A 57671-nucleotide genomic window follows, 5' to 3' on the forward strand; every position below is an offset into this window, starting at 1 on the left:
GTTATCAGGTTTCACTTGTGTACGGGCAGCTTGCAACTCTTTACTGTCTAAGCTCATTGTATCCGTTACATGCGTAGTGTCTATTTGAGCAATCGTATCATCTGTTAGTACACTTTTATTTAGGACGTTATCAGCAGGCACAATTTCACCGCTGTCATCATAGCGGACGACATCAGACGAAATTAGCTCGCTAGGGTTATAAGTCTGCGTGATCGCCTCGGGCGCTGCTATTAAGTCATCCAATAATTTTTGTGCTTGCTCTACGTATTCATTAGCCTGCTGCAATAAAGATCGATCAAATACTTGCTGCGCTAAGTAATCTAACAACAGCTCGATAGCCGTCACACTCTCTGCTAAGGCTTGAGTGAGATTCCAGCTGATACTTTTTATTTTATGAGTTTCTAACTTAGCGAATAGCTCGCCAAGTTTGTCACTAACTTCGCGCATTGAAGAAAGACCCATTTCTTCAAAAGCACTGCCGATCTCAGCAAAAGCGGCTGATGTTGGTAACAGGTAAGTTTGCTGCTGATGCACATAGTCATTGAAATTGTACTTTACGTCTTCGACTGCAATACGCAGCTGGCGCAAATTATCATCAGTAAAGGTGACAGAATGCATAGCATCTGCGCCCATAACCGTACTATCAGAAGAAGTGGTTATCGTTATGAAAGAAGCTGCATCGCCAATTTTAGTATGGATAGACTGTTCAGTATTATAGATAGCACTATATAACTCTTGAAGTTGACGTTCAATCTGCGACTGTATCTCTGCAAATACTGACGCTGACATCATATTATCTTTGATATCACTCAAAACTTGATTCACTTGTGACTCGTATCGAGACCAGCCTCGGCACTCAAGTTGTCTTTGGAGTTGCTGTAATGGAATAATAACTGTCTGTGCATTATCAAGCCTAGAAATTATGGACTCAAGCTCAGCCAATATGCGCGGTAAAAAACGTAATGTAGACTCAGTAGATTGTGATAAATGACTTAAGGTGCTATGTGTTTGCTTATCAATATGTTCAAGGCCACTGATTTGTATATAAATATCAGCTATTAAGCCTTCGATAACATCATTACTGGTATCTTTATTAGCATTTATATTAGCTGTCATCAGGATAGCTTCCTGATAACGTCCATCCAATACCTCATCTAACTGTGATAACAGCTGTGCATAAGTTGCAGGTAGTGGTAATGAGTTATCCGCAAGGTTGCTTAACCAAAGCTCAGCCAAAAACCACAAACGCTGCTGAGCCTCGGCATTGTTTGTATGCTTTAGGCTGGCAGCTTGCCACAAGTAATGACTGACTTTTTTCAAACTTAGTAGGATAGCTGAATCATTGTTATTGAAAGTTAATAATTGTTGAACTTGCTGACGCCATGCCAATAACAATTGCTTGTATTGCTCAGGTAACAAAGGAGATAAGAAAGAAGCACTTGATGTTGAAACCTTAGGAATAGCCACGTTGATGGTTTGAGGATGAGCGCTGTGTTTATTAGTAGCCGATGTGCTTTTCAAGGTCACGCTATCTTCTGCTGGCACATGTGTTTGCGGCAACATCTGAGTAAGTTTATCAATAGTTCTATCAATAAGAGCGCTTCTATAGCTACCTGTCTGAACGTATTGAGCCAGCTCATATCGCAATAGCTGGTGAGCAAACTGCCCTATTCGATGCTGTTGAACATTTAATAGCGTGCCACTACTTATACTAGATACGAATAGGTTAAGTCTTGCCGATAAAGTAGCCAGCCGAGGAAGATTAGCCATCGTCAATGCGCCGCTAAGCTCGTGATAATGCTGTCCTATACGTTCAAAGTCAGGATAAGTATCTAACTGCCAGTCCTCAGACACTTCTGATAACTGCTGATCAAAAAGTGGGAGAAGCCATTCTAGCGTCACCATTTCATTTGGCTGGTTTTTCATAGGATTATCCTAACTCGTTTATGCACTGATTTTTTGCCACGCATTAACCTGTGAATGGGCAATGCGGCGCATATTTGAAGGTCGCCAAAACAGCGCCTCTCCTGGAGCCAATACAATATGGCCACCTAGCGCACACTGTGCAGACAATCGCGTCAAAATATCACGCTGATCAAACTGTCGAAAATATATCAACACGTTTTGACACAAAATGACTTGCTGCAGATGTGAGGTTGCTAGGCTTGGGGTAAAAATATTGTGCCAGACAAAGCTGACTTGTTCATGCAATTCTGGCATCACTCGCCAATATGCTGAGGTTTTGCTAGGTAGCAATCTATCAAGGATTAATTTAGGCGATACAGGTAATGCTTGGTCTGTTAGGGACGCTTGGCTTTGGCGTATAGCCTGCGTACCATCTTGGGCAGTTATTGCTAGCGGTTGCATAAAATGCTGATACGCTGACGGAATGAGCTGCTGTTGCCGCTGGTCATATTGACCTTTACGTGCTTTGTTTAATGCTTTCTGACTGACATCTGATCCTAATATCTTATGGTTTGATATGTTTTTAGCAGCTAAGCTCATAGCTAACGACCATACTTCTTGTCCTGTAGCACAGCCGACACTCCATATACGAAATGGCTCAGCACTACTACTATCGACACTATTGTTAGAATGACCTTGAATAGTGCTCTGTAGTGGCTGAATACAGTACTGATGTGCCAACGCTGTCACAAACGCTATTGAAGGTTCATGACGAAAAAATCGACTTTCAGGAATAAGTACCGTATCAATCAACTGCTGTTTTAATCTTTTGTCTATCTGTACAGCATCCCAAAGCTGTGCTAATGACAACATATTCTCTGCTGCCGTATGCTCAACTGCATTCAGCAACCATTGAGACTGCTCTTTCGGTAATACAAAACCAATCGCTTGTTCGATATAGCGCTGCCATTGACGTACTGCAACTGGCTTATCTTTTAAGCGAAAAACAGTCGGCTCTCTATCCTTTGAATCGCTGCTTTGAAAATTATTGAGCTCTAAACTGTTAACTTTACGTTTTATGAATATATTTTTCATCATGGTTGGCACAGTCTTTTGCTTGATGTTTTACAGATCAGCATAGTTTATTAAGCCATCAATATAATACAGTGCTAAAGAGCAGTGCCAGCGTTAGATGAGTTAAGCGCTATTTGGCTTTATCTACGCCATTGCAGAAGTGTGATCTTGAAAATCTTCTTCGTAATCATGCACTTGTTTGTCATCATTCGATATCTTAAAGCCCGTTACTGACTCTTGTAGAGCAGCGGCCATTTCACTCAACTCACCAACTGAACGTGCAGTTGCCATCGTTCCTGACGAGGTTTGCGAGGTAATATCTTGAATAATATTCATTGCATTAGAAATATGACCAGCAGATTCTGCCTGTTGCTGCGCTGCGTTTGAGATGTTTTGGATTAGATCAGCCAAAGTATTAGAGACGCTTTGCACTTCTTCTAGTGCTTCGCCAGCATCTTTTGCTAGGCGTGCTCCGCGCACAACTTCCGAAGTTGTCGTTTCCATCGACATGACTGCTTCACTAGTATCCGCCTGAATGGTCTTAACTAGAGTTTCAATCTGCTTGGTTGCATTAGCTGAACGCTCAGCTAGACGCTGAACTTCATCAGCAACAACCGCAAAACCACGACCAGCATCACCAGCCATTGAAGCCTGGATAGCCGCGTTCAATGCCAAGACGTTGGTCTGGTCAGCAATATCGTTAATTAGACTTACAATATCGCCAATCTCTTGCGAAGATTCACCCAGACGTTTGATACGTTTTGAGGTTTCTTGAATCTGATCACGAATAACGTTCATACCTTCGATTGAACGCTGTACTACGTCTGCGCCGTTATAGGCAATAGCAACTGAGCGCTGGGCAACTGATGCAGACTCCGTCGCATTCGTCGATACTTGATCAATTGATATTGCCATCTCATTAATCGCAGCAGATACACTAGCAATCTCTTGTGCTTGATGCTCAGAAGCTTCAGCAAGTTCAACCGCATTCATCTGAGTCTGTCCAGAAGACTGAGAAACTCGTTCAGCTGTACTGTTAATCACTAATACCAACTGGCGCAATTGGTCAATTGCGAAGTTTACTGAATCCGCGATAGCACCAGTGAAATCTTCAGATACTGTGGCATTAACAGTTAGATCACCTTCAGCTAAGTCACCTAGCTCATCAAGTAGGCGTAGAATAGCCATCTGGTTACGTTCGTTTTCTTCTTGGATCTGACGCGCACGCTCAGATTCAGTTTCTGCTTCTTGACGACGGCGAAGCGTTTCTTTTTCGATTAATATTCGCTCTGTACCACCATGCTGTTTTAACAGTTGCGATAGTGTGTATATTACGCCAAGCAGACCTAACAGAAATATAATAGCAGGCCACATTACACCGGTACGTGTCAAAATATCACGATCGATACCTGCCAATCGTGCCTGAGTATTGGTCGCAAGCTCTCCTAATGCACGGGCATTTTCACGCGACTCAATAGCTGGGCTATTCAACGCTGCAAGCTCTGCTGCCACAGGAGCAACTGCACTATTGAAAGTATCAGATATGTTTTGCAATGCTGGCAATAAACCACCATAGCTTTGCTGTTGCGCATTTAATGTTTGGGCAAATACCTCTGCTTGCTCCGAAAATTCCGCTGGCGTACCGTCAATACTACGAGTCAGTTTATCCATCTCAGTATACAAACGCTCAGCACGTAAGGTTTGAGTCTGCATATCACTGATGGCAGCAACAGGTATATTGGCTGCGACTGCTTGCTCTATAACTTGGCTATAGTCATCTTGCATCTGCTTGGTAGCTGTAGCGACGTTGTCTTTTAAGTCTTGTAGTGCATTTACATCATTACGGTGACTTAGTACATAGTCGACCTTTTCTTTATTAGCTCGCCATTCGGTTTCAAGGTCACCAAAGACAGACTTGTTATCAGTGGCATTTTGTTGTGCTGAGGTCAATGCCGCTTGATAACGTTGAACGTCGTTTTGTAAAGAATCATAAGCACTAGCGCTCACATCAGAGTCGCGCGAAAAAGTTGCATCATTGACGTTTTGCACAATATTAGCTGCACTGACTTCTAATTGGTTGATGTCACTTAAGTAGTTACTTACTGTTGATAGCGTATTGATTAGCAAAACCAAGCAGGCCACACTCACTAAGGTAAAACCCCCTAATAAAACCTTCCATATGCTATTAGAATTTTTGATAGCTGGTACTTTTTGATTGGCACCAGTTGCAGGGCTTTTTGTAACATCACTCATTGTGCTCATTCCTTTCAAACAGTCGTCTAAGTCGTATCATGTCTGACGTTGTTAATGATCATCAGCTAATGACAGCTCTCTATTAGTCATTGGCAAAACTTTTATTAATAAGGTTTCTATTAATAAAATCCTTCTCAATGCTGACATATCATCTTGGTATGTCAGTCGTTATTACCTTATTTGGCTCTTGTTAAGCTCTATAAATTTAGTAGCAAATATCAAGTGATTATTGCTATCTACAATATTTATTTATATTGCAGCATCAATATAGTCTAGGTCTCGTGCCAGCATGCTTGGCATAAAAACATACCAATCTTGACTGTCTTTAAAAAATTTACCATGGTTGTAAGGAGCAAACGGTGAGCTACTATCGATAGCCTCAGCACGATACTGGCTACGAGTAAACTGTTCGATACCAATGACTCTATCGACTAATAAACCCGAAAATACTGAGCTGTGATCTATAACTATCACTTTACGTTGACTCTTTTGCTGCTGACTAGGGATTTGCAAGAATTGCGCCAAGTCCGTTATTGGCAGTAGACGTCCTCGGACGTTAGCAATGCCTAGCATCCAAGGTTGTACCAATGGCATACTGGTATATTCTGGCATGGCCAGCACTTCAGATACTTCACCCATTGGAGCGACCAAACGCTGTCCACCAATCTCAAAAACTATGCCACGCCAGTCATATACTTGACCACCTTGACGACCACTGCTGCGTGCACGGGCCAGATCAGCTAAGCGTAAAAGCTCGATAAATCCTTTAGAAGCCACAATTTACTCCGTTACTGTACGGATAACGCGTACAAGTTCAGCTTCATCGACCGGCTTGGTTAAATATTCTTTAGCACCTTGACGCTTACCCCAAACTCGATCAGTTTCTTGATTCTTAGTACTTATAATTACGACAGGAATATGAGCAGTTGTCTTACCGCGTGTGATTTTACGAGTCGCTTGAAAACCATTCATTTCAGGCATAACTACATCCATCAACACCACATCTGGCAAGTGTTCAGCAGCCATTAAACAGCCTTTTTCGCCATTAGTCGCTTCTAATATTTGAAAGTTATTTTTCGTCAGTATGTCGCGAAACTTTGCCATTTCAGATGGCGAATCATCTATGACCAACACAGTTGTCATGGTTATTCCTTTTATTGTCAAGGTCATCCGTCAGGACAAGTTGGAACCAACTAAATAATGTAGCAAGTGATATATTTCGCTTTTTCAAAAACCATCTAATCAAGCTGTCACTATCTACTAGCCATTGTTGGTTCTTATGTATTTAATATCGATAGTTTTTTATACTAGTTCAGAGTCGTTAATTACGAGCGATATTGATTAATCGTCTCAAATAGCTCATCTTTACTAAAAGGCTTAGTAAGATACTCATCAGAACCAACAATACGGCCTCGTGCTTTATCAAACAGTCCATCTTTTGAGGACAACATGATCACCGGTGTACTTGCATAATCAGGGTTATTTTTGATCAATGCGCAGGTCTGATAACCATCAAGGCGTGGCATCATAATATCGACAAAAATTATGTCAGGATTATTATCCACAATCTTTGCGAGTGCATCAAAGCCATCAATTGCAGTAACGACTTCACAGCCAGCTTTTTGCAATAAAGTCTCAGCGGTACGACGAATGGTTTTTGAGTCATCAATAACCATGACCTTTAACCCTTCAAAATTATTTTCCATTATTACTTTCCTATGAATAAATATTTATTCTTGACATGGTTGTTACTTACTATTCGATAAACACTTACTTTAACGGTAGCTGCGGTAAGTACTTCTCTTATCTAATGAAGCCAACTTCTAATCTTACTTTTATAATTAATATCCATCATTTGTCGGATAAATATTTCAATCTAATTTGTAACTACAATGTATCAATTAAGTATCTGATGCTCGTTTTAACATAGTCTACCTAGGTTTTCCAGTTATTCAGACCACGTATATAATAATTCGGACGGTTGACATAACCGCCTTTTTTTATCTTTTGTGGTAAGAACAATTTTCGTGTATCTACTCTAGCTATATCATTGATAGCTGTAGTCCAGCTAAGCAGTATAGATATCGCACCTTCTATGATTTATCTATATAATAAAATGACGTTTACCATAGCGATTGATGACAATGCATATAAGACTTATTAAGTATTGCAAGAACTGTGCCTTATTATTAAGCACTTTACTTATAGTTGCTTGCCAACCTCCAGCACCTGTGGACAATCAACAACCTAATAAGGATAGTGAGCAGGCAGACTCGCCTATTATCTACGGTGTTGATAGTGTCACTATGGCATCCGATTATATTTTGAACATCAAACCCTCACGCTATCAGCCAAGCCTTGGTTTACAAGGTGTTATCAACCCTATTAAACAGTCACGTTTTGTCGCAGCACAAGACGTAATCGTGCAAAAAACATTAGTATCAGAGGGTCAGTGGGTAGAAAAAGGCATGCCTTTATTAATTTTAAAGCGTCAATCATCTACTGATGAGACAGTCAATACTGCTACGAGCAATGAGCAACAAGAGGCTGAAACTACTGCTGGCACTGCAAAACAACCAGCTAATATACAGCAGGGTGATAAGACCAATAGTGACAATGAGGGAAAAGCATCCAAAAATCTGTCTAAAGTGGCTGAACAGTTAACCACGAACAACAATAAACCAGCTGATAACGTAGCTTTAGCAGATGATGACCCAGCAGGTAGCGTAGCTACTAACAAGAATATAGTTACTGACAAGAATTTAACAATTAGCAAAAATATAGATAACAGCGTAAATAGTGAAAAGATTGATACTAGTCAAGACATAGCTCTTACAGAGCAATCCGCACAATTAAAGCTGTCAGCACAGTCAGTCGTTGTACGGGCTAGCTTTTCAGGCCGCGTCAATAAATTATATGTAAAAACCGCCCAACAGGTTGGTGCTCGCACACCCCTATTGCGTTTAGGTGATGACAAAGATTTGCATTTTATAGCTACGCTTCCTCTCAAGACTAAGTCTCAACTCTCAGTTGGACAAACTGTGAACTTTACAGCTAAGGATTTGCCAGAGCAGTTTGTGGGTCAAGTCAGCAAGCTAGTCGCTAGTAACCAACCTGATAAACTGCGGGTTTATGTTAATGTAGTCAAAAATGAAGCAAGTCGCGATAAACTCAAACCTGATATGGTCGTTTCTGGGCGAGTCAATTATGGACAGATAGAAGTCGGTACTATTGTGCCTGAACATGGTATCCACGATGTAGATCTATCAGTACTAAAAAAATCGCCTTATCAATCGCTTATGCCCCTCACTGCGAATGTTTGGATCATTAAACAAGATCAGCGTTTGACTCGCCTACCAGTAGAGGTGATTAAGTACGATCCTAGCACTGATCAATATTTAGTCGCTGGAATCAGTAATGACAGTTTAATTTGTCTAGCAGACTTACCTATAGAGTCAGTTGGTAAAAAAGTAATCGTTTCATAAATACGCTATTTGCAAATACCTTGCTCATCGTAGAAAGAGTAATAATGAAGGTTATATCCAACGGATAGTTCGATCTCAACATATAAATATTAGAATAAATCGTCAATCACGCTATATGATTCTTTGTATTGCCACTTCTTTAATATGGCTGGTAGCAGTTGGCTTATAAGCAGCAGTAATTACATAATGAGTTACATTGTGTAGAAACATTAACAAAGCGTGTCTTGTGTGGTAAGGCCTAAGTTAGGCAAAATAGACACAGTAACATTTGTAATGCGCATTTTTTTGATGACTTTTATAAAATATATTGGTTTATATCTTGGAAAAATTAAAAAGATAACAATTACCATTAAAACAACTATTACTAAATAATTATTAAATAACGACCACTACTAAAGGACAGCTCATGAGTAAACAGATTCTGTTAATTGAAGACGATCCGGATTTGGCTGAATTGATTAGCGATTACCTGACAATGAACTATTATGACGTTCATCATGCAGGGCTCGGTCAAGAAGGCCTTGATATCCTAGACACTAAAGAACGTGATATAGATTTGGTAGTGCTAGATTTGATGTTACCCGATATGGATGGCATGCAAGTTTGCCAAAAGATACGCGGCAACAAAAACAACATGACCAATAAAGTTCCTATTATCATGCTTACCGCAAAAGGTGACACGACAGATCGCGTATTGGGTCTAGAGATGGGCGCTGACGATTACATTGCTAAGCCTTTTGAGCCTCGTGAACTGCTAGCTCGTATTCGCGCTGTTATTCGTCGCCATGAGCAACCAAATCAAGCTGACAGCCAGTCTGATAGCTTAACCTTTGGACGTTTGAGCGTATTCCCTGATAGCCATGAAGTGACGATTGATGAGCAGCCAGTACGTCTAACGACTCATCAGTTTCAGCTATTACATTACTTTGCCACTCATTCTGGTAAAGTACTCAATCGTGAGCAGTTATGGCAAGCTATGCCAAATGATGACAGCTCTGATAACATCGATCGTGCGATCGACGTGCACATCTCACGTCTGCGTGCACTTATTGAAGACAATCCACGCCAGCCAAAACGCATTATTACCGTACGCGGCGTTGGTTATCAATTTGCCACCGATCAGGTCTAATCCAGCATAAAGTCTGTCAGTTCGTTTTAAATAAACTCTGAAAGTAATGAGCAGACGAAAAATAGCCATCACGCCTACCGTGGTGGCTATTGCTAATCATCGATATGAGTGTTTGATAATAGAGAGCATTTAATGCAGCAGTTGGGTTTTCGCTCCGTATTTGCAAAACTATTTGCCAGTGTCATGCTGGCACTTATTTTGTTTGCAGTAGCTATGGTGCTATTGACGCAGCTTGTCCATGACAAGAACGCAGGTATCCGCTCAGAAGTTGTGGCAACACAAATACTTGGACAGATTGACCCCTTTTTGCATGAATTAAATACGGCTATTAGCAAAAACAATCGACTGCAAGCACGCTTTATGTTAGCTGTGGTCAAAAAAAGTTTTGATATTTTTGATGAATCATTGCAAGCCAAAATGGGCCTATACGACAGTCAAGGTCGCCTGCTTATGCAGACGGACAATAGTGATCTGCCGTTAGAGCTACCTGCAACGCCTTCTCTATTAACTCTAATATTCCCATCTTTTTCAGACACACCTCCTACTCAGCAAGCCCAAGTCTATAGCAGCACTGGTTACACACTGCTATATGAGTCACGTTTGGTGCCGAAAAAGCCTGCGTTATCTGCTGCCTTAAACTTATTCACTGGTACGCTGCTATTGCTTATGATTATGGCAGGCGCGCTATGGTGGATTGCACGTTCAATGACATGGCGTATTAACCATATGAGCCAGCAGATGAGTCAGCTTGGTGATGGTGACTTTACTGTACGTGTCAATAGTCGCGGTAATGATGAGATTGCTTTGCTCGCGCGTGGGTTTAACCAAGCCGCTCAAAAAATAGAGCATCTTATTGATGCCAATAATTTATTACTAGCACATGCCTCACACGAGCTACGTACACCTATTACTCGCATTCGCCTACAAATTGAAATGATGGATATGCTTGCAGGCTCGATGCCAAAGGATACGAAAGCGAAGTTTGATAAACGGGCGCAAGCGATCAATCGCGACTTATCAGGGCTTAACGATTTAGTTGAAAGTATACTTTTAGTCAGTCGTCTCGATGCTGGCCATGCGATGCAGCAAGTTGAGCGCGTAGATTTTTATGATTTAGTTAACCAAGAGCGTCAACATTATCCAGAAGCAACCTTAATTGGTGAGCACATTGTGATTGATGGTCAACCGCCGATGTTGACTCATCTCATTCGTAACCTATTGAATAACGCCATGCTACATGGTGTTCCGCCAGTCACTATTTTGCTTTATGGCGTGCAAACTCTTGAAGAGGCAGATACCCTACCTGAATATCTATTACATTCGTTAGTATGCAGTAGCTTTGCTGACTATAGTCGCTCAAATTATGACAAGCATCTCGACGTGACAGGGCAATCGAAAGACAACCAAAACGTTAATTTAATTCAGGTAAAGTCTGAGCTTGAAACGCCAACCGATGTATCAGAGCCGTTAGATGTGTTACCGACACCTGTCATTTTTCGAAATGGTGAAACGCTTGCTGAGCATAATAACAAAGAGCACGGTGGAAAGAATAATAGTGATGATGAAGCCGAGCAATCGCAGGCTATATCTAATAATGGTAGCAACCGTAATCAAATAACTGATGCCCTAGCACCAACTATTAGTGATAAGACACTTCAAAATGGTCATAGCAAACTTAGCTCTGATCTGGCTGATAGAATTAAAAGAATGATTTGGAATATCGTTCCAGACTCACAACAACACTCCACAAATGATGGACTGAGTATCGCTAATATCAAGTCCGTCACTGATAAGCCTGCAACGACTAAATCTATAAATGACAAGGTTAGCAACAAAGGTAAAATAACTAAAGCCAGCAATGACCAGAATACCGATGGTGATAGTGAATCTAATAGCACACCGCGTAAAGAAAGCTTATTTAAAAAGCATCTAAAAAAATCTAAGTCTGAAGATGAGCGCCCTTTGCCAAAATATGCAGTACTCGCGGTTATTGACGAAGGTGCAGGTATTCCAGAAGACAAACGTGAAGATATCTTTAGTCCGTTTGTACGCTTGCAGCAAAAAAACAAGGGCTCGGGTCTAGGCTTATCGCTAGTATCGCAAATTGTTACTGCCCATCAAGGTCATATCGTTACTGATACTATTAACGGTCATACTAGGTTTTTGGTAGTGATTCCAGTCAAACATGACCCTCATCGCAGCCATGATAACCATAGTTAGTTACATGATTAGTAAGTAGGCAGTAAATGACTAACTCATTGACTGCTTTTACAAGTTTGGCGGCAATATAATATTACCTCTTTAATTCCTTGTCCTTATTTACATACTATCCAACCCTCAATCTCAACTATAATCTTTTACATGCCGTAGTACGTATTACTGCTAATAGCTATCTTGTTATAAGACAGTCATGAATCTGCATATCCAAAACGCCTATAAATATGCTATATTACCGCCCCTTATTATATTGTTATTGGCATAGATTCGACGCTGTCATCGAGCAATAGTATATCGATGTTACAACCGCTACCTTATTTACTAATTTTGAGCATTCCATGAGTGACATGATCGTTCTAAATGACGTGACCAAAAGCTTTTTAAGCGACCGATCAATAAAAGACAAGGACGGTAAGCCGCATTGGTTCACTGCCGTTGAGCCAACGTCGTTATCTGTCCAAAAAGGTGAAATCTTTGGCTTAATGGGCTATTCGGGTGCTGGTAAGTCCACCTTGTTACGCCTTATTAATATGCTTGAGCGTCCAGACTCAGGTCAGGTCATTATCGATGGTACTGACTTAACCACATTGTCTGCCAGTGATTTGCGTATTGCCCGCCACAATATCGGCATGATTTTTCAGCAATTTAACCTGATGTCTAATCGCACTGTCTTTGACAATGTGGCCTTTAACTTGACGGTTGCTGGTTATCCTCGCCGCGATATTCATAAGCGTGTCATGGATTGTCTTGAGATTGTGGACCTAACGGATCGTGCTGGTCATTATCCTGCACAGCTTTCAGGCGGTCAAAAACAGCGCGTTGGTATAGCTCGCGCGATTGCGCCAAGCCCAAAAGTTTTGCTAGCCGATGAGCCGACCAGTGCCCTTGATCCTGCTACCACTCGCAGCCTATTGACCTGTCTACGCGAAATTAATGAGCAGCTTGGCGTGACCATTGTTATTGTGACTCACGAAATGAGTGTCATTCGTAGACTCTGTGATCGTGCGGCATTGCTGCATCAGGGACAGCTACTTGAAGTTGCAGATGTACGAGACGGTCTGATTCAGGCAACCACCCCGATTGGCAAAGGCTTAGTGCACGAAGACTAAGGCGGCAGGAGAAATAGATATGTTGACTGGTACTGAATTGTCTGCCTCAATAGACAAGTTGCTTGCGCTACGTAAAGAAATTTGGCAAGCGTCGTTTGACACTTTCGTTATGCTTGGTATCTCTACTGCAGCTGCCGTTACCATTGGTGGTCTGTTTGGAATATTCTTATTTTTATCCAGCGATCGACAGTTTTTACAGAATAAAGGGCTGTATGCCATATTGGGTGGCATCACTAACTTTATGCGTGCTTTCCCCTTTGTCATTTTGATGATTGCCATGAGCCCATTTACTAAAGCCATTGTTGGCACAGGCATTGGCCCTATTGCTGCATCTTTAGTCCTAGCGATTGCTGGTTCGTTTTATTTTGCGCGTTTAGTTGAGCAAAATCTGCGTGAAGTACCGCGCGGTATCATTGAAGCCACCGAATCTATGGGCGCACGTCCTTTTACGATCATTAAGGTACTACTTAATGAGGCGCGCTCAGGATTGGTACTCTCGGTGACTATTCTAACTATTAGCCTGCTTTCTTATTCAGCTGCTGCTGGTATGATTGGTGGTGGTGGTTTGGGTGACTTAGCTATTCGTTACGGCTATTATCGTTATCAGACTGAAGTGATGATTTTTATCGTCATTATGCTGTCGGTCATGGTCATCTCGATTCAAGCCTTTGGTAATTGGTTAGCCAATCGTTTAGACAAACGCTAAGCCACGTTAGAGAATGCTTGACATTGCAAGCGACTAGGTTTATTTTTGGCAGTAATTACTCCTTATCTCAGCTCATAAGAAAGCAGCATTACTACTTAGAATGTTGCTTTTTTAATGCTCAGACGATAACCGTTTTACCCAATCCCATGTATTAATAAGGAAATTTCATGAAATTAACAGATATCAGCCGTCAGTTAGCGACCGCATTTGCCGCTGTTGGTGTATCAAGCTTAGTATTAGTAGGCTGTAACAACTCATCAGCGCCAGAAGCGACTAAAGAAGCCGTGTCTGAAGGCACAACTGCTGAAACTGCTGCTAGCGATATTGATCCTGAACACACCAAAATCATCATCGGTACTACCGAAGGTGACTTCGCCGATATGGTACGTAACCAAGTCAAAGCCTCACTGGAAGAGCAAGGTTATGAAGTTGAGCTAATTGCTTTTACTGACTATGTCCGCCCTAACTTGGCATTGGCTGAAGGTGATTTGGATATCAATATCTTCCAACACAAGCCTTATCTTGATACCTTTAAAAAAGAAAACAATCTTGATTTGGTCGAAGTTTTCCAAGTTCCAACCGCACCACTTGGCATTTACTCTGGTAAAAAGACTAGCCTTGATGACGTGTATAAAGGCATGAGCGTCTCTGCGCCGAATGACCCAAGTAACTTTGCCCGTGCATTGGTTATGATGAATGATCTTGGCTGGATTACCTTAAAAGATGACGTTGATCCATTGACTGCTTCAAAAACTGACATCGCTGATAACAGCAAATACGATATCAAAATCGTTGAGTTAGAAGCCGCTCAATTACCACGTGCCCGTGACGAAGTAGACTTTGCCGTTATCAATGGTAACTATGCTACTGATGCTGGCATTGAGCTAACTGAAGCCTTGTTCCAAGAGCCAAGCTTCAATTATGTAAACTGGTCAGCGATTAAGTCTACTGATACTGGTAAAAAATGGGTTGAAGACGTGACTAACGCTTATAACTCAGAAGCCTTCAAAAAGTATGCTCATGATACTTTCCCAGGCTACAAGTACCCAAAAATCTGGGGTAATAACACTGCGCCAGCTACTGCGATTACTGCCCCTGTAGAAGCGGAAGCAGCTCAGTAACTTAAATCTGCTTGAGCAAAAATTTAGACACTTAAAAACGGTTAGTTTCAATAATTAACTAATAGTGCTAAAAGTTCAAATCGTAAACACAAAAATGCCCACTACTTATGAGTAATGGGCATTTTTTATGGTCTGAATTTTATATTTAGCTTTTGGACTAATCGTTAAATAGTGCTTCTAAACAAGTCCAGCTCAATATCATAACTAGGCTCAGGTTTTTTAAACAGATACTTACCATTGCGAATAGAGGCCAGTACATCCGCGCGCTGACGCACTGCTTCAAATGGACTTGTCGCATCTAATACCAAAAAGTTTGCGGCACGGCCGACTTCTATACCATACTCTTCTTCGATATTTAGAGTCTTAGCACCATTAAAAGTAATGAAGTCAAGACAGACGTCGAGCTGCGGTAATGACATGGTTTGTGCTAAATGAATACCATTATCTAAGATATTCATCATGTTACCGTTGCCCGCTGGATACCAAGGGTCGTTGATAGAATCTTGACCAAAAGAGATGTTGATACCATTCTCCCAAAATTCCTTCACTCGCGTTAAACCACGACGCTTGGGATAAGTATCTTGGCGACCTTGCAAATAAGCATTTTCAGTAGGCAGCGCAATGAAGTTCATCTGCGATTGTTCAAACAGTCCCATCATGCGAAACGCATAAGCGTCATCTGCCGAACCAAATGAACAAGTATGGCTGGCCGCTGTTCGAGAGCCTATACCTTCAATCATCACCAAAGCATTTAACAGTTGCACGTGGCGGCTCATCGGGTCATCGGTTTCATCGCAATGCACGTCGATGAGCTTGTCATACTTGAGCGCAAGCTCAACTGTCTTACGCACAGAATCTTGCCCGAACTCGTACGCCCATTCAAAATGTGGAATACCGCCGACGCAATCCGCGCCCATCTTTAGCGCCTCTTCCATCAACTCAACAGCCCCTTTATAGGCGTACATACCCTCTTGCGGGAAAGCGACAATCTGAATAGTCACATTGTCTTTTAGCTCTTCGCGCAGCTCAAGCATTGCTTTAAGTCCAGTCAAATCAGGGTCGCAGACGTCAATATGGGTACGAATGTATTGCACCCCTTTGGACACTTCTTCTTGAATACCTTTCAACATACGCGATTTAGCATCTTCAAAAGTTTGCGTCTTTTTGACATCATGCCAGCGAGCAATACCTTCGAACAAGGTACCTGAGGCGTTCTTGGCATCATCGCCGCCGCCCGTGTAGACATAATCAAGATGCAGATGCGAGTCCACATAAGGCGGTACGATCAAACGACCTTTGAGATCGATCTCTTCTTCAGCAGCAGGCAAATTGTTACCTATCTGCTGAATAACACCGTCTTTGACCAAAATTTCATTGGCATCGCTATTGCGATAGATATTGGCATTAGTAAACTTAATCATGACAAACTCCTATTATTATTAAATAATTATTTATTGAAATTGCTTATCGAACATTATTTTATTAAAAGCTACTTTATTGAACGCTACCCGACAGTAGCCGCATCCAATGTTTTCTTAGATATGAAGGTAATGATGATGGCAGGAACGAAACAAAAAATGGATAGATATACAATACCTAAGACGCCTGTCTCTGGCATATGAACCAAAATCAAGCCCGCAAGCCATGTCGCAATCATAATGGAAAAGTTAAACACACTTGATTGTACGGAAGTCGCGACGGCTTTTGCTTCGGTGACTTGGTGACTGACTGCTGTTTGGAACATCGTTACCAAAGGTCCGAATGCTAGTCCCCATAATAAAAAGGCAAAATGCGAGAAGCCATTCATTCCTCTGAAGAAGACGAATAGCAACATAGCTATCGCTCCAGATACAAGCATACTGACGATCAAACCACGCAGATGCGTATCGATAATCTTGGCGGATAGTATGACTGAGATGACAGAACCGATACCGAAGATAAGCAGGGCTAAACTAATACCGCCGACAAATTCCAAGGTTTCAACCAATAAAGTGATATAAGTATAGGTACTGTAATGCGCAACGACTGCCAAGAAAGTGAGGGCTAAGACTATCCAAACGCCAGGTATTTTTAGCACGGCTATTGGCGAATTGCTTTGCGTCAGCTTTTCACCTTTTACGGATGGTAAAAACTTCATCGCCAATAGCGCAATTACCCCGCCTAGTACACCGAGTACGATAAAGGATGTGCGCCAGCCTACTTGTGTCCCGATAAAGGTCATCACTGGCAGACCCAAACTCACACCAAAGGTATTACCTGCCATGATGATAGTGATTGCCTTACCATGCATATTCTCTGGCACAAGCGCGGTACCGTAGGCAGCTATCATCGGCCACATAATACCGGCACAGATACCACCCAGAATACGCATAGCAACAATAAGCGAATAAGATGAAGTGAGCCCGACGACGATATTGGAAACCGCAAAACCTGCTAATAAAACCATTAAAAGAATTTTACGGTTGACCCACAGCGTCATACTGATTAACGGAATAGCAAAAATCGCTGAAGCCAACGCATAGATACCGACCAAAAATCCGACTTGGGTCTGTTCGATACCAAGACCTGCCGTCATTTGCGGCAAAATACCGGAAGGCATCAGCTCTGATAGAATACCGATAAAAGTAACACTGGTCATAAGGCCAAAGATGAACCAAGAAATAGGGCTCTGTCCGACGTTGTTATTTTTTGATAGCTCGTCTTCTGAAAGATGAGCTTTTGAAACGATTGACATAATATCCCCAATCAAAGCAAAGGTTTTTATATGAGTTTAGAGAAATTAAATACTGGAATAATTTTAAGATAACTGTTTGATTTTTTTGAATAAAATGCATATAAAAGATTGGTTATAGCTTAGTTTCTATATTACCTTATAATAACCATACTAGTGGTAAGGATTTGTTCGCTTGAGAGACACTTAACAGTTTGAAAATACTGTTCATCCTACAAATCAGAATAGTAAATGACGTTACAGCCTGTTTGTCCTTTGTAGGAAACCGTCACTCGCCCTTTCACTTTAGCCTGCTTTTTTCTATAGTGGTTAGGCTGTATAGAGGTCGAGACAATAATATTCATGAATAATCGCTCTGTTAATAAGTCCTCTATTAACAAATCATACAAATAACAAGGATAATAATATGAGTACTAAAACCTATAATATTCGTACGGCTGGACAAGCCAATATTCCGGTACTAGGATTGGGTACTTGGCAGTCGACTGGACAAGATTGTGTTGATGTCGTCAGTCAAGGTTTAAAGATGGGTTACGAACATATTGATACCGCTCAAGCTTATGATAATGAAAAGGAAGTCGGTCAAGGTATTAAGCAATCAGGCATATCTCGTGATAAATTCTTTTTGACTACGAAGATTTTTCCTGACGATATGAAGTTTCAACCAGAAAAATTAATCGCAGCGGCCAAACGTTCTTTAGAAAATCTAGATACTGATTATGTCGACCTGCTGTTATTACACTGGCCCGATGATCGTGTACCGTTATCTGAGACTATTCCTGCATTGTGTGAACTACAAAAACAAGGCTTAACGCGCAATATCGGGGTATCTAACTTTAATATTGCCAATATTATTGAAGCCAAAAAGTACGCTGACGTGCCGATTGTGGTCAACCAAGTTGAATTTCATCCGTTCATTAAGCAAAATACCTTGCAGGCTTTTTTGAACAATCACCATATTTTATTAGAAGCCTACTCGCCACTAGCGCGCGGTGATGTGTTTGATAATGAAGTCATCAAAGAAATCGCTGAGAAGCATGGCGTAACTCCAGCACAGATATCATTGGCTTGGATACTATCAGACAAAGATCGTATCGCTATTCCCAAGACTTCTAATCCTGAGCACTTGCAAGGGAACTTAGATGCCATCAACGTTCAATTGAGCGCAGATGAATTAGAAAAGATTTGCAGTTTAGCCCGCAGTGACGGTCGCAAAATTGAGCATCCTGACTATACTCCTGTATGGGACGACTAAAATCTATTGATACCAAAATTTGTATATAAAAAGAGCCGCTAATATATTATTAGCAGCTCTTTTTTACTGTTAGTTTGACTCAAACGTTATTGTTGTAGTGTTTCAGTCTCATGAATCGGTTCAGCAGGATTATACTGCTCAGAGGTTGGGGTTAAACCGCTGCGATTGTTTTCTTTCATCGACTTGGCAACTTCTGGTGGCATGTAGTTTTCATCATGCTTAGCCAACACTTCACCAGCCACAAAAATCTCACCCTGCATTTTGCCAGTGGCGACGATGCCTGAGTTTTCAGCAAACAAATCTGGCAAGATACCTTGATAGGTGACCGGAACCGTTGATTCAAAATCCGTAATCGCGAACTCAACATTTAATGGATTGTCTGGTGCGCGCTGTACGCTACCGGCGACTACCATACCACCTGCACGAATGCGCTTATCTTGTGGCGCTTCGCCTTGAGCAATCGCCGTAGCATCGAAATAGTAATCGGTTTGTTGACCAATAGCATAAATGACTAACACTACCGCCACTGCTGCCCCTGCAAGCGTGAACATAACCCACATCAGTTTTTTGCGACGAACTGCGTTCATACCACTACCTCATTGATGAGTCGCTGCTTTATTGAATATAAACAATTTATAAAACAGAAAATATTGAAGAAACTACCATTAGAAAAATTTTTTGAAAGTATCTTTCTAATCGTACTCTTCTAATAGCTATATGGTAGCATTTTTCGGACAAATCAATAAGCCCCACAAGCCCTAATACGGTCATATCTTTACAATTTAGAGGTCATAATTTTGTGAACTAAATCTATGATATTAAAATAATTTTTACATTGGCTGCTTGGTTGCAGGATTAGGGGTTTTAGCGGTACGCTGAGCTTGTCGAGCCTGCTGAATGGTCAGCTGTTTGATAAGTGCTTGGCGCTGCCTGCGACTATATATAATAAAAGCCAGCATCACGCCAACCGCAATTGCCCAACATGACCAGACAAAAACACCATGCTTACCCATGGCGATGAACTCAGATACGCTATAAAAGTAAGGCTGCATAATAGGTTCCTAGCCGTTATTTGTTTTGTCCATAGTTGTGTGGTTATTTGGCTTGCCCACGAATATATTCTTTGACCCACGCTTTACCTTGATCACGGTACAAGATTAGGGTGTTGGTACGATAAATCGTTAATGTTGCGACTAGTAAGTAACTACCGATAATCATAAGTAGCAACGGCATCCACATATCTGCAGACATTTTGGGCGCGGCCGTTAACGTGAAGGTTGAGCCCTGATGTAAGGTATTCCACCACTCTACTGAATACTTGATAATAGGTAGGTTCACTGCGCCGACAATAGATAAAATGGCGGCTGCTTTACCACGGTTGGCGGTATGCTCAAACGCTGCAAACAACGCCATCACGCCCGCATATAAAAACGCCAAAATCAGCATAGACGTTAAACGCGCATCCCAAACCCAGTAAGTACCCCAAGTTGGTTTTGCCCAAATAGAGCCCGTAATCAAACTAATCACGCATAGTAAAAAGCCCAGCGGAGCAAGCGCCTGCGCCACAAGACTGGCCGTCTTAATTTTCCAAACGAGAAAGATTACCCCCAATACTGCGAGGGCAAAATAGATAGAAATAGCGATACTGGCCGCTGGTACGTGAATAAAGATAATACGGTAGCTATTACCTTGTAGGTAATCGGGCGGCGCAAAAGCGAGACCCCAAACGCTACCGATCAGCAGAAAAATACTGGACAGTACAGCTAACCACTTAACCCAAGGCGCAAAGATGCGAAAAAACTGCTTGGTACCCACAGTGGTCAAGAAGCCTTGCCAGATACGCTGCCATAGGCTAGGAGATGAGACATTATTCAGGTTGGGCATGAGAATAAACCTATTTGCACAGCTTATTGGTTATACGGATACAGCGCAACATTGGCGCTACTACCTGTTAACCTGCCGGCGTTAAACACTGGATAGAATCTACAAGTGACTGTTACTTATTTAACTGGCTATTATAGCAAAGTTGCCAGTTTTCAACATGCTGTTCATACAAATGGCTTTGATAAGAGAAGCAATAACAAGCCAGCCTATACGTTTTAATTTAGCCACGCCATTTTTAAGGTCATTGCAATCACCCATGGCATAACCAAAACCGAGATAATACTACCTGCCAATAATAAAGCCAATATCGGCAAACCATTAAGACCAGTGGCAAATAAATCAACCGCTCCGGTGGCAAAAATTAACACTGGCAACTGCATCGGCAAAGCAATCAAAGGCACCAGCACCGCGCCATTCTTCAATGACAGCGTCAAACTACTGGCGACCGCTGACAACATCAACAGCATTGGACTACCCGTCACAATAGAGGCCATCAATATCCACGCCTCAAACCAGCTGAGCTGAAACAATGGCACGGCAAGTAAACTGAGCACAGCCACAATCCCACTACTAAAAATCCAATGAATGACTAAGCGGATAAGCACCCATAACGGTAGCGAAGCTTTGGCAACGACCAATTGCGCCAGTGTGCCATTATCGAGAGCGGGTTTAAATAAGCCATCAACGCCCATCACCAGTGACAACAGAGCGGCAATCCACACAGCAGACACGCCAAGACGCTGCAATAGTGCAGGCTCACTACCAACGGCTAGCGGAAACAAAGTGATAATCACTAAAAATAGTACTAAAGGGTACAACCACTGTACAGCCCCTTGCTGCTTTACGTGCCACTCACGTCGCCATAACTGCATAAAGCTGATACCACGTGCAGCCGATGCGCTAACGTTCAAGCTTTTATTCGCTACTTGTACTGGACTGTCTTGCATTAGGTCTTCTTGCATGGTGCTCTCTTGCACTGGACTATTTTGTAATGGACTATCTGTCATTATCCGTCCTTTCACTTATATTTGTCGCACTTATACCATGTAATCTGACAAATCGAGCACCTGATTGGCAACGCCGACTGCCTGATGACTGGTCATCAATATCGATCCGCCAGTATGGGCAAAATCGCGCAACCTGTCTTCCATTCGTGCCACCATATCGACATCAAGTGCCGTAAAAGGCTCATCAAGTAACCATAATGGTGTCACGTCCGGCGTCAACAAATATAATCTTGCAAGCGTAATGCGACGCGTTTGCCCAGCAGATAAATGGCTTGAGCTAATCGTCTCAAAGCCCTGCAATCCCACCCAAGTGAGGGCATTATCAATATCAGCGATACTTGGGGTAATACCATATAAATTCAGCAAAAACGTCAGATTTTGCGCGACCGTAAGATTGGAATGAATGCCCAATTGATGCGAGACATATAAAGGCTGAATAGGCAGACTTGCTACGCCTTGGTAGTGAACCTCACCCGTCAGTACTGGCAACAATCCAGCCAGTTGCATCAGTAACGTCGTTTTACCCGTACCGTTTGCACCAACCAAGTGACAGATGCTACCAGCAGGTAAGTTGAGCGTGACCCCTTCACATAAAGGTATTTCACCGCGCTGAACCGTCAGCGCATCGAGCGCAAGTAAGGGTGCATCCACAGCCGTCATCAAATCTCTCATTATTTATCAAGGGCTAAGCAATATTCATCACAAACGAATACGTTGTTCATGGCATAATACTTTATGCTCACTATATCCACACAGTATAACAAATTGTCGATTACTATGACCTCAAAACCTATGCAGACTTCAAAAGATAACCAAACTCTAAACACTCAAGCATCAGACACTCAAACTCCAACGCCTCATACAGGTACTGCAACTGCTCATCCTAGCGCAAGCTTATCAGCTGCTAGTCTAACTATGGATAGCTTAATCGATGCTCAAGTCGCCTTTATGCAGCAGTGGTTACAGCAGCAAGCAGAGCCGATGGCTGTAGAGGCTTGGCAGTGGTTAGGCGCGCAGCCTCTATATAAATACGTCAGCGCCGATGATTTACAGCACCTAATTAATGACTGGCTACTTAGCCAACCGATGAGCGATGTCATGCGTAAGGATATCCGCGATATATTGCATACTGTCATTTATCATCCGGTCAATGACAACGTACCTTTATCTGAGCTGGTGGATGACACTCAGATTGAGACCCTTGCCAATTACGTAGGTAGCCATGACGAGCAGCGTAATGCCTTGATTCATACGCTGGTCGGCAATGAAACTTTTGCAGACTTGCTGACGCAAACGCTATATCACGCTATCAACGACTTTATGGAAAGCACGCTAGATAAAGCAGGTGGTGTTGGTAAACTCATGAAGCTTGGGCGCAGCTCTTTTGAGAAGGCAACCAACAGAAACCTAGATGAAAAGTTACAAACCTACTTGCATCGCAATATTAAAGACTTAACTCGCCGAGCAGAGGCCAATGCGCAAGCACATTTATCAAATGAAGAAGTCGCTCGGCTCTTGATAACAGGTTGGGGACGCATCAAAGACCAACCGATTAGCCAGCTACAAACCTACTTAAACGATGAGCCTGACCATAGCAGTATTGATCATATCGAAGCCAGCATCCAACAAAGCTATAACCGTCTGCGATTGTCGCCTTACCTGCGCAGCCTTGTCTCAGCTAGCGTCGACACTTGGTACACTAATCATCAGTCGGATACGATTGCGAGCGTAGCAGCAAGCTTATATATCGATGAAGAGGCCATGACGCAATTAAGTACCGCCCTACTTCCTGTCGTGCATGATGCTCTTGAAAGTACATGGCTTACCACTCATATCTATAACATGTTACAAGCATTTTATGCGCAACCTAACATCAAAGATGGTTTTGTATTCAGCAAAGATTAATTTGAGGTTTTAGCTTGTTTATCAGTTTTTAATATTATTCATTTATTAGTTAGTAAAACATCTATGAGTCAACATAATAAACTCAGCTTATGGCAAAAATTCAAACGGTTCCTGACTGCTTCAGCACCGAAGGCTATTGTTGATGACGCGAAAATACCGCAGCATTCGTTGTCACTTGCAGATGAAGTTAGCGTTGATAACGATACTGATATTAATAACGAAAATAATGTTAATAACGAAAATAATACTACCACTTTGCAAACTGGAACTTATGGCGCAAAGGCTAATAAAAAGTTTAGTGATAAGAAGGCCAATGATAAAAATGCTAGTAGCATAGGCTCTGCTAAAACAGACACTAGCGATTCTAATAGTATGGATAGTGCTACTGGTGACAAAAATAGCAGCGAAAGCTCTAAAGCGGACTCTTTGAATCAGACTGCTGAGCAAGACAACAATACTGACATAGCTATTGTCGATTACCTTAAACAGTATTTTAATGACAAACAGTGGCACTACACCCATTATCGGCCAAGAACCAATGACAGCCAGCAATCGCACCATTTATCCTTAAGGATGCGCAATAAACAATTAGAATGCGGCTATCTGTTTCGCGTGCAAGAGAAAAACAATCTGTTAGCGGTCTATGGGATCTTACCGTTTTTAGTGCCCGAAACTCATCAAAACGCAGCCATGTTACTTATCACCCAAATTAATTATGACATGCTAATCGGTAATTTGGAGATGGATGTGAATGATGGCGAAATACGTTATAAACATGCTATCGATGTCGAGGCAGTTGGTATTAATGATCATATCCTTGAGAATTTGTTGCAAAGCGTAATTGCCATGACTACAGTTGCTTACGAGATATTTGATGATTTAATCAACACTCAAGACCCTGCTGAAGATATGCAAACGTTACTTATAGAGCTACGTCAGCAATCCGACTCAAGAACCTTCTTTCTTCCGACTCAGTTTGTTCAATAAAAATGCTCAATTTAAAAAGTCTTTTAGTTTAGACAGTTTCTTAATTCACAAAAATCTCTTAATTCAAAAAACTTAGCAAAATATAAGTCAGTAGCTCTCATATTCCACCCCTTTATCACTTTTAATAAGAATTTCTTATCACCTTTTTCAATACCGACACAATTAAAAATTATGTTAAAAATTGCTTACTCTGAAGTTTTCCGTTATTCCGTACCTGACAAGCATCGTTTTCCCATGCAAAAATATACGATGATTCCTGAGCGCCTGCTTAGCGAAGGGACTATCACTACCGAGAATTTTTTTGCACCGAAGCGTCTGACAGAAGACGAAATCTTAACCACCCATACTGAGGACTATTGGCATAAGCTTAAAACTCAAACCTTGCCGCGCAAAGAAGCGCGCCCTATTGGCTTTGAGATGACCGAAGCGTTAGTAGATCGTGGTCGCCATATCGCTCACGCCACTTATGAATGTGCGTTATATGCCCAGCAGTACGGTGTAGCAATGAATGTCGCGGGCGGCACCCATCATGCGTTTGCCGATCATGGCGAGGGATTTTGCGTCTTTAACGATGTTTGTATCGCCAGTAATTTACTATTAAATCGTGGACAGGCGCAGAAAATTTTAATCGTTGATTTGGATGTTCATCAAGGCAATGGTAACGCCAGTATTATGGCGGATGAGCCGCGCGTTTTTGTGTTTAGTATGCATGGCGCCAAGAACTATCCTTTTCGTAAAGAAATATCTGACTTAGATATTGAGCTGGACAACAATACGGGTGATGCAGAATATTTACAGATTTTGAGGGATACGCTGCCGCGCTTAATTAGCGACGTCGCACCAGATATGATTTTTTATCAGTCTGCTGTCGATGTGCTCGCGACCGACAAACTGGGTAAACTTGGCTTAACACAAGGGGGTTGCAAGGCACGTGATGAGTATGTGTTGCAGCAAGCAAAAGCCGCTAACATTCCAGTCGCTATCGTGATGGGCGGTGGTTATTCAGAAGATATTGAAGATGTGGTTGAAGCGCACTGTAATACCTTTCGGGTCGCCCAGCAGCTGTATTTTGGTGAGATGGTTGGCTCATGTGCAGCGCATTAATAGTCGAAATAAAACCATTTAGTTAAGACGATATAAAATCAGAGCATTTGCGAGGCTTTATATGGCAAAAATATTGATAGTTATAGGCATTGTGTTGGTTATCATCGGCGTTATTTGGCTGCTGTTTCCAAGCGCGTTTTCGTGGATAGGTAATCTGCCAGGCGATATCAAACACACTTCAGGCAATACACGGGTTTATTTTCCAGTGATCACTATGATAGTCATCAGTGTCATCGCTACTATCGTATTAAATTTATTCAATCGCTAACCTGAAAAGCACTGCCTATAGTCAACTCACTTTAAAACCGAGTCAGTGCTACTGGGATAAATTTTGCGCAGCCTCTGTATCAGCAGCACGCAAGGAAAATTTATCCCAGTAGCACGTAATTATTGATGGTTCGATTCTATTTGGTACTGACTATACTACAAAAACGCCGTAATCCCCTGCCAACCCACACGTATACCAAGTACCGTGAGAATCAATAAAATAAGCTGACGAAAGCGTGCTTGCGGCAAGTAACGACGCAGGCGGATGCCGACTAAAAGCACGGCAATAGATAGGACACTCAGCAGAGTAATTAGCTGCCACTCACCACTGCTCAGCGCCATAATAGGCTCACGTAATACGATAATTTGGGCAATTTTACCCAAGAAATAGCACATATTGCCGACTTTAGCGATGGTGTTCTTATCGTTACTTGCAGACAATAAGTACATCATTAGTATGGTTGACATCGCGTTGGTGGCGCCGCCAATGACTCCTGCACTAAATCCAACGATAATCAGCACAGGCTTAGTGTTAGGCAGACGTATTTGCTTACCGAGTAATGCACTTATCACATAAAAGCCGATGACAGCCGCTAATACTAATAAAATGTAAGCACTATCTACCCACAGCAGTAGCTTTGCACCCAAAATACTACCGAGCAAGCTGGTTAACGCGAGCAGCCAATAGCGTCTACCATAATAGATAAAGTTTTGCCAAATACTACGCCCGCCACCTGCCAGCCAAGTCATCGCATTTAGCAATAATGACGGGAATATCACCAAGACAATGGCGTGTGGCAACGGATACATGCTGGCAAGCGCAGTAGTAGTCACCAACGTTACACCCAGCCCACTAATACCATGCAGCAGTGATGCGAGCGCAAAAATCACAATCAGCAATAACGTCTGGGTGCTATCGCTATCAGCCACGTCCATCATAATAGCCCTAACAGACATATCATTTGCGGCTTGATGCTAATAACTAAATGATTAACCATTAAGACGCTGCATCAGGGTCTCGCCGATAATGGTAGCGAGCTGCGCGGCAATCTTATCCTTGCTTGCTTTCTCTAATGTCACCGTATCATGGGCATAGCGCTGAGAGAAAAACACTTGCATCGCATTGTCATCGCTCGCGAAACCAATGTCTGTGCGCGATACATCGTTACAAGCAATCAAGTCCAAATCTTTAGAAGCTAGCTTACCGCGCGCATAGTGCTCTACATCTTGTGTTTCTGCTGCAAAACCGACGACAAACATATCAGGATAAGCGTGTGAAATAGTCGCTAAAATATCAGGATTTTTGACCAAATTTAGCATCATGGCATCTTGGGTTTTTTTGATTTTTTGCGGGGCAGCTTCTTCAGTACGATAATCGGCAACAGCAGCAGTGGCGATAAAGATATCAGCATGGCGCAGGTTAGCTAAGCGCAAGTTATCTAGGTTGCTTTTTAACGTTGTACTTCCTAACGCCATACTTTGCTGCTCCGCCTGATCGTCCGGCTCATGGCAGTCACAGTCGCCATGTTCGTGTTCATGACTGTGCGTATGGGAGTGATGGTGCTCATGACCATCATGTTGTTCATTTTCAATCAAATCCAGTAAAGCAGGATGTGTACCAGCAACGCATTGCTGGGCAGTCGTGAGCATCTCTGCGGCAGACAATACATCAATACGGGTGACCCCAAGCGGCGTTGGTAGCGCGACTTTACCGCCAGCGATTAACGTGACTTGTGCTCCCGCCTCTACGCAGGATTGTGCCAATGCAAAACCCATTTTTCCTGAAGAATGATTGGATAAATAGCGCACCGGATCGATTGCTTCAACAGTAGGTCCTGCGGTAATAACGACCGTTTTACCAAATAGATGCTGTGGGATAGTTTGCTGCGCGTTAAATAAGCGCACCTCTGCTAATAACTGCTCAGGCTCAGGCAAGCGCCCTGCCCCTACATCACCGCATGCTTGCTCGCCACTTGCAGGCTTAATAATATGATAATTCATATCGGCTAGCGTCTGCACATTTAGACTCACCGCTGGATGCGCCCACATTTGCTGGTTCATCGCTGGTGCAATCAATACTGGTGCGGTAGTTGCAAGACATACCGTTGTTAGTAAGTCATCTGCCATCCCCATTGCCAATCGAGCTAAAGTGTTGGCCGAAGCTGGAGCAATGACTATCAAGTCTGCCCACTTGGCAAGCTCAATATGACCCATGCCAGCCTCAGCACGCTCATCAAGCAATGAGATATGTACCTCGTTACCAGTCAAGGCTTGTAGAGTAAGCGGTGTGATGAACGCTTGCGCGCCTGTCGTCATAATGACGCGCACCTCGAACCCCGCTTTAATCAGTAAGCGGGCAAAAACAGCGGATTTATAAGCGGCAATACCGCCCGTAATAGCGAGCACAACATTTGACATAGGCGTGGCATCAATAAAAAGTTAGAAGATAAAATTGCGTTTATAGTAACAATTATGCGATAAATTGGGGAAAGTTTTCTCTCCCAATCTTATTTACTCTCTCATTTATTTAGTATTAACCCATTTTTAAGGAAAAATAGTGGCTATAAAAGACTGGCATGAAGACGATAGACCGCGTGAAAAGCTGCTGAAATTTGGCGCAGCGCATCTTACCGACGCAGAGATTTTAGCAATATTTTTACGTACTGGTACTCAATCACAGTCAGCTATCGAGCTTGCTCGTCATTTGATTGAGCAGTTCGGTAGCCTAGCAGAACTTTTAGCGGCGCCGCAAGAGTCTGTCCTTGCCTGTCATGGTATCGGCCCTGCCAAATATACACAGATATTAGCTTCGCTTGAGATGGGCACACGCTATTTAGATAGTCAACTTAAGACTGGTCAAGCGCTTGGGCGTTCACAGGCGGTCAAAGACTATATTAGTACGCAATTGCGCGGCGAGCGTCGTGAGGTCTTTGCCGTACTCTGTCTCGATAATGCTCTAAATCTATTAAACTTTGAGATACTTTTTACTGGAGGTATCTCTTCTTGTTCAGTATGCATCAAGCACGTCCTTCGCCACGCTTTGAGCCATGCTGCCAGTCAGCTAATCGTCGCACACAATCACCCTCATACTGATGCGCAGCCTTCAACGGCTGATAACTTATTAACCTATGAGCTGAAAAAGGCCTGTGATTTACTTGATATCACTTTTATTGATCACATTATCGTTGGCCGTAACGACACTTTGTCTTATGCTGAAAACTGCCTAGCACCATTTTAGTTTATACTGTCTAACAAATGCTTTGTTTTATATGAAATGCCTTAGTGAGATTGATACATATTATCGACATAGCGTAGCATTTTCGCTCTTGATAGTTTTTAAGAACTATTTCATATTGGTAGATAACTTTATTTACAATCTGTATCTTTATCGTTTATATCAGTAGTTACTTTATATTTAACGCAGTCAGTACTTATCAAATGTATTAATTACTTACTATTTTAAACCAGATAAGCGATAACATTTAAAGACAGCATAAAAAATAATATTTAAAATAGTTTGTCTAATATTGGCTTTAATCATCAAATTATTACCAACTTAGCGTTTTTTATACTTCCCAATTCCCTATTCATATTTTGCCAAGGAGACAGTCATGGCGATTGGCTTATTTATTTTAGCAGTAATCATTCAGTTAGCCGTCGTCTTGGCCATATTTTTACTGTCCTTATCGCGTGTCAGCGGTAGTATCGTTGCTATTATTACTGTAATAGTCACTGCCTTTATAAGTCCGTGGTCGTTAATTTTAGGCATTCCAATTGCGCTGCTATGTCTAGTACTGTTGATCGCCCCGATGCGCCAAGCACTTATTACCAAGCCAGTCTATAAAGCACTAGGCGGTGCAATGCCAAGTATGAGTGATACTGAGCGTGAAGCACTGGACGCTGGTACTAGCTGGTGGGAAAAAGAGCTGTTTATGGGTGCGCCAAACTGGGATACCTTTGCCAACTACCCTTACCCTGAGCTGTCTGAACGCGAACAAAGTTTCATTGATAATGAAGTTGAGACCCTATGTGCAATGCTCGATGAATGGGAAATTACTCAAGATTATAAAGATCTAACGCCCCAAGCTTGGCAATTTATCAAGGCTAACGGCTTTTTGGGTTTAATTATCCCTGAAGAGTATGGTGGTTTAGATTTCAGCTCTTATGCTCAAAGTCGTGTTATGAGTAAGATTGCTTCGCGCTCGTCAACGGCTGCGGTTAGCTGCATGGTCCCAAACTCGCTCGGCCCTGGTGAGCTTTTGATGCACTATGGTACAGACGAGCAGAAGCAACGCTGGTTACCAGGACTTGCTAAAGGTGAAGAAGTTCCTTGTTTTGGTTTGACGGGTCCTGAGGCGGGCTCTGATGCAGGCGCTATCCCCGATACAGGGATAGTCTGCTACGGTATTCACGATGGCGAGTACACGCTCGGTCTGCGCATGAACTTCTCTAAACGCTGGATTACGCTTGCTCCTATCGCAACTGTCGTAGGACTGGCGTTTAAAATGCATGATCCAGAAGGCTTGCTTGGTGATCCTATCAAGACTGATTATGGTATTACTTGCGCTTTAATACCTGCTGATCACGAGGGCGTGATTATAGGCCCACGCCACTATCCTAGTGGCTCACCATTTATGAATGGTACGGTTGATGGCACTGATGTTTTTATTCCGCTAGATTATATTATCGGCGGGGTCGAGAACGCCGGTCGCGGTTGGCGGATGCTGATGGAATGTCTTGGAGTTGGACGTGGTATCTCTTTACCAGCGCTTTCAACTTCAGCGAGCGAGATGAGTTATTTATCAGTTAGTGCCTTTTCCAAAGTCCGTGAGCAATTTAAAATCTCTGTCGGTAAATTTGAAGGTGTACAAGATGCAACCAGTCGCATCGCTAGCCAAACTTATATGCTAGAGGCATTTCGTCACTTAGTTACTTGCGGATTAAATCAAGGTGGTACGCCATCAGTCATGACTGCAATGGCAAAATATTATGCGACTGAAACTATGCGTGGAGTGGTCAATGATGCTATGGATGTCGTTGGAGGCCGCGCTATCCAAATGGGCCCACGTAACTTTTTGGCGGCTCCCTATCAAGCTATTCCAGTCTCTATTACGGTTGAAGGCGCAAATATCTTGACGCGCTCACTGATGATCTTTGGTCAAGGGGCGATGCGCTGTCATCCATACCTATTTGACGAGTTGCAACTATTACAAAGTGAGGATAAAGAAGGCGTATTAGAGCAGTTTGATAACTTATTCTTTAAGCATTTAGGTTATACCTTTAATCGCGGTGCGAAAGCCTTTGTCGCAGGTTACGTTGGTGGTAGTAGTCACGCTCCAAGCTTTGCAGATAGCTTTACCCGCCCCTACTACAAGCATATCAACCGCTTAAGTGCTAGCTTTGCCCTCACTGCAGATATGGCCTTAGGACTGCTGGCTGGTGACTTAAAACGCAAAGAGATGCTCTCTGGACGCTTAGCTGACATTCATGGTCATTTATTTATTGCGACTGCTATTTTGCAGTTTTATGAGCATGGTAGTAAGTCAGAAGCAGAACGTTTACATGCAGAGGTCGCCCTACAAGATAGTCTATGCGCTATTCAAGAAGCTTTCGTCTCGTTCTTTGCAAACTTTCCTCATCGGATGGCAGCCAATGTCGTTAGCTTTGTGACGTTCCCTAGTGGACGTATCTTTACGCCAGCAAGTGATGAGCTCAAGACCAGATTGGGTGATACCTTTATGGATGATCATGAAGCCAACCCATTCCGCGATTATCTCAAAACGATGGTGTACTACAACACAGATCCTGATGATGTTACGGGTCGTATGGAACACGCTTATCAGACGCTGCTTGAAGTTGAACCATTATGGCACAAGTTCAAAAAAGCAGAGCATGACGATAGTTTTGAAGGTTTGACCTTTGAAGACCATGTGGTATATGCAAGTCAAAACGGTGATATTACTGAAACTGAGGCTGAGCAGCTCATTAAATATAATGCATTGCGCTTCGATTCCCTCCTTACCGATGTGTTCGATGAGCACCTATTGCATGCACAAGAGCGTTTTAATCCGCATAGTTTAGAAAATGCGGTACACCAGCTTACTGATTATGCGCAATTGAAAAACGATGCCCAAGCTAGAAACGGGGTATCAGTTGATGACACGCTAACCGAAGATACTGAGCCTACTGGCGATGACAATCCAGACCACGGTTATGAGGCAGATGGGGATGTAAAAATGGTCGATGAGCAAGATACAGCTAAAGAAATCAGTGCCCAAACTGACTTTGATGAGTCGCATCCTGAAGAAGAATCTCTTGATCACCGTAGCCGTGATGCGGAGTCAACGCTTAGCGAACGTATGGGCTACAATCATAGCAAAGGTATTGATAAACAATCAGATTCAGTGGAAAGCAAACCAGTTGACAGTGATAAGGTAGAAACTGACTCTACAGAGGGTTCTAAGTGGCAAGATGGATTACGTCGCGAAGAAGATGACAAAGCATAACGATTATGCTTAAAGCCCTTTTATAAACTTTAACACGTTATCCCTAATCGACTCATAGCCTATTAATACTATCGCAAACAAGACTATCGAAAGCAAGATTACCTTATAATGGTAATTTTGCTTTTTTTATGGCTCTTTATAAGGTAGTTAGTTGAATTATAGAATCATTATTGAAAACGATCCATTTGAAAGCAAACTGTCATACGAAACCAAATCCAAGCCTTTGTTTTTTTATTGTAAAATTCATTAATAAAAGTTAATAGATGACTGATAACGTTAAGATAATATGATAAATTAAAATTCTTAGTCAACGGTAAAGGAATTCTAATGATGAAAAATATGATTTTGCTTGCTGGTGCAGCGAGCGTCTTAACCGCATGCGCGGTACACCCCCCCCCCAGCAAGCGTGAGCGCGCCTAAAGCGTTGGTGGCTGACATGATCGTTACCAATGCCAAAGTAGCGGTGATGGATGATGAGAGAAGTACTGCCGAGGCGATTGCGGTAAAAGATGGCAAAGTATTACGTACAGGTAGCGATGAAGATATCCTACGTTTACGTAGTAAGGACACGCAAGTTATTGATGCGAATGGTAGAACGTTGATTCCGGGTCTTAATGACTCACATCTGCATGTGACGCGTGGTGGTCGTTTTTATAACACTGAGCTACGTTGGGACGGTGTTAAATCATTGAAAGAAGCTTTGCGAATGTTAAAAGAGCAAGCGGATAGAACGCCTGAGGGTCAGTGGGTACGTGTGATTGGTGGCTGGTCACCGCATCAGTTTGAAGAAAAACGCATGCCAACTATTGAAGAGATTAACGAAGCGACGGGTGATACCCCTACCTTTGTCTTGTATTTATACAGTCGCGGCTGGCTGAATGAAGCAGGTCTAAAAGCTTTAGATATCGATGAAAATACTAAGCCACCCAACGATCAAAGCCGTTATGAAAAAGATAAAAACGGTAAGCTGACGGGTGTACTTTTGGCTGAACCCAATGCCATGATTTTGTATAAAGTGATCGGTGCATTGCCAGCTTTATCTAAAGAAGAGATGATCAACTCGACCAAGCACTTCAATCACGAGCTAAACCGTTTTGGTCTCACCAGCGCAATTGATGCAGGCGGTGGTGGTCATACATTCCCAGAAGACTATGAAGCGTCTAAAGCCCTAGCAACTAGTGGTAATTCTTCATTGCGCATCTCATACTATTTATTCCCGCAAAAAGCAGGCGAAGAGCGTGCCGCCTTTGAGAAGTGGATGGCGAACAACGAAGCCTCTGTCAATGAAGATATAGCACATGAGCACGGTTATGAATTAAAAGGTGGCGGCGAGTATATGACGTGGGCAGCCGGTGACTTTGAGAACTTCCTCGCACCCAAACCATTTATTAAAGACAACGAAGGCTGGCGCGCGCAAACCAAAGAAATCATTCAAATGCATGTGAATGAGGGCTGGCCATTTAGACAGCATTCAACCTATGGTGAAAACACCAAGCTCATCGTTGATTTGGTAGATGAGATTGACCGTGAAAACAACGGCAAAATCCGTAACGATATGCGCTGGGCCATTGATCACGCAGAGACGGTGAACGATGAGACGTTGAAAGAAATTAAACGTTTAAATGGCGGAATCTCTGTTCAAAACCGGATGTCGTATGCTGGTGAATACTTCGTCGAGCGTTATGGCAAAGAAGCGGCTAGTACTGCGCCACCATTCAAAAAGATTTTTGATATGGGTATCCCGCTAGGTGCTGGTACGGATGGTACGCGAGTATCAAGCTATAACCCTTGGATTGCTTTATATTGGCTGAGCACAGGTAAGACTGTTGGGGGCACCCAGTTGTATGGCAAGGACAATGTATTATCAAGAGCAGATGCTTTGCAAGTGTATACCAAAGGCAGTGCATGGTTCTCCAATGAAGAAAAAGTAAAAGGCACGCTAGAACCTGGCATGTATGCAGACTTTGTATTGCTATCTGATGACTACTTCACCGTACCTGAAGAAAAAATCAAAGGTATCGAATCCGTATTAACGATTGTAGATGGTAAGCCAGTTTATGGTGCTAAAGAATATAAAAAGTTTGATCCAAAATTGCCTGCTGTTATCCCAAGCTGGTCACCAGTGAAGTATTACGGTGGCTTTCAAAACGCGAAATAAGTTGTTGAGGTAAATAATTTTGTCTTATGTAGAAATCGGTCTGTGCGCAGGCCGTTTTTTTTGTTTGAAACTTCCTCATTAATATATTAATCCCTACCTTATAAATATGAAGTCAGTAAAATTGAATGCAATCCACGCTGGATCGTCACTCTCATAACGTCATCTACATGGCCTAAAAGCCATTCATAAAAATTTTGTTTCATATCAGAAACAAACCGTTTAGAATAAATAATAGCTATTTTCTGGGCACATAGCTTTTATAAGCTGTCATGTCGATAGGTAAATATGACTTGAATGATAAAAAAATCTTGCAGTGCCCCTAACAATTCTTTTATATTGTCCCCCAAAACATGAGACTAGAAAGAATTTAATAGGCGTAACAGGGCTCGTGATGAGAGCAGTGGTTATAATCATATTGATTTGAATACCCAGCTTATTACTGAGAGTTACGTACACCAAGGATGTAAGTTATGTGGAAAAATATGGGACTGACGGGCAAGATTATCGTTGCCATGGTGCTCGGTATTATACTGGGTTTATTTATAAATTATTCCGGACTAAACGCTGAAGGCGGCTTTGTTAATACGTATATTACCAATGGCTTCCTTGCTATCATCGGTAAGCTATTCGTTAACTCACTCAAAATGCTAGTTGTACCTTTAGTATTAATCTCTCTTATTTGCGGGGTTTGCGGTATTGGTGACATCCGCTTGCTTGGCCGCATTGGTACCAAGACTTTTCTCATCTATATGATGACGACAGCATTAGCTATTGCGACGGCCATTGGACTGGGTATCGTGTTTGGCATTGGTAAAGGCATGAACGTCGAGACCGCAGCAGAATTTGAAGCGGCCTCAGCGCCACCACTGCTTGATGTATTCTCCAATATTATCCCATCCAACCCTATCAGTGCGATGGCAAATGGCGATATGTTATCCATCATTTTCTTTGCCGTTCTAATCGGTATCAGTATCTTGATGGTTGGCAAGCCCGCTAAAGGTTTGGTACAGAGCTTGGAATTAATCAATGAAGTCATCTTAAAGATGGTGACCATCATTATGAACCTTGCTCCTTATGGTGTATTTGCACTGTTGACCAAAGCCATGGCAGAGCTGGGTTTAGATCTTATTTGGTCATTATTGGGTTATGTTGCCGTACTGGTTGGCTCACTGGCTTTCCATTTCTTTATTACGATGATGATCGTGCTCAAGCTATTCTCAGGTTTATCAATCAAGACCTTTTTGGCAAAAATGCGCGAAGTTCAGATTTTTGCATTTAGTACTTCAAGCTCGAATGCCACCATTCCGATTACCTTGCGTACAGTCACCAAGCGTATGGGTGTTAATAACTCAGTCGCTTCGTTTACCGTTCCTTTTGGTGCAACCATCAACATGGATGGTACGGCTATCATGCAAGGGACAGCGACCATTTTCATTGCCAATATTTACGGTATTGATTTGGGCGTGACCGAATACCTGACTGTTATCTTAATGTCGGTATTGGCCTCTATCGGTACCGCTGGTGTACCGGGCGTTGGCTTGATTATGCTATCTATGGTATTTGCCCAAGTCGGCTTACCTATTGAAGGTATTGGCCTTATCTTAGGTGTGGATCGTATCTTAGATATGTTACGTACCGCAGTAAACGTTGGTGGCGATGCAGCAGTGACCGCTATTGTGGCAAAATCAGAAAATAAAATGGACGTTGCTATCTATAACGATCCTAATGCTGGTGCCAAAGACGTATTTGATGGTCATATCGATGAAGACAACGAGCGTGCGTTCTCTGAAGTCTTTAGCGATGGCCTGATGGGTAGTGAGTACGATGATGTTGATCGTCGTCGCTAACCCTTAACATTAAATAGATATAAAAAACCTCAGTCAAATTGGCTGAGGTTTTTTGTTGGGATAATCCACATAAAGATGTTGTACATTATGGGAAGATTAGCCAAGCATGTACTTAGTCAGCATGGCTAAGCATACCAGCACAATCATCGGACGAATTAGCCTACTGCCACCCTTGACCACCATATGTGAGCCAAAATAAGCCCCTATCGTTTGTCCAACCATCATTGCCAGACCTACTTTCCACAAGACATTACCGCCCAAAATGAAGAAAATCAGCGAGCCAATATTGGTAGATAAGTTCAAGACCTTTGCCGCACCTGTCGCTTCGATAATCTGACGACCACGTAGAGCGACATTACCAAGCGCAAAGAACATACCAGTTCCCGGGCCAATATAACCATCATAAAAACCAATTAAAGGCGCAACGACTTTTTGCCATTTACCTTCTGAAATGCGCGGTGCTGCTTCTACTTCACCAAGCCTAGGTGCAAATAAGGTATAAATACCAATAGCAGCAATCAAGAAAGGAATCAGCTTTTCGAGCAAGTCAGGCGGAGACATTTGCACGGCGATAGTACCGATAACAGAACCGATGAACGCGGCAATAATAGCAACCTTGATACGCTGAGGCTTGACGACACCTTTTCTAATCATCGTAATAGAGGCAGCAAGCGCGCCTGAGGCTGCTTGTAGCTTATTAGTACCAAGTGTCAGCACTGGCGGGATATTGGCCAGTAGCATAGCTGGTATGGTCAACAGTCCACCGCCACCCGCGATAGCATCAATAAAGCCAGCAAGCGCGGCTACCGCAGTGAGCATCAAAATAATTTCTAGGGATAACGATAAGTCCATGAAACTGACCTTGTAATAATATTCTAATAAAAACAACAGTAAGCGCTAGACTATTAGCCTAGAGCTCATTAACATCAACATGAATATCAAAATAGAATAAAGAGTAAGTTGAGAGTTTTATTGAAAAGCAGTTAATTCACAAATAGATGCGGCCCATTATAGAGTTAAAACTATAAAAAAAACCAAAACGTAACAAAGTCTGCTAGATTTACTAGTTAGTATCCGCCTACTGAGCGGTAAACACTATCTGTCTATGGGCACTATCATGTCACGGCATTATATTTTATGATGGCGGTCGCAAAGCTATCTAGAAAAATAGCTAGACTGTCATATCCTAATAATGGCTGTTGCGAGTATCTATAGCAAAACATAGAATACCCTATAGCAATAAAAAAACTTCAAGGAAGAAGTCTTTAGGCCAAAGATATTTAACCGGTCGTAGTAGCGCTATCAATCATATCATCGTCTTTATATCGCCTGTCATGACCTTGCGCGGTAGACTGATATATATTGTTTAACGCATTTTATTGTTTATATTGATGAAATTATGAGAAACTGAAGCGAGCTATCCGTAATATTACGAAGTTGATAGATAGGCGTTTGAGTTTACTGTACGTATTTAGCAAATGAGGATGATATGGCAATACGAAGGGTTAAAGCGTTTTTTGAATTTGAGGCAGCAGGCGGTATTGTCTTAGCGTTGGCGGCTATTGCTGCAATGATTATTGCCAACTCCCCCCTTAGTGTTTGGTATCAAGGTTTTATTCATGCACCCGTCGCCATTCAAATTGGCGACTTTGCAATTGCCAAAGACGCTCATCATTGGATAAATGATGGTCTCATGGCGATTTTCTTTTTCTTAGTCGGACTTGAGCTCAAACGCGAAGTGCTCATTGGCGAGTTATCTAACGTTAAGCAGATTATATTACCTGCTGGTGCTGCATTAGGCGGCATGATTATGCCAGCCATTGTCTATCTAATGTTCAACTATAGTGAGCCTGAGTTTTGGAAAGGCTGGGCAATTCCAGCAGCAACTGATATTGCGTTTGCTCTCGGTATTTTGAGTCTTTTAGGTAACCGCGTACCCAACTCATTAAAAGTGTTCTTAGTATCAATTGCTATTTTTGATGATATTGGGGCGATTTTAATCATCGCTTTATTTTATACCAATGACTTATCACTAGAGTCATTAGCGGTCGCAGGCTTGTGTTTGCCTTTTTTATATTTACTTAATCGTCGCAACGTCACCAGCATTACGCCTTATCTGCTCATCGGTGTCATTATGTGGATTGCGGTACTCAAATCCGGTATTCATGCGACTTTAGCAGGGGTGGTTTTAGCACTATTTATCCCTATGTTCGACCGTACTGATCCTGAACACTCACCGCTTGAAGAGCTAGAGCATGATTTACATAATACCGTTGCTTTTGGTATTCTGCCATTATTTGCCTTTGCCAACTCCGGTATATCGCTAAAAGGTGCAGGTCTTGCTGAGCTATTCCATTCAGTGCCACTTGGTATCGCCGCAGGGCTATTCATCGGTAAACAACTAGGCGTTATGATTATGTGCTGGTTAATCTTTAAACTTGGTATCTCAACCATGCCAAGAGGGATGAATTACAAGCAAATCTACGGTGCCGCTTTACTGTGCGGTGTTGGCTTTACCATGAGCTTATTTATCGGTGGCTTGGCATTTGCTGGCGATACCACGCTATTCGATGAACGTTTAGGCATCATTATGGGCTCGATCGTATCTGGTATTGCTGGTTACATCATGCTAAAACTAAGCTTAAAAGATAGTGTCAGCGGGACATCAGTAGATTTAACTCGTCATTGATATTTGTGCCGAAGGTTTAGATATAGACAATACCTATTATGAGTCTTATGATATAAATTGAGCTTCATAATGCGCTAACAGTTTATAACAACTGTTAGCGCATTTGATTATCAGTAGCGCCAGCTATGATGGTACATTATAAATATGAAACCCAAAACTCCTTCTAAAAGTGATACCGACATCTCTAATGAGCAGCTTATACAGAATAAAAAACCTGTAGCGAGCTATCAGCGTCATGGGCGTACTACTGCCATTACAGATCATAGTGATCTACAAGTCCTACGCCGTATCAGGCGTTACCTGCTACCTAAAGACTTCACTATCTCGCAAGATTTATTAGAGGGGATAGTAGTTGGTTACGATATTGGTGATCCGCTGGCGGATGCGTTGGCGGCTGATGGGATTCGCTTTGGCCGTCCGCTACAGAATTTGATAGTCGATGGTAACGTAAATCCTAGTATCAATATTGACCTTACTACTAACCCATCATTTAGCTCATTAACTGAGCAATTTAGCAGTCACCCTGATTGGTTTGATCCCAAGCTTGCGCAAATTGGTGCGGTCGCCTATCGCCGTTATCCGCTGATGCTCATTTGGCTACTGCGTAACGTTGCACTAATGGCAGGCTACAGCATCCCTGCTCTCTCGCTACCGCTCATTCAGACCGGTGCCTTGATGCATGACGCTCTACCACGCTTGATGCGTACCTACGCTTATATCCTAGCGGTATCTGAACACCCACAACTAGACTCTAGCGCACATCATAATCATAATAATAACCGCAAACCTATTGACCAAGTATTAGCGATCGGCTCTGAGGGCTGGCGCCAGTCAATCCATGTACGTCAGATTCATACATTGGTACGCCAAAACTTGCTTAAAGGTAAAGGCAATGCTGCCGCAGGCGTCATACCAAATGCCGATCAACATCATAATCCTGATGGTACTTGGAATACGGCCTATTGGGGTATCCCCATTAATCAGACAGATATGATTGCGACTCACTTGCAGTTTTCACTATTAATTATGCGTGGATTGCAGCTGCTGGGAGCACGGATTAGCACAGAAGAAGCTGAGGGCATCTTGCATCTGTGGAATCTTGCCAGCTACTGGATGGGTGTTGATTTGCAGCGTTTGCCAAAAGATGAAGCCGCCTGCTGGGAATGGCTTTATACCTATTTATCCATTCAGCAGCTTGACTTTAAAATGGGCAGACCGCTTGCCAAAGCCTTGCACGATTTGCCACGCCAGCTAATGGGTGAGGACAATCGACGTGGACGCTTCGTTGAGATGGTTAATGCTAGTGTGACACGCACCATAGTCGGTGATGATGTTGGTGATGGACTACAATTGCCCAAATCAAAGATACGTTTTGGGGTACTGTCTTCAGTGCCTATCTTGTTCGCTCTTGATACGGCTCGCCAACACAATAGTGCTGTTGCTGACAAGCTTGAGCAGTTCCGCGCTAAGCGCCAAGATAACATGAACTGGTGGCTTAAGAAAAACGATGACTACTATAAATAAAAAACATAGCTCAAGAATATTATTAGTAGTAAATAGAATATCCTGAACCATTATCAATAGCGTAAACAATAACTATAATAAATCCACAAAAAGCGTGTTCGATTATGGCTCTGTGTTAAAGGGTTCTACGTTAAATAAGTGTATATTAAAAGGTTAGACGCTATAAGACTATAACCTTCACAGCCTTGTGTTTTGTATACGGTAATACCATTCAAGCTGCCGATCAAACCCAGTTTCTAGTAGGCTGGCAATGACGCGTCCCGTCAGACCCCACACTGTTTCACCCTCCACTTGCCAGCTGGGTGTGAGTATGGTCGAGGTTTCATCCTGCATCGTGTACTCTACCGAATACTCTACGGTTGGCTGCGTGAGTAACGTTTCAAAATCTGCCCAAAAGATGCGCGATATCTCCCCCATCTCAGGCACCAACACTAAGCCTGGAGCAATGAGAGCTACGATTGGGCGCACACTCATGCCACTTTTAGAGGTTTGAATAGGTAATTGACCGAGCAGCTGTACTTTATTTGGCGGTAACGCAGTCTCCTCACAAGCTTCACGTAAGGCAGTGACGACATTATTGCCATCGCCTATTTCATACTTACCACCAGCGCATGATACTTCCCCGGCGTGACTGTTCATGTGTGCGGCGCGGCGCGTTAGTAGCAGCTTTGGATGGCGCTCATGAGTGATGGCGACCAGTATCGAAGCATCAGCAATCGGTGTCTGATATAGACTGTCTAAAATTCGAGCACTTTGAGAGGTATTGTAAGAGCTATACATCGCTGGACTGGTGACTGCGTTTAAGGTCTCATGCTGCACCCGTTCAGCCAACTTTCTGAGTGTAGGTTGACGAATCAACGTTGGTACAACGACTGACAGTTCATCAAAACTTGCAGACTGCGGATGTATTAACATTATAATCGGCCTATATTTTTATCAGTATTAAGTGTCGTTAAGAAGTTTTATTAAGAAGTGTCAGTAAGTTAGGTTATCCATAAAAAAGTCTCAAAAAGAAGAAGACTTATCATGAATCAAATAGCTAAATTTATCAGTATATTATCTAGGAAACGCTAGTGAATAAGATTTTTTCATTAAATAAAATGCAAGGTAAAATTGATGACTGCCCCCAACGATTACCCTTATTTATTATTGGGCTCGCTTGGCTAGGCGGTACGCTGGCAACAGCAGCGCTGGCCTTAATTGGTAGTTGGCAAAATGTCGCCATGATTTTGGGCTCATTTGGCGCTAGCTGTCTGCTTATTTTTGCTTATCCAGAAAGCCCGTTTGCTCAACCTAGAAACATCGTTGGTGGTCATTTTATTACCACTTTCACTGGTTTATCTTTTATGTCTATATTCGGTATTGAGTGGTGGAGCTTGGCACTCGCTGTCGGTACTGCTATTGCCCTCATGCTACTGTTTCGAGTACCGCACCCGCCAGCAGGTTCAAACCCATTAATCGTCATGCTTGGCGGTGTTAAGTGGCACTTTTTAATCACACCAACTTTGATAGGTGCACTCGCCTTAGTAGTCGTTGCCTTGATTTATAACAACATCGGCAGAGGCAGACATTATCCTAGGTATTGGTAGTTTCGCTAAGCTATATACTAGCTTTTATCATAGCCTAAATTAGCGCTGTCTAGTCACCACTACGTAAGCTTTACGTGACTGGCTGTTCCTAAACAGGGCAGTCATACCCTATTAACTAGTATATTAACAACTTTTAATTTAAGGCATGTTTGCTCTATTGCTGATAAATGACGTGTTCATGTTACCAACATTCAGCACTGCGCTGTTTTATGCTATCTTAAGATAAAGTTTAGAACTAGAATTATATCTTGTGGTTATACTTATAAAAGCACCACACCGATAAAAACATTCAAAAAATCAAAAAACCATTTACCTCTCTTGTTATTTCATCAAAATAAGGCAGTTGATATGCGCTATTGTCTAGAATGCGGTCATGAAGCGGAACGCAAAATACCAGCTACTGATAATATACCGCGCTTGGTGTGCCCAAATTGTGGTTATATTCATTACGAAAACCCAAAAGTAATTTGTGGCTCCTTGGTAGTGTATAAAGAAAGAGTACTGCTATGCCGCCGCGCTATCGAACCTCAATATGGTTTATGGACCATACCAGCGGGCTTTATGGAAAATGGTGAAACGATGGCTGAAGGAGCAGCACGCGAGAGCTTTGAAGAAGCGGATGCAGTGGTAATCAATCCGAATTTATACTGCATTTATGATATTCCAGATATTGGTCAAATCTACAGTATATATTTGACCGATCTAAAGGATGGTGCCTACGGTATCGGCTCTGAAAGCCTAGACTGTGCATTATTTAGTGAAGAAGACATTCCATGGGATACTATCGCTTTTGAAGCAGTACGTCGCACCTTGACCAGCTATTTCGCTGATCGTAAGCAGTTTGATGAGCTGTCCGACTTCCCTATTCATCAAGATCTTATCGGTAAGGATCAAAGTATTAAACGCTATTAAATTGTATACGAAATAGCAAAAGCCAAGCATTACGCTTGGCTTTTTTTGCATTAGCTCTTCTGTAATAAAGCCTCTTAGCTTAACAAAGTCTCTTAGCTTTTAATTTTGCAAACCTTAAAGTCTAAGTTTTTGATCTCATCTTCTTTATCATATGGCGCGAGTACCGCACGCACATGTTTTTGCCCTTGCAAGTATTGCTTGGCCACGCGCTGCAAGTCATCGACCGTCACTGCCAAAATCGATGCACGCATTTTACGTTGCCAGTCTGCACCGCGATTATGCAGGTCAGCAAAACAAGCTTTAACAGCTTCGCCTGCTGGAGAGCCTGGCTTATCCATACCTGAGATAATCCCTAAGATAGCTTCTTCTAACTGCTCATCTGTTTGTGGCTCATTCAGTAACCATTCGATACTGGCATCGAAATGTGCAAAAGTTTCGGCACAATACGGATCACGATAGCTAAAAAACTTAAACGAGCAAGCATTGGCATCGTAACCAGCACCGCCACCATAAGCACCACCGCGCTCACGGATAGCACTGTGCAGATAACCATTACGCAGATAAGGCGCTAACACCATTAGTGCTGCCGTATCTGGATGGTCAGCAGCTGGAACGGTATAGGCACTAGCATTATGATAGACGTTGGTCGGAACTAGCCAAGCCAAATCTTCAACATCGACAGTAGTACCACTTTCTAGTGCTCTGACCGCGTCTTTTTCACCATTCAAAGCTGAATCTAATTTTAAATCCGCAAACTCGCTTGGGATATTATCTTCAATACCAGCATCAGAACCTTTCAGCTTTTCAGCCAGCTCTGGTGCACGGCTGTCTTTCCAGCTATCGATAATCAAGTTGCTTAAGCGTTCGGTTTGCTCCGCTTCACAAATGATAACGGCATGTTTGGGTAAGCTAATTAAACGCTGATGTAAGTCCATCAAACTAGTTGCCAGCTGATCCCATTGCGCATCATCTTGACTGGCATGCGTCAAAAACTCTTTAAGCGCATTAAGTGCCGGCAAGCCACTGCGTACATACTCTAGCTGCGCTTGACGACTCATACCGCGACTGGCAGTTTGCATCGCATAAGCATGTCCTGAGCCCGCAAGGTTTGACTGCCAGCCTGCTTGACGCTGCTGCAAGATCTCTTTGATACGATCATGCTCAGTAAAGACGCTATGCTCCATCACTTCTTTGAGTAAATCAATGGCTTCAGGTTTACGATTAAGCGCGCGCGTCGCTACGACAAAGTAGCTGCTAATTGATTGGCTATCATCAATGTCCGTGCGCTGGCTGATACGCGCCGTCACCCCTGATGAATGCGCTGCTTGCTTAGCTTGCAGCTCATGAGCACTCAAAGAGTCCGTACCTAGCTCAGACAGCAAGCTTAAATATATAGGCAATAGCGGATGATTAATGACTTCATTAACTGGTAACTCACTTGTATCCTCATGACCAATCGCATTCGTCAACGGCACAATCACTTGATAATAATATAAGCCATTGGTGCCCGCTTCATATTCAAATAAAGTACTGTCTTGCCCGCTTAAACGCACTTGTTTTTGCGTGCCTTGCTTAAAGCTGATATCCGTCGGTACGTCTTCCAAACCAACTTTTGGTAATAAACTTAAATCATCCGGTGCAGTTTGACGCGCTGCTAAATCCAACGCCTGTTTATGCAGGATATCTTTATCATCAGCCGTCAGATCCATCGCGATAGTATCGAGACGGGTCTGCTCAGCTGCTACAAGACGAGCTGATTTTTCACTATCCGGCGTGAGCGTCACGCGTACTCGGTGATTATTATCGAGTAGATGCTGTTTAATTAAATTAGGCAACCACTGCTCATCTTTTACCTGTTCACGCAGCCATTGTAGATGCTCGTCCACTTCCCACACATCGATAGGATTGCCATCATGTATCGCTGTACTAAAGCCTTCTAACATCAAATTCAGACCATAAGGCATGCTATCACCGCCGATATGACGTTGATCAATCTCAATCTGATGTAGGATGGTTTCAATAGTTTCATCATCGATTGGTGTACTAGCAACTTTAGCCAGCAAATCCATAATGCCCTGCTCTACCGCATCGGCATGCTCAGGGTTTGAACCACGTAATCCAGTATAAAAGACCATCTCATAATGGCTGTCGTCCAGTCCTAATAACGGACTTGGCGAGGTTCCTAGCGGATGACTATCCAGATACGCACGCAACGGCGAACCAGAATGCTCAATCAACACCCCTTCTAACAAACGTAATGCAAGGCGCTGTTTGGGATCGGTAATCGACGGTAGTAACCATGCAACCACATGATGGGTTTGATCAGGGCCAGCTTCGTCAGCAGTATAAGTATCTGTGGCACTAATCGGCGCAGACAAACGCTGCTCCGGACGCGAGACGTGTTTTTTACCTGCTTCAAACTGAATCAAAGCATCTTCATGTATTTTTGCTTGAGTCTCAGCAACCGGAATATTACCAAAGCTCATGATGATACTGTTCGATGGATGATAATGGCTTTGATGAAACTCAACCAACTCATGATGCGTCAGATCAGGAATATCAGCAGGATCGCCACCTGAATTATAGTGATACGTCGTCGTTGGGAATAAATGATGAGCGACCGCATGATAGAGCTGATCAATCTCACCGCTCATGGCACCTTTCATCTCATTAAAGACGATACCCTTAAACTGCGGCTTATCATTTTCGTCTAATTCTACGCGAATACCTTCTTGAGCAAAGTCGAGCGGGTGAATATTGGGGAAAAATGACGCATCAAGATACACGGCAAGCAAGTTAAAGTAATCGTTTTTGTTTTGGGTGGCATACGGATACGCTGTCCAATCGGCAGCGGTCATCGCATTCATAAAAGTATTGAGCGAGCGCTTAATCATTGAAAAGAATGGATCACGTACTGGGAACTTCTCAGAACCACATAAAGCAACATGCTCTAAAATATGTGCCTCGCCTTTTGAATCCATTGGCTGGGTACGAAAGCCCACTAAAAAAGCATTTTCATCACTTGCATGCGCCAAATGATAGTGCATCGCGCCCGTTTTGACATGCTGACTGATCAGCACATCCATTGATAGCGCCTCAATATGGCGATGCTCAATAAGCTCAAATGCTGGATGCAAAGTTAAGTCAGCGGTAAATGGCGTGTCAGTCATAGTTGTCCTTAAAGCTCATAATGTAAATAATGCCCTTACGAGCAGGGTAAATAGATTGATAAAAATTGTCGTTATAAAAACTGTTGTACAGTGGTTATAAGTTATACAGTGTTTATAAAAGAGTTGAACCTCAAAATTATACTGGGAATTTTTTAAATTTAATCATTTAAAATAATTGGCCTAGCGCTAATAGATGGGGCTCGCACATTGATAAGTCAAGTCAGCAGGAGACAAACTATGACTACGAGCAGTTTAATGAAGGCTTGATGAACATTTATTAATTGTGCAACAACTACTTAATAACGACCACCTCATTCATTACCATCCTCACAACCGAACCCACACAATTACCACAACTAAAATATGGATTTAACCTTAACAAAGATGTTCAGCACTGTTACTATGAAGTTACTACTAATAGGAGCGCATTATGAGCTACCAACATATTTTACTGGTTACCGACTTGCTATCTGATGCCGATATAGTTGCTCAAAGAGCCAAACGTATCCTCGCAGGCTCCCCTGAAGCTAAGTTATCGGTACTGCATATCGTTGAAGATGACATGGTGCGCTTTGGCTACGAGCTAGTACCCGCATCTAGCCTCTCAGGTGATGTCGATGGCAAACATTGGCAAGAAGCACGAGCTAAACTCGCACAGTTCCTTGCACGTAATAATTTACGAGCAGTCAATTCTGAGGTCACTGCTGCCATCTCTAACGATGAAGGTATTGTTAATTACTGTCGTAAAAAGGACGTTGACTTACTTATTATCGGACGTCATGAGCGCCACGGTATCGCTGCATGGTTAATCGGTGCAACCGCAGATAATATCTTGCCCAATGCTCCTTGCGATAGCCTAGTCGTCAAACTTGATCAGCCAGTACCCCAATAAGTTTGGCATGGCTGTCTATCCATTTGGCTGCATCAGTTTGGTTCTATAAGTTTGGCTGCAAAATTAGACATGTCTAAATCCTACCGAGAAGCATAGCGGACTATTTGCCAGTACATATTTAAAAGCCACAATCCATTACTTAACAGCCGTCAATAGTAGTGCTATAGTTAAGACTACTTGCTACGAGGAGATCCTCATGACTTACCAACATATTTTACTGGTTACTGACCTATTATCCGACGCCGACATAGTTGCCCAAAAGGCCAAACGCATCGTTGATAATCGTCCTGGTTCCAAGCTATCGGTACTACATATTGTCAAAGATACTATGGTAGGCTTTGGTTATGAGTTGGTACCTGCCTCGAGCTTATACGATGAGATTGATGATGAGCGCTGCCAAGAAGCGCGCGCAAAGCTGGCAAAGTTTTTAGAGCGCAACGAATTAAATGCGGTAAATTCTGAAGTAACCACCGCCATCTCTAACAGTGAAGGTATCGTTAATTATTGTCATAAGCATGACGTTGATTTACTGGTCATCGGACGCCACGAGCGTCACGGTATTGCTGCATGGCTAAGCGGAGCAACGGCGGATAATATCTTGCCAAATGTGCCCTGTGATAGTTTAGTAGTCAGACTTGATAAGCCAGTGTCAAAACGCAGCTAATCTATTGGGCGTAGATAGCACTTAGTATCAAATACATAGTATTAGACACAAGAAAGCGCACTGTAGACAGATATCTACGGCGCGCTTTTTTATGTTTAGTACTATATGTCTAACTGCCTTGTTCTTGAATAATATCTATAAAGGTTTGCCAAATCGGGCTTTGGTGACGGGCTTTATGCCAAACTAGCCACCATGTACGCGACAAATCAATGCCCGCTACTTTTACTTGTACTAGTTTTCCCGCCGCTAATTCTGTCTCAATAACATGTTGCGATAGGCAGCCAAGGCCAATATCTGCACTAACCATATGCTTGATGGCCTCCGACTGTTGAATCGCCATAATGACCTCGGCATCGGGTAGATGCTTGAGCAACTTCTCATCGATAATCTGCCGCGTGCCCGAACCTGCTTCACGCACTAGTAGCGGTAATTTGGCTAACTGCGCTATCGTAATATTATAAAGATTCTCATTTTCTTGATAATCAGCCAAACCTACCAACCATTTGCTATCGCGTTTAGCAAAGATCATCAAAGTATCTGTCCGCCATTCTCGCTGTTCAATGGCTTTCATATCTGTCGGACGCGGCATACCTTCTACTAAGGCAATATCAATATTTAACTGCTCGACTTCGCTAACCACTTCTTGGGTATTAGCAATATACATATCGACATTGGCATCCGGCAGCGCCTCGTATAGCTTGGCAAGCAGCGGTGGCAATACATAATTGCCGATAGTTGTACTCGCCCCAATATGAATCTGCCCTGCTTGATACTTATGATAATGCTCAAGCGTTAGTGACTGCCCCAAGATTGCTTGCGCTTGTACATAAACGGGATGGGCATTAGGGTGCTGATTGAGCCTGCGCCCTACCCGCTCAAATAATGGCATCTGCAATCTTGCTTCTAGTTCAGTCAGCGCACTACTGACTGCCGACTGTGATAGGTGCAACTCCTCACTAGCACGACTGGTGCTACCCGTCTGATAAATACTAACAAATACCGCCAATTGTTTTAGCGTAATCTTCGGTAGCGTCTGCATCGCTTTTTTCATTATTAAATTACACCTTATGCCAGCCTCTCAATATCATTTATTGATATTAACCCCTTAATAATACCTTACTAACCTAAAATTTCGATAACTTATATCTTATTAATCTGTTTTTATTATAAATCAGGTTGGCTTATACTGTCTATTCATAAGCTTATGCTTATTTTGATTTTCTATAATAGGATGCGTCTGTCATGCACGCTTTTGCCCAATCAGTGAATCATTATTTTCCAACTAACCGTCACTTAGCAGGGCTGGTTGTGGTTCTGATCGGTAGCCTATTTTGTTTATGGCTTAATACCAGTTTAGACACTTGGTCGAACGGCCGTATCGTTGGACTATCATCCTTAACATTAGCAATTTTGCTCGGTATGCTATTGGGCAATACGGTTTATCCTAATTTCGCTGAACGCTTAAATGCTGGGGTATGCTTTGCTAAAGGGCAGATTTTACGCCTAGCCATTATGTTTTACGGCTTTAAGCTGACAATGACCCAGGTCGCCAGCGTTGGTATGCCAGCGATTATGACTGATGCGCTAGTATTGACTTCAACCTTTTTATTAACCTACTGGCTGGGTACTAAGTGGCTAAAAGTCGATAGAAAAACAACTTTATTAATTGGTTCAGGCGCTAGTATTTGCGGTGCAGCAGCGGTAATTGCAGCAGAGCCAGTGGTCAAAGCTGAAGCGCATAAAGTTACTATCGCTGTAGCAACGGTTGTGGTGTTTGGCACTATTGCTATGCTGCTCTACCCTTTCTTATATCATCTCGGTTGGTTGCAGCCGTGGCTGAATGCCCAACAGTATGGCATTTATACAGGCTCGACCATACATGAAGTGGCGCAAGTCGTAGTCGCTGGTAATGCTATTAGTCCTGAGGTTGGGAATACGGCTGTCGTGACCAAAATGATACGAGTCATGATGCTTGCGCCATTTTTACTTATCTTATCCTTTGCTTTAACCAAGGGCGACAATGAAAATAACGATGAGAAGTTGTCGTTTATAGCGCGTGTCAAACAAGTCAACGTACCGTGGTTTGCCTTTATTTTTATTGTTATCGTCGTACTGCATACATGGGTGCCGATGTCTGAGGGCTTTGAGCATAGTATGGTTATGCTAGATGACGTCTTGCTAACGATGGCGATGTTTGCACTGGGTTTAACGACCCATTTAAGCGCGATTAAGCAAGCTGGCGTTAAGCCGCTCATCTTAGGCGCTATTATGTTTGGTTGGCTGATCGTTGGCGGTGGTCTGATTAATATTGGCATTAGCTCTATCTAACTGATTCAATTACTTAATATAGTCAGCCCTAAATAAAGGAAGTACAAAATTATAACGCTCTACTGGGATGAGTTTTGCGCAGCCTCTGTCTGCGTAGGCACAGCAAGAAAGGAAAAATTATCCCAGTAGTGCTGTATTTATTTTATAGTGGATCGACTATACCTATCGCTCAACATTCATCACATTTTCCAAAATCAAAAATGCCTACGACTATCGCAATAGTACGTAGGCATTTTTAATTCTATACTTTGACTTCAATGCCATTTGGCATAAAGCTCAAGTTATAGATATTAAGGTTTCAACATTAAATAGCTTACATTAAATCATAGACAAAAAAAAACGAACCCGAAGGTCCGTTTTTTAAACATCTATTTATCTAATTAAGATTAGATAGCAACGATGTTATGTGCTTGTGGGCCTTTTTGGCCTTGAGTTACAGTGAACTCAACTTCTTGGCCTTCAGCCAAAGTTTTGAAACCTGAACCAGTGATTTCGCTGTAATGAGCAAAAACGTCTGCGCCAGTTTCTGGAGCGATAAAACCAAAGCCTTTAGCTTCGTTGAACCACTTAACTGTACCTTTTTGAGTATCTGACATACTAATAATCCTACTTTTTAATTTATTTGTGGCCTAGTGACCGGTAACGCTTGCAAATAGCTACTGAACGATAAATATTAAAACGAAGGATTATAACTAATACTACGAGGTAATGATTTGGTGCAGAACTGCTCTTAAGCTTGAGCGTATTATAAGACGCTAATCCCATTAGCGCAAGCTTTATCTCAAATTTCATGTAAACGAATATATAAAATCGTGCTTTTTATCCGCTATTTGGTGTTTATTTAGCGTTTGGAAGGCGGAACAAATACATTGCTACCCCACTACATACAACGGCTACCACCCATGCCATCCACATCATATCTGCTGGTATTTTATAAAACAACATAGCTGTAGATAATGCCATCATAATAGTCGCAAGCCACTTAGCGTAGCGCGGTACGGCATGATTATCTTCCCAATCACGGACAAACTTGCCAAAAAACTTATGATTGATCAGCCAAAAGTGAAAGCGTCGTGAGCTACGCGCCCAGCAGCCCGCTGCCAATAATATAAACGGCGCTGTCGGCATTACGGGCAATAACACCCCAACAATACCTAAAACAAAGAATATCCAACCCATGATAAGAAAAGTCCAACGCACCGTAGGGTTAGCGGACTGGTTGGTCTTTGGTCGGTAATAAAAGGCATTTTTCTTTTCAGTCATGAAAGTGATATCGGTTGGCGATAGAAAGTAGATAGCTAAAATTAAAATATGAATTCAAGTACGAATCTAAATCAAGAGTGATAGCTATCTATATAAGTGTGTAAGCATGCAATAACGTGTGAAACTGCGCAAGGTTATTTTTGCGACATTTTGCTATTAAGAGGTATGTTTGGTTGGGGTTCGAATAAATCAGAAGATTCAAATGAGAGAAGAAATATTATCAAATATGCCAGTAAGTACCAGCCTTGAAACGAATAAAATGTTTGTTTTGCTGTATGCTGAGGAAGTAATCGTCTATTTACAGATGAATTTAATTGAATAAAAAACCGCTCAAACCCTAGACTGTGAGCGGTTTCTGACTGTATGAAGCATTTTTGACAAATAGGTTCTAAACCAAGATCAACGCGATGATTGGGAATATCAGAAAATAACCAAAGACGGCTAAAATCGCGTACTTGGTTTCAATGTCTTTACCATTAAACTTCATTTTAGCCAGCGTATCGCCAAGTTTCAAAATCGAGATGCTATAGAAGTAAAAGGCGAATAGAAGAAGCACAATACTAATAGTGAATATCGCAAGGGAAGAAAGTGCGCCAAAGAAGACAACCGTTCCAGGGAATAAAATTTCACCTTTTATAATTAAAACCAGTAGAACGATAGCGGCACCGGACGCAGACGCGTGGAAAAATATGATATCGTGCAAGGTGGCATCCGCTCTATAAAAGCTGGTCTCGATATCCAGCTTATCGCTACTCAGTGCTCTTGGCATAGCGTCTCTATTAATAATGGACTTATACCCTTTTATATTACTCATGGTAACAAGGAAGGTAAAAAACGTCAGGGCGACCCAAAAGACTACGTGTATATTTATCATAGTAATTATCCCTAAATCTATGGAAACATCACTTAAAAATATTTTTATACCAATACATCTCAAACATAATGGTTTTTTTGTATATAAATCTAACTCTTATAAGAGTTAATGCTATAAGAGTCATTGCTCTTGTATTTATATTATCAGCCCTATCACGTTGATTTGTAATAAAATGTCTAAGGCAAAGCTTTACTGTAGCGGTGCTAGTCAATGTTGCATTTGCTGATAATGTGTCCAGTGCATCGTATGTACGTAGTGTCTGATTTGGTTTTGTTTTTGGCGTAAAAAAACCGCTCACAGTTTTTTGGGCGGTTTTATTTTTGACGATAGTATTCTGACTTACTTATTCTAACGATTGGATTTGATTGAGCGGAGTATCGGCTGACAACACAAAAAACAAGCTGTCTATATTAGTAGCCAGTTTAGATAAATTAATCTCAAACTCGGCTTGGATACCTTTATTCACCGTTGGCTGCGACTCGTAATGGTTGAGTTTTATTTGCCCACAAAGTGAGGTTGGCTGATTATAAAACACCATGTAATCAATTTGCCCGCTGCGTCTAATGCAAAGCAGCTGATGTCCATATCTATTGGGCTTTGGCGAGTAATCTTAAGTGTTATTGGTGCAGTATCGTCAATAGCAAGGTTGCTTAATGGTGAGCGTTGTCCAACGGTGAGATGGTTCATGGTTTCCCTTCGATCTATTTGAAAGGTTAGAAAATTTAGCTCAAGTTGGATGCATAATCATTCAATCTATTGAAGTATCTTTTTAGAATAATTATGAATTCAGATACATCTATATAAAAATTCGGAAAAGCCTTTCTCAAGTTAGTTAAATTTGTAATTTCAACGAATAAGACTTGGATTTGATCTGTATAATTCAGCTCCTCTTCTAACCTGATATAAAGGTCATTAACAGTTTTAGATGCTGCTTTAGGATAAGTTCTCACGATACTTTCTTTTTTAATGTAGTCAATAAATATAATTGCATAATCATTCTTAGAAGTTTCATTTAGCTTATAGCTTATATCTGAAGTCATATTATTAAGAAGCACTAGTAGTTCTGTTATTTTTAACTCCAACATTATTTCTTTGAGCCGTATAGAACCTCTGATTACCTCTTCCGCATCATCTATAGTAAGGTATTTACGGCCACTTTCAAATTTCTCAAACCATGAAAATATATAAGAAGACTCTTTAAAAAAACTCTTCCAGTCTTTTTCGCCATCGCCGCCTTTGAAATTTACTCCCATATAAGTTCCTATAGTCTCTACCACAGTAGACCATGCATGCTGTGACTTCGTCCTAACTTGTAACTCAAATAACCTTCTGTACTCTATTCCTCTATGTTTATTCGTTATCTCGAAAGCTATATGGTAGCTCCTATATCCATCTTCTTTAGGTTTTTTTATATAATTAAACTCTTTAACGATAGAAATATTTCTACCTAATATTTTACCGTCTTGTAATAACTTAACTACCTTTGCTAATTCTTTAAGATCATTGACTACAAGCCTTACACCTACAATATCCTGCATTTTGGTAAGTCTCATACCTTCACTTTTGACTAATTTTTGTTTTATTGACACTAGCCTTTTTAGTCGTTGCCCTGTGTAGCAATTCTTAAGATCAAGGTTTTTGACGATTCTTTCTAGTAGTTTTGAAGCTATATCTAATACATAAATATTGTGGGAGCGCCATTCTCTTATTACTTCGTGAGCCTGTCCGCTATTAAAGTCTTCAGATATAAGCTTATATACGTTGTTGTAGTATGTGTTTGACTTCATTCGAAGGTACTCACTATCCAATATAAATCTTGTTATATTTAAGAAAAACTAAGAAGAATATATTTGTCACTAAATTTGGAAAACATTTTATATCGACTTCGTTTTAAATGACAAAGTAGTAGAGACATACATTATGACAAATCATAGCACACAGATATTTATTAATGGTATAGATATGAACTCTGAAGTAAATAATTAACCAGTAGACAATAAAAAACGCCATCACAATTGTGACGGCGTTTTTTTATTTATAAAGCTATTATTATAGCAACTACAGATTCTTCAACCCTTCCATCTGCGCCGTCAACTGCCCTTCTAACTCAGCCAACTTCGCCTTCTCAGCATCGACTACTTCTGCAGGTGCTTTACTGACGAAGCATTCATTACCCAACTTACGCGAGATACCTTCCTTCCGCTTGCTTAAAAAACTATTTAAACCCAACCAAAACCATCACAGTTACGCCCAACCCTAACCAACCAAAACCCTTTGTACCTTGTACTGGTATCGTCGTATTTATTTCAGGAAATAGAATAGCGCCATACGATACTATAGGTAATATCATCAGCAAGGTATCAATATGGCGATTCGGTGAGAAGTATGGAGGATTTAAGAATAGATAAACGAGTACATATACCACCATAAATACAGTGGCGAAAATGGCATGCTTACCTAACGGCTCATGACGATTCCAATAGAAATATAGAATCGCCATGATTAAGAACGCAAGTATTAAAGTTATGGCCATTATAATGATTACTTATAATCTACAACGCCTTTAACTCTTCCATCTGCCCCGCCATAGTCGTCAACTGCCCTTCTAGCTCAGCCAGTTTCGCCTTTTCAGCATCGACCACTTCGACTGGTGCTTTACTGACAAAGCCTTCATTACCGAGCTTACGAGTGATACCTTCGGCTTGACCTTTCAACTTATCATATGACTTACCCAAACGTGCCAGCTCAGCCGTTGGATCAATCAGCCCTTTCATTGGCACAAGCACGCGTAGCTGCCCGACCATGCTTGATGATGACAATGGTACTTCATCACCTTCTTTTAATATCTCTAAGCTCTCAACCTTGGCAAGCGCCTTAAACTGATTTTTGATACGTGATAGACGCGCATCTTCATCAGCAGAGATATTTTGTAGCAGCACTGGCAAGCGTACCGCATTACCCAGCTTCATCTCACCACGGATGTTACGCACGCTAGCGATCAACTCTTGTAGCCACGCCATATCCGCTTCGACTTGCTCACTGATTTGTGCGTCGTCAGTTTGTGGATAATCAGCAATGACGATGCTGTCGGTATTTTTACGATTCAATAACGGCGCAATAGTCTGCCAGATTTGCTCGGTCAGATATGGCATGATTGGATGGCTAAAGCGCAGCGCGGTCTCGAGTACATGCAGCAGTACATAACGGATTTGCGCTTTACGCTCATCCGTCACCGAGTCATCATTGAGACTGGCTTTGGCAAGCTCGACGTACCAATCACAGTATTCATTCCAGATAAACTCATAGATATCTTGGCTGACCATATCAAGGCGATACTGAGCAAAATGCTGATGAATGTCTTTAATACTAGAGTTCAGACGACTCATAATCCATTTTTCTGGTAATTCCCATACCTCAGGATTTGCACTCTGGTCGATAGGCTTGGCACTGCCTTCGCTATCGACGCAGTTCATCAGTACAAAGCGGCTGGCGTTCCAGATTTTATTACAGAAGTTACGATAGCCCTCGACACGTTTAAGATCAAAGTTAATATCGCGACCGGTACTGGCTAAGGATGTGAAGGTAAAGCGCAATGCATCGGTACCGTAAGCTGGGATGCCTTCTGGGAATTCTTTACGCGTTTGCTTTTCGATTTTAGCCGCATCTTTTGGATTCATCATATTGCTGGTACGTTTTTCGACCAGCGCTTCCAAATCGATGCCGTCAATCAAATCAATCGGATCTAAGACGTTGCCTTTAGATTTGGACATCTTCTGACCATTGCCATCACGTACCAGACCATGCACATAGACGGTCTTAAACGGCACTTGCGGCGTGCCATCTTCGTTCTTAACAAAGTGCAGGGTCATCATAATCATGCGCGCGACCCAGAAGAAGATAATGTCAAAACCAGTCACCAACACGCTAGTTGGGTGAAAGGTTTTGAGCACGCGCGGATCAGCGTTAGGATCTGCCCAGTCCAACGTACTAAACGTCCATAGACCTGAGCTAAACCAGGTATCGAGCACGTCATCATCTTGGCGCAGTTTTACATCATTGCTTAGATTATATTTGCTACGTACTTCGGCTTCATCACGAGCGACATAAATCTCACCAGTCGCGTCGTCATACCATGCTGGGATACGATGTCCCCACCAGAGCTGGCGGCTGATACACCAGTCTTGCAGATTGTTCATCCACGCCATATACATGTTTTTATATTGCGCAGGGACGAACTCGATGCTGCCATCTTCGACCGCCTCAATCGCAGGGCCAGCCAGCTTATTGACGGCGACATACCATTGATCAGTCAACCACGGTTCAACGATCGTACCGCCACGCTCAGCGCGCGGTGCTTTTAGCGCATAGTCTTCTACTTCTTCTAGCCAGCCCTGCTCGCCTGCTTGCTCCACGAGGAATTTACGCGCGGCAAAACGCTCAAGTCCCGCGTACTCGCTTGGCGTGGTCTCTAATGTTGGCTCACGCGTTTGCAGATCAATGTAGATTTCCATCGCTGGCAAGATATTGGCGCGCTCATCAAGGATATTAATCAGCGGCAAGCTGTGACGACGACCCAATTCATAATCGTTAAAGTCATGCGCTGGAGTGATTTTTACGCAGCCTGTCCCAAAGTCTTTTTCGACGTAATCATCAGCAACGATAGGAACAACGCGACCAGTAATTGGCAAGGTAATGGTTTTACCGACTAAATGAGAATAACGCTCGTCACTTGGGTTAACGGCAACAGCAGTATCGCCAAGCAAAGTTTCCGGACGCGTAGTGGCGACCACTAGATAGTTTTTACCATCTTGAGTCGTCAGGTCTTTATCAGTGAAATAATAGCGGAAATGCCACAAGCTACCCTTTTCGTCATGGTTTTCAACTTCTAAATCAGACAGTGCTGTTTGGAATTTAGGATCCCAGTTGACCAAACGCTTACCGCGATAAATGAGACCATCATCGAATAGACGAACGAATACTTCTTTTACCGCATTGGATAAGCCATCATCCATGGTAAAGCGCTCACGCGACCAGTCCACCGAGCTGCCAAGCCGACGAATCTGACGGGTAATATTGTCACCCGACTCTTCCTTCCATTCCCACACTTTATCGATAA

Annotated in this window: 50 protein-coding genes (2 of these 50 only partly in view); 22 read left to right on the forward strand and 28 right to left on the reverse strand. The window is 42.3% G+C overall.

The window, feature by feature from the left end:
- The 6 genes from AK823_RS11550 to pilG all read right to left on the reverse strand — a co-directional run.
- Window positions 1-1926: the 5' end (the start) of an Hpt domain-containing protein gene (locus AK823_RS11550; protein WP_068329381.1), read on the reverse strand. It extends 5064 nt beyond the left edge of the window; only the first 1926 of its 6990 coding nucleotides appear in the window; it begins with the start codon at window positions 1924-1926; the stop codon falls past the left edge of the window.
- Window positions 1927-1944: 18 nt separating this feature from the next.
- Complete coding sequence (locus AK823_RS11555; RefSeq protein ID WP_228138859.1) at window positions 1945-3003, reverse strand: CheR family methyltransferase; 1059 nt, start codon at window positions 3001-3003, stop codon at window positions 1945-1947.
- A 120-nt stretch (window positions 3004-3123) separates the two neighbouring features.
- Complete coding sequence (locus AK823_RS14275; protein ID WP_228138860.1) at window positions 3124-5232, reverse strand: methyl-accepting chemotaxis protein; 2109 nt, start codon at window positions 5230-5232, stop codon at window positions 3124-3126.
- Between the two features lie 249 nt (window positions 5233-5481).
- A complete protein-coding gene (locus tag AK823_RS11565; protein ID WP_068037751.1) occupies window positions 5482-6009 on the reverse strand; it encodes a chemotaxis protein CheW in 528 nt (175 codons plus the stop codon).
- Between the two features lie 3 nt (window positions 6010-6012).
- Window positions 6013-6375 carry a response regulator gene (locus tag AK823_RS11570; protein ID WP_068037754.1) on the reverse strand — a complete coding sequence of 121 codons (363 nt, stop codon included), beginning with the start codon at window positions 6373-6375 and terminating at the stop codon, window positions 6013-6015.
- 182 nt (window positions 6376-6557) lie between these two features.
- Complete coding sequence (pilG, locus tag AK823_RS11575) at window positions 6558-6938, reverse strand: twitching motility response regulator PilG (protein ID WP_058369474.1); 381 nt, start codon at window positions 6936-6938, stop codon at window positions 6558-6560.
- A 525-nt stretch (window positions 6939-7463) separates the two neighbouring features.
- On the opposite strand from pilG, the gene AK823_RS11580 reads away from it, so the two are divergent.
- From AK823_RS11580 to AK823_RS11605, 6 genes are all read left to right on the forward strand, one after another.
- Complete coding sequence (locus AK823_RS11580; protein WP_228138861.1) at window positions 7464-8717, forward strand: HlyD family efflux transporter periplasmic adaptor subunit; 1254 nt, start codon at window positions 7464-7466, stop codon at window positions 8715-8717.
- Between the two features lie 406 nt (window positions 8718-9123).
- Window positions 9124-9846 (forward strand): response regulator transcription factor, encoded by a 723-nt coding sequence (locus AK823_RS11585; protein WP_068037760.1) that lies wholly within the window; start codon window positions 9124-9126, stop codon window positions 9844-9846.
- Window positions 9847-9978: 132 nt separating this feature from the next.
- Complete coding sequence (locus AK823_RS11590; RefSeq protein ID WP_068329387.1) at window positions 9979-12066, forward strand: sensor histidine kinase; 2088 nt, start codon at window positions 9979-9981, stop codon at window positions 12064-12066.
- A gap of 335 nt (window positions 12067-12401) precedes the next feature.
- A complete protein-coding gene (locus AK823_RS11595) occupies window positions 12402-13172 on the forward strand; it encodes a methionine ABC transporter ATP-binding protein (protein ID WP_068037765.1) in 771 nt (256 codons plus the stop codon).
- Between the two features lie 109 nt (window positions 13173-13281).
- On the forward strand, window positions 13282-13878 hold the full coding sequence (locus AK823_RS11600; RefSeq protein ID WP_203226544.1) for a methionine ABC transporter permease: 597 nt from the start codon (window positions 13282-13284) through the stop codon (window positions 13876-13878).
- Window positions 13879-14045: 167 nt separating this feature from the next.
- A complete protein-coding gene (locus AK823_RS11605) occupies window positions 14046-14999 on the forward strand; it encodes a MetQ/NlpA family ABC transporter substrate-binding protein (protein ID WP_068329390.1) in 954 nt (317 codons plus the stop codon).
- Window positions 15000-15163: 164 nt separating this feature from the next.
- Here AK823_RS11605 and AK823_RS11610 read toward each other — a convergent pair whose 3' ends face one another.
- On the reverse strand, window positions 15164-16420 hold the full coding sequence (locus tag AK823_RS11610) for an amidohydrolase family protein (RefSeq protein WP_068329392.1): 1257 nt from the start codon (window positions 16418-16420) through the stop codon (window positions 15164-15166).
- A gap of 83 nt (window positions 16421-16503) precedes the next feature.
- Entirely contained in the window at window positions 16504-17733 is a 1230-nt protein-coding gene (locus tag AK823_RS11615; protein ID WP_068329395.1) for an MFS transporter, read from the reverse strand.
- A 403-nt stretch (window positions 17734-18136) separates the two neighbouring features.
- On the opposite strand from AK823_RS11615, the gene AK823_RS11620 reads away from it, so the two are divergent.
- A complete protein-coding gene (locus tag AK823_RS11620; RefSeq protein ID WP_068329398.1) occupies window positions 18137-18985 on the forward strand; it encodes an aldo/keto reductase in 849 nt (282 codons plus the stop codon).
- A gap of 86 nt (window positions 18986-19071) precedes the next feature.
- On the opposite strand, the gene ccmE is transcribed toward AK823_RS11620, so the two are convergent.
- The 5 genes from ccmE to ccmA all read right to left on the reverse strand — a co-directional run bounded on the left by ccmE (window position 19072) and on the right by ccmA (window position 22536).
- The gene (gene ccmE / locus AK823_RS11625; RefSeq protein ID WP_068037788.1) at window positions 19072-19572 is read right to left on the reverse strand and encodes a cytochrome c maturation protein CcmE; all 501 of its coding nucleotides are present in this window, start codon (window positions 19570-19572) and stop codon (window positions 19072-19074) included.
- Between the two features lie 243 nt (window positions 19573-19815).
- Complete coding sequence (ccmD, locus tag AK823_RS11630) at window positions 19816-20037, reverse strand: heme exporter protein CcmD (protein WP_068037791.1); 222 nt, start codon at window positions 20035-20037, stop codon at window positions 19816-19818.
- 43 nt (window positions 20038-20080) lie between these two features.
- Window positions 20081-20869, reverse strand: coding sequence for a heme ABC transporter permease CcmC (ccmC, locus tag AK823_RS11635; protein ID WP_068329401.1), 789 nt, complete (start codon window positions 20867-20869; stop codon window positions 20081-20083).
- A 215-nt stretch (window positions 20870-21084) separates the two neighbouring features.
- On the reverse strand, window positions 21085-21741 hold the full coding sequence (locus AK823_RS11640) for a heme exporter protein CcmB (protein ID WP_068039454.1): 657 nt from the start codon (window positions 21739-21741) through the stop codon (window positions 21085-21087).
- Window positions 21742-21906: 165 nt separating this feature from the next.
- Window positions 21907-22536 carry a heme ABC exporter ATP-binding protein CcmA gene (ccmA, locus tag AK823_RS11645; RefSeq protein WP_068329405.1) on the reverse strand — a complete coding sequence of 210 codons (630 nt, stop codon included), beginning with the start codon at window positions 22534-22536 and terminating at the stop codon, window positions 21907-21909.
- Window positions 22537-22653: 117 nt separating this feature from the next.
- On the opposite strand from ccmA, the gene AK823_RS11650 reads away from it, so the two are divergent.
- The 4 genes from AK823_RS11650 (at window position 22654) to AK823_RS11665 (ending at window position 26140) form a co-directional block, all read left to right on the forward strand.
- On the forward strand, window positions 22654-23781 hold the full coding sequence (locus AK823_RS11650) for a hypothetical protein (RefSeq protein ID WP_068330316.1): 1128 nt from the start codon (window positions 22654-22656) through the stop codon (window positions 23779-23781).
- Between the two features lie 63 nt (window positions 23782-23844).
- On the forward strand, window positions 23845-24768 hold the full coding sequence (locus AK823_RS11655) for a YbjN domain-containing protein (RefSeq protein ID WP_068329413.1): 924 nt from the start codon (window positions 23845-23847) through the stop codon (window positions 24766-24768).
- A 171-nt stretch (window positions 24769-24939) separates the two neighbouring features.
- Entirely contained in the window at window positions 24940-25872 is a 933-nt protein-coding gene (locus AK823_RS11660; RefSeq protein WP_068329415.1) for a histone deacetylase, read from the forward strand.
- Between the two features lie 61 nt (window positions 25873-25933).
- The gene (locus AK823_RS11665) at window positions 25934-26140 is read left to right on the forward strand and encodes a DUF2905 domain-containing protein (RefSeq protein WP_068329416.1); all 207 of its coding nucleotides are present in this window, start codon (window positions 25934-25936) and stop codon (window positions 26138-26140) included.
- A 155-nt stretch (window positions 26141-26295) separates the two neighbouring features.
- On the opposite strand, the gene AK823_RS11670 is transcribed toward AK823_RS11665, so the two are convergent.
- Both AK823_RS11670 and coaBC read right to left on the reverse strand, forming a co-directional pair.
- A complete protein-coding gene (locus AK823_RS11670) occupies window positions 26296-27078 on the reverse strand; it encodes a sulfite exporter TauE/SafE family protein (RefSeq protein WP_068329417.1) in 783 nt (260 codons plus the stop codon).
- A 51-nt stretch (window positions 27079-27129) separates the two neighbouring features.
- Window positions 27130-28557: a bifunctional phosphopantothenoylcysteine decarboxylase/phosphopantothenate--cysteine ligase CoaBC gene (gene coaBC, locus AK823_RS11675; protein ID WP_068329418.1), complete on the reverse strand. Its 1428-nt coding sequence runs from the start codon at window positions 28555-28557 to the stop codon at window positions 27130-27132.
- Window positions 28558-28696: 139 nt separating this feature from the next.
- Between coaBC and radC the strand changes: the two genes are divergently transcribed.
- The 4 genes from radC to AK823_RS11695 all read left to right on the forward strand — a co-directional run bounded on the left by radC (window position 28697) and on the right by AK823_RS11695 (window position 36650).
- Window positions 28697-29377, forward strand: a complete 681-nt coding sequence (gene radC / locus AK823_RS11680; protein WP_068329421.1) for a DNA repair protein RadC — start codon at window positions 28697-28699, stop codon at window positions 29375-29377.
- 373 nt (window positions 29378-29750) lie between these two features.
- Complete coding sequence (locus AK823_RS11685; protein ID WP_068329423.1) at window positions 29751-32645, forward strand: acyl-CoA dehydrogenase; 2895 nt, start codon at window positions 29751-29753, stop codon at window positions 32643-32645.
- A 436-nt stretch (window positions 32646-33081) separates the two neighbouring features.
- Window positions 33082-34803, forward strand: a complete 1722-nt coding sequence (locus AK823_RS11690) for an amidohydrolase (RefSeq protein ID WP_082785717.1) — start codon at window positions 33082-33084, stop codon at window positions 34801-34803.
- 470 nt (window positions 34804-35273) lie between these two features.
- Window positions 35274-36650, forward strand: a complete 1377-nt coding sequence (locus tag AK823_RS11695) for a dicarboxylate/amino acid:cation symporter (RefSeq protein WP_068037820.1) — start codon at window positions 35274-35276, stop codon at window positions 36648-36650.
- 96 nt (window positions 36651-36746) lie between these two features.
- Here the strand turns inward: AK823_RS11695 and AK823_RS11700 are convergent, their stop codons facing one another.
- On the reverse strand, window positions 36747-37502 hold the full coding sequence (locus AK823_RS11700; protein ID WP_068329425.1) for a TSUP family transporter: 756 nt from the start codon (window positions 37500-37502) through the stop codon (window positions 36747-36749).
- A 637-nt stretch (window positions 37503-38139) separates the two neighbouring features.
- Here AK823_RS11700 and nhaA point away from each other — a divergent pair.
- Together nhaA and AK823_RS11710 are read left to right on the forward strand one after the other, a co-directional pair.
- Complete coding sequence (gene nhaA, locus AK823_RS11705; RefSeq protein WP_068329427.1) at window positions 38140-39339, forward strand: Na+/H+ antiporter NhaA; 1200 nt, start codon at window positions 38140-38142, stop codon at window positions 39337-39339.
- Between the two features lie 144 nt (window positions 39340-39483).
- The gene (locus tag AK823_RS11710) at window positions 39484-40863 is read left to right on the forward strand and encodes an oxygenase MpaB family protein (protein ID WP_068329429.1); all 1380 of its coding nucleotides are present in this window, start codon (window positions 39484-39486) and stop codon (window positions 40861-40863) included.
- 177 nt (window positions 40864-41040) lie between these two features.
- Here the strand turns inward: AK823_RS11710 and AK823_RS11715 are convergent, their stop codons facing one another.
- Window positions 41041-41778, reverse strand: coding sequence for a CoA pyrophosphatase (locus AK823_RS11715; RefSeq protein ID WP_068329431.1), 738 nt, complete (start codon window positions 41776-41778; stop codon window positions 41041-41043).
- Between the two features lie 158 nt (window positions 41779-41936).
- On the opposite strand from AK823_RS11715, the gene AK823_RS11720 reads away from it, so the two are divergent.
- Entirely contained in the window at window positions 41937-42452 is a 516-nt protein-coding gene (locus AK823_RS11720; RefSeq protein WP_228138862.1) for an HPP family protein, read from the forward strand.
- Between the two features lie 348 nt (window positions 42453-42800).
- Window positions 42801-43364 carry an NUDIX hydrolase gene (locus AK823_RS11725; protein WP_068329433.1) on the forward strand — a complete coding sequence of 188 codons (564 nt, stop codon included), beginning with the start codon at window positions 42801-42803 and terminating at the stop codon, window positions 43362-43364.
- A gap of 92 nt (window positions 43365-43456) precedes the next feature.
- On the opposite strand, the gene AK823_RS11730 is transcribed toward AK823_RS11725, so the two are convergent.
- On the reverse strand, window positions 43457-46534 hold the full coding sequence (locus AK823_RS11730) for an insulinase family protein (protein WP_068329435.1): 3078 nt from the start codon (window positions 46532-46534) through the stop codon (window positions 43457-43459).
- A gap of 430 nt (window positions 46535-46964) precedes the next feature.
- Here AK823_RS11730 and AK823_RS11735 point away from each other — a divergent pair, with 430 nt between their 5' ends.
- The gene (locus AK823_RS11735) at window positions 46965-47426 is read left to right on the forward strand and encodes a universal stress protein (protein WP_068037855.1); all 462 of its coding nucleotides are present in this window, start codon (window positions 46965-46967) and stop codon (window positions 47424-47426) included.
- A gap of 196 nt (window positions 47427-47622) precedes the next feature.
- Window positions 47623-48090, forward strand: coding sequence for a universal stress protein (locus AK823_RS11740; RefSeq protein ID WP_068037856.1), 468 nt, complete (start codon window positions 47623-47625; stop codon window positions 48088-48090).
- Window positions 48091-48199: 109 nt separating this feature from the next.
- Here AK823_RS11740 and AK823_RS11745 read toward each other — a convergent pair whose 3' ends face one another.
- Window positions 48200-49141 carry a LysR substrate-binding domain-containing protein gene (locus AK823_RS11745; protein WP_068037857.1) on the reverse strand — a complete coding sequence of 314 codons (942 nt, stop codon included), beginning with the start codon at window positions 49139-49141 and terminating at the stop codon, window positions 48200-48202.
- A gap of 191 nt (window positions 49142-49332) precedes the next feature.
- Here AK823_RS11745 and AK823_RS11750 point away from each other — a divergent pair, with 191 nt between their 5' ends.
- Window positions 49333-50418: a YeiH family putative sulfate export transporter gene (locus AK823_RS11750; RefSeq protein ID WP_068329437.1), complete on the forward strand. Its 1086-nt coding sequence runs from the start codon at window positions 49333-49335 to the stop codon at window positions 50416-50418.
- A gap of 386 nt (window positions 50419-50804) precedes the next feature.
- Here the strand turns inward: AK823_RS11750 and AK823_RS11755 are convergent, their stop codons facing one another.
- The 9 genes from AK823_RS11755 to AK823_RS11785 form a co-directional block, all read right to left on the reverse strand.
- On the reverse strand, window positions 50805-51014 hold the full coding sequence (locus tag AK823_RS11755; protein WP_010201661.1) for a cold-shock protein: 210 nt from the start codon (window positions 51012-51014) through the stop codon (window positions 50805-50807).
- 241 nt (window positions 51015-51255) lie between these two features.
- Window positions 51256-51681 carry a YbaN family protein gene (locus AK823_RS11760; protein WP_068329440.1) on the reverse strand — a complete coding sequence of 142 codons (426 nt, stop codon included), beginning with the start codon at window positions 51679-51681 and terminating at the stop codon, window positions 51256-51258.
- Between the two features lie 388 nt (window positions 51682-52069).
- Window positions 52070-52555 (reverse strand): hypothetical protein, encoded by a 486-nt coding sequence (locus AK823_RS11765; RefSeq protein ID WP_068329443.1) that lies wholly within the window; start codon window positions 52553-52555, stop codon window positions 52070-52072.
- Between the two features lie 343 nt (window positions 52556-52898).
- The gene (locus AK823_RS14280; protein ID WP_068329445.1) at window positions 52899-53093 is read right to left on the reverse strand and encodes a TerD family protein; all 195 of its coding nucleotides are present in this window, start codon (window positions 53091-53093) and stop codon (window positions 52899-52901) included.
- A complete protein-coding gene (locus tag AK823_RS14285; RefSeq protein WP_228138863.1) occupies window positions 53051-53242 on the reverse strand; it encodes a hypothetical protein in 192 nt (63 codons plus the stop codon). Before AK823_RS14285 ends, AK823_RS14280 begins: the two co-directional genes overlap by 43 nt.
- A 35-nt stretch (window positions 53243-53277) precedes the next feature.
- Entirely contained in the window at window positions 53278-54342 is a 1065-nt protein-coding gene (locus AK823_RS11775) for a RelA/SpoT domain-containing protein (protein WP_068329446.1), read from the reverse strand.
- A 271-nt stretch (window positions 54343-54613) separates the two neighbouring features.
- Entirely contained in the window at window positions 54614-54784 is a 171-nt protein-coding gene (locus AK823_RS13990) for a hypothetical protein (protein WP_082785718.1), read from the reverse strand.
- Window positions 54771-55088: a hypothetical protein gene (locus AK823_RS11780; protein WP_068329447.1), complete on the reverse strand. Its 318-nt coding sequence runs from the start codon at window positions 55086-55088 to the stop codon at window positions 54771-54773. The genes AK823_RS13990 and AK823_RS11780 overlap by 14 nt, the downstream gene beginning before the upstream one ends.
- A 19-nt stretch (window positions 55089-55107) precedes the next feature.
- On the reverse strand, window positions 55108-57671 hold the 3' portion of the coding sequence (locus tag AK823_RS11785) for a valine--tRNA ligase (protein ID WP_068329449.1). 382 nt of this gene lie beyond the right edge of the window; only the last 2564 of its 2946 coding nucleotides appear in the window; its start codon lies off the right edge, out of view; its stop codon occupies window positions 55108-55110.

Source organism: Psychrobacter sp. P2G3 (assembly GCF_001593285.1).
In the GTDB taxonomy this organism is placed as follows: domain Bacteria; phylum Pseudomonadota; class Gammaproteobacteria; order Pseudomonadales; family Moraxellaceae; genus Psychrobacter.

Bases quoted from the DNA above. Each gene is read 5' to 3' on its own strand.
- AK823_RS11620 (WP_068329398.1), top strand. From the start codon at position 18,137: ATGAGTACTAAAACCTATAATATTCGTACGGCTGGACAAGCCAATATT.
- AK823_RS11640 (WP_068039454.1), bottom strand. From the start codon at position 21,741: ATGCAGTTATGGCGACGTGAGTGGCACGTAAAGCAGCAAGGGGCTGTA.
- AK823_RS14285 (WP_228138863.1), bottom strand. From the start codon at position 53,242: ATGAACCATCTCACCGTTGGACAACGCTCACCATTAAGCAACCTTGCT.
- AK823_RS11690 (WP_082785717.1), top strand. From the start codon at position 33,082: ATGATCGTTACCAATGCCAAAGTAGCGGTGATGGATGATGAGAGAAGT.
- AK823_RS11760 (WP_068329440.1), bottom strand. From the start codon at position 51,681: ATGACTGAAAAGAAAAATGCCTTTTATTACCGACCAAAGACCAACCAG.
- nhaA (WP_068329427.1), top strand. From the start codon at position 38,140: ATGGCAATACGAAGGGTTAAAGCGTTTTTTGAATTTGAGGCAGCAGGC.
- AK823_RS11585 (WP_068037760.1), top strand. From the start codon at position 9,124: ATGAGTAAACAGATTCTGTTAATTGAAGACGATCCGGATTTGGCTGAA.
- AK823_RS11745 (WP_068037857.1), bottom strand. From the start codon at position 49,141: ATGAAAAAAGCGATGCAGACGCTACCGAAGATTACGCTAAAACAATTG.
- AK823_RS11685 (WP_068329423.1), top strand. From the start codon at position 29,751: ATGGCGATTGGCTTATTTATTTTAGCAGTAATCATTCAGTTAGCCGTC.
- AK823_RS11735 (WP_068037855.1), top strand. From the start codon at position 46,965: ATGAGCTACCAACATATTTTACTGGTTACCGACTTGCTATCTGATGCC.
- ccmE (WP_068037788.1), bottom strand. From the start codon at position 19,572: ATGAACGCAGTTCGTCGCAAAAAACTGATGTGGGTTATGTTCACGCTT.
- AK823_RS11765 (WP_068329443.1), bottom strand. From the start codon at position 52,555: ATGATAAATATACACGTAGTCTTTTGGGTCGCCCTGACGTTTTTTACC.
- AK823_RS11605 (WP_068329390.1), top strand. From the start codon at position 14,046: ATGAAATTAACAGATATCAGCCGTCAGTTAGCGACCGCATTTGCCGCT.
- AK823_RS11730 (WP_068329435.1), bottom strand. From the start codon at position 46,534: ATGACTGACACGCCATTTACCGCTGACTTAACTTTGCATCCAGCATTT.
- ccmC (WP_068329401.1), bottom strand. From the start codon at position 20,869: ATGCCCAACCTGAATAATGTCTCATCTCCTAGCCTATGGCAGCGTATC.
- AK823_RS11650 (WP_068330316.1), top strand. From the start codon at position 22,654: ATGACCTCAAAACCTATGCAGACTTCAAAAGATAACCAAACTCTAAAC.
- AK823_RS14275 (WP_228138860.1), bottom strand. From the start codon at position 5,232: ATGAGTGATGTTACAAAAAGCCCTGCAACTGGTGCCAATCAAAAAGTA.
- AK823_RS11725 (WP_068329433.1), top strand. From the start codon at position 42,801: ATGCGCTATTGTCTAGAATGCGGTCATGAAGCGGAACGCAAAATACCA.
- AK823_RS11695 (WP_068037820.1), top strand. From the start codon at position 35,274: ATGTGGAAAAATATGGGACTGACGGGCAAGATTATCGTTGCCATGGTG.
- ccmD (WP_068037791.1), bottom strand. From the start codon at position 20,037: ATGCAGCCTTACTTTTATAGCGTATCTGAGTTCATCGCCATGGGTAAG.
- AK823_RS11755 (WP_010201661.1), bottom strand. From the start codon at position 51,014: ATGTCAGATACTCAAAAAGGTACAGTTAAGTGGTTCAACGAAGCTAAA.
- AK823_RS11555 (WP_228138859.1), bottom strand. From the start codon at position 3,003: ATGATGAAAAATATATTCATAAAACGTAAAGTTAACAGTTTAGAGCTC.
- AK823_RS11740 (WP_068037856.1), top strand. From the start codon at position 47,623: ATGACTTACCAACATATTTTACTGGTTACTGACCTATTATCCGACGCC.
- AK823_RS11600 (WP_203226544.1), top strand. From the start codon at position 13,282: ATGCTTGGTATCTCTACTGCAGCTGCCGTTACCATTGGTGGTCTGTTT.
- AK823_RS11570 (WP_068037754.1), bottom strand. From the start codon at position 6,375: ATGACAACTGTGTTGGTCATAGATGATTCGCCATCTGAAATGGCAAAG.
- AK823_RS11595 (WP_068037765.1), top strand. From the start codon at position 12,402: ATGAGTGACATGATCGTTCTAAATGACGTGACCAAAAGCTTTTTAAGC.
- AK823_RS11700 (WP_068329425.1), bottom strand. From the start codon at position 37,502: ATGGACTTATCGTTATCCCTAGAAATTATTTTGATGCTCACTGCGGTA.
- AK823_RS11615 (WP_068329395.1), bottom strand. From the start codon at position 17,733: ATGTCAATCGTTTCAAAAGCTCATCTTTCAGAAGACGAGCTATCAAAA.
- pilG (WP_058369474.1), bottom strand. From the start codon at position 6,938: ATGGAAAATAATTTTGAAGGGTTAAAGGTCATGGTTATTGATGACTCA.
- AK823_RS14280 (WP_068329445.1), bottom strand. From the start codon at position 53,093: ATGGTGTTTTATAATCAGCCAACCTCACTTTGTGGGCAAATAAAACTC.
- AK823_RS11660 (WP_068329415.1), top strand. From the start codon at position 24,940: ATGTTAAAAATTGCTTACTCTGAAGTTTTCCGTTATTCCGTACCTGAC.
- AK823_RS11655 (WP_068329413.1), top strand. From the start codon at position 23,845: ATGAGTCAACATAATAAACTCAGCTTATGGCAAAAATTCAAACGGTTC.
- AK823_RS11590 (WP_068329387.1), top strand. From the start codon at position 9,979: ATGCAGCAGTTGGGTTTTCGCTCCGTATTTGCAAAACTATTTGCCAGT.
- AK823_RS11715 (WP_068329431.1), bottom strand. From the start codon at position 41,778: ATGTTAATACATCCGCAGTCTGCAAGTTTTGATGAACTGTCAGTCGTT.
- AK823_RS11610 (WP_068329392.1), bottom strand. From the start codon at position 16,420: ATGATTAAGTTTACTAATGCCAATATCTATCGCAATAGCGATGCCAAT.
- AK823_RS11775 (WP_068329446.1), bottom strand. From the start codon at position 54,342: ATGAAGTCAAACACATACTACAACAACGTATATAAGCTTATATCTGAA.
- AK823_RS11710 (WP_068329429.1), top strand. From the start codon at position 39,484: ATGAAACCCAAAACTCCTTCTAAAAGTGATACCGACATCTCTAATGAG.
- ccmA (WP_068329405.1), bottom strand. From the start codon at position 22,536: ATGACGGCTGTGGATGCACCCTTACTTGCGCTCGATGCGCTGACGGTT.
- AK823_RS11780 (WP_068329447.1), bottom strand. From the start codon at position 55,088: ATGGCCATAACTTTAATACTTGCGTTCTTAATCATGGCGATTCTATAT.
- AK823_RS11665 (WP_068329416.1), top strand. From the start codon at position 25,934: ATGGCAAAAATATTGATAGTTATAGGCATTGTGTTGGTTATCATCGGC.
- coaBC (WP_068329418.1), bottom strand. From the start codon at position 28,557: ATGTCAAATGTTGTGCTCGCTATTACGGGCGGTATTGCCGCTTATAAA.
- AK823_RS11750 (WP_068329437.1), top strand. From the start codon at position 49,333: ATGCACGCTTTTGCCCAATCAGTGAATCATTATTTTCCAACTAACCGT.
- AK823_RS11670 (WP_068329417.1), bottom strand. From the start codon at position 27,078: ATGATGGACGTGGCTGATAGCGATAGCACCCAGACGTTATTGCTGATT.